37 protein-coding genes (1 of these 37 only partly in view) are annotated in these 57,671 nt (G+C 67.6%); 20 read left to right on the top strand and 17 right to left on the bottom strand.

The genetic code is table 11. The annotated features are described in order from the left end of the window. Positions 1-34 precede the first annotated feature (34 nt). Positions 35-1,228, top strand: coding sequence for an amino acid aminotransferase (locus WNB94_RS07735; protein WP_341389473.1), 1,194 nt, complete (start codon positions 35-37; stop codon positions 1,226-1,228). Between the two features lie 5 nt (positions 1,229-1,233). On the opposite strand, the gene WNB94_RS07730 is transcribed toward WNB94_RS07735, so the two are convergent. The 5 genes from WNB94_RS07730 to WNB94_RS07710 all read right to left on the bottom strand — a co-directional run bounded on the left by WNB94_RS07730 (position 1,234) and on the right by WNB94_RS07710 (position 7,364). After that, positions 1,234-2,805 carry a methyl-accepting chemotaxis protein gene (locus WNB94_RS07730; RefSeq protein ID WP_341389471.1) on the bottom strand — a complete coding sequence of 524 codons (1,572 nt, stop codon included), beginning with the start codon at positions 2,803-2,805 and terminating at the stop codon, positions 1,234-1,236. Between the two features lie 237 nt (positions 2,806-3,042). Next, on the bottom strand, positions 3,043-3,603 hold the full coding sequence (locus WNB94_RS07725; protein ID WP_341389470.1) for a YaeQ family protein: 561 nt from the start codon (positions 3,601-3,603) through the stop codon (positions 3,043-3,045). Positions 3,604-3,656: 53 nt separating this feature from the next. Next, positions 3,657-4,526 (bottom strand): alpha/beta hydrolase, encoded by an 870-nt coding sequence (locus tag WNB94_RS07720; protein WP_341389469.1) that lies wholly within the window; start codon positions 4,524-4,526, stop codon positions 3,657-3,659. Next, the gene (otnI, locus tag WNB94_RS07715; RefSeq protein ID WP_341389468.1) at positions 4,523-5,341 is read right to left on the bottom strand and encodes a 2-oxo-tetronate isomerase; all 819 of its coding nucleotides are present in this window, start codon (positions 5,339-5,341) and stop codon (positions 4,523-4,525) included. The genes WNB94_RS07720 and otnI overlap by 4 nt, the downstream gene beginning before the upstream one ends. Positions 5,342-5,414: 73 nt before the next feature. After that, positions 5,415-7,364: a methyl-accepting chemotaxis protein gene (locus WNB94_RS07710; protein WP_341389467.1), complete on the bottom strand. Its 1,950-nt coding sequence runs from the start codon at positions 7,362-7,364 to the stop codon at positions 5,415-5,417. Between the two features lie 156 nt (positions 7,365-7,520). On the opposite strand from WNB94_RS07710, the gene WNB94_RS07705 reads away from it, so the two are divergent. The 5 genes from WNB94_RS07705 (at position 7,521) to WNB94_RS07685 (ending at position 31,731) form a co-directional block, all read left to right on the top strand. Beyond that, positions 7,521-9,047: an MFS transporter gene (locus WNB94_RS07705; protein WP_341389466.1), complete on the top strand. Its 1,527-nt coding sequence runs from the start codon at positions 7,521-7,523 to the stop codon at positions 9,045-9,047. A gap of 67 nt (positions 9,048-9,114) precedes the next feature. Further along, on the top strand, positions 9,115-10,071 hold the full coding sequence (locus tag WNB94_RS07700) for a M48 family metallopeptidase (RefSeq protein WP_341389465.1): 957 nt from the start codon (positions 9,115-9,117) through the stop codon (positions 10,069-10,071). 247 nt (positions 10,072-10,318) lie between these two features. Continuing rightward, positions 10,319-11,998, top strand: coding sequence for a ShlB/FhaC/HecB family hemolysin secretion/activation protein (locus tag WNB94_RS07695; RefSeq protein ID WP_341389464.1), 1,680 nt, complete (start codon positions 10,319-10,321; stop codon positions 11,996-11,998). 34 nt (positions 11,999-12,032) lie between these two features. After that, positions 12,033-12,785 carry a SapC family protein gene (locus tag WNB94_RS07690; protein ID WP_341389462.1) on the top strand — a complete coding sequence of 251 codons (753 nt, stop codon included), beginning with the start codon at positions 12,033-12,035 and terminating at the stop codon, positions 12,783-12,785. Between the two features lie 19 nt (positions 12,786-12,804). Further along, a complete protein-coding gene (locus WNB94_RS07685) occupies positions 12,805-31,731 on the top strand; it encodes a leukotoxin LktA family filamentous adhesin (RefSeq protein ID WP_341389460.1) in 18,927 nt (6,308 codons plus the stop codon). 27 nt (positions 31,732-31,758) lie between these two features. Here the strand turns inward: WNB94_RS07685 and WNB94_RS07680 are convergent, their stop codons facing one another. Continuing rightward, positions 31,759-32,394: an MBL fold metallo-hydrolase gene (locus WNB94_RS07680; RefSeq protein WP_341389459.1), complete on the bottom strand. Its 636-nt coding sequence runs from the start codon at positions 32,392-32,394 to the stop codon at positions 31,759-31,761. 101 nt (positions 32,395-32,495) lie between these two features. Here WNB94_RS07680 and WNB94_RS07675 point away from each other — a divergent pair, with 101 nt between their 5' ends. Continuing rightward, positions 32,496-33,389, top strand: a complete 894-nt coding sequence (locus WNB94_RS07675; protein WP_341389457.1) for a methylated-DNA--[protein]-cysteine S-methyltransferase — start codon at positions 32,496-32,498, stop codon at positions 33,387-33,389. Here WNB94_RS07675 and WNB94_RS07670 read toward each other — a convergent pair whose 3' ends face one another. Beyond that, the gene (locus WNB94_RS07670) at positions 33,390-33,815 is read right to left on the bottom strand and encodes an MAPEG family protein (protein WP_341389456.1); all 426 of its coding nucleotides are present in this window, start codon (positions 33,813-33,815) and stop codon (positions 33,390-33,392) included. A gap of 95 nt (positions 33,816-33,910) precedes the next feature. Between WNB94_RS07670 and WNB94_RS07665 the strand changes: the two genes are divergently transcribed. Both WNB94_RS07665 and WNB94_RS07660 read left to right on the top strand, forming a co-directional pair. After that, positions 33,911-34,246 (top strand): YegP family protein, encoded by a 336-nt coding sequence (locus tag WNB94_RS07665; protein WP_341389455.1) that lies wholly within the window; start codon positions 33,911-33,913, stop codon positions 34,244-34,246. Between the two features lie 64 nt (positions 34,247-34,310). Continuing rightward, complete coding sequence (locus tag WNB94_RS07660; protein WP_341389454.1) at positions 34,311-35,819, top strand: potassium/proton antiporter; 1,509 nt, start codon at positions 34,311-34,313, stop codon at positions 35,817-35,819. Here the strand turns inward: WNB94_RS07660 and WNB94_RS07655 are convergent, their stop codons facing one another. The 3 genes from WNB94_RS07655 to WNB94_RS07645 all read right to left on the bottom strand — a co-directional run bounded on the left by WNB94_RS07655 (position 35,820) and on the right by WNB94_RS07645 (position 38,434). Beyond that, positions 35,820-36,944, bottom strand: coding sequence for a diguanylate cyclase (locus tag WNB94_RS07655; RefSeq protein ID WP_341389453.1), 1,125 nt, complete (start codon positions 36,942-36,944; stop codon positions 35,820-35,822). It abuts the gene before it with no gap. A gap of 85 nt (positions 36,945-37,029) precedes the next feature. Further along, on the bottom strand, positions 37,030-37,548 hold the full coding sequence (locus tag WNB94_RS07650) for a YqhA family protein (protein ID WP_341389451.1): 519 nt from the start codon (positions 37,546-37,548) through the stop codon (positions 37,030-37,032). Between the two features lie 73 nt (positions 37,549-37,621). After that, positions 37,622-38,434, bottom strand: a complete 813-nt coding sequence (locus WNB94_RS07645; protein WP_341389449.1) for an exodeoxyribonuclease III — start codon at positions 38,432-38,434, stop codon at positions 37,622-37,624. 17 nt (positions 38,435-38,451) lie between these two features. Here WNB94_RS07645 and pyrE point away from each other — a divergent pair, with 17 nt between their 5' ends. Together pyrE and WNB94_RS07635 are read left to right on the top strand one after the other, a co-directional pair. Further along, a complete protein-coding gene (gene pyrE, locus WNB94_RS07640) occupies positions 38,452-39,129 on the top strand; it encodes an orotate phosphoribosyltransferase (RefSeq protein ID WP_341389448.1) in 678 nt (225 codons plus the stop codon). A gap of 39 nt (positions 39,130-39,168) precedes the next feature. Next, positions 39,169-39,843 carry a DUF4124 domain-containing protein gene (locus WNB94_RS07635; RefSeq protein WP_341389447.1) on the top strand — a complete coding sequence of 225 codons (675 nt, stop codon included), beginning with the start codon at positions 39,169-39,171 and terminating at the stop codon, positions 39,841-39,843. Positions 39,844-39,858: 15 nt separating this feature from the next. Here the strand turns inward: WNB94_RS07635 and gatB are convergent, their stop codons facing one another. From gatB to gatC, 3 genes are read right to left on the bottom strand one after another with little or no spacing between them, the layout of a single operon-like run. After that, positions 39,859-41,337 (bottom strand): Asp-tRNA(Asn)/Glu-tRNA(Gln) amidotransferase subunit GatB, encoded by a 1,479-nt coding sequence (gene gatB, locus WNB94_RS07630; protein WP_341389445.1) that lies wholly within the window; start codon positions 41,335-41,337, stop codon positions 39,859-39,861. Between the two features lie 22 nt (positions 41,338-41,359). Further along, a complete protein-coding gene (gene gatA, locus WNB94_RS07625; RefSeq protein ID WP_341389444.1) occupies positions 41,360-42,853 on the bottom strand; it encodes an Asp-tRNA(Asn)/Glu-tRNA(Gln) amidotransferase subunit GatA in 1,494 nt (497 codons plus the stop codon). A gap of 5 nt (positions 42,854-42,858) precedes the next feature. Then, the gene (gene gatC / locus WNB94_RS07620) at positions 42,859-43,158 is read right to left on the bottom strand and encodes an Asp-tRNA(Asn)/Glu-tRNA(Gln) amidotransferase subunit GatC (RefSeq protein ID WP_341389443.1); all 300 of its coding nucleotides are present in this window, start codon (positions 43,156-43,158) and stop codon (positions 42,859-42,861) included. A gap of 299 nt (positions 43,159-43,457) precedes the next feature. On the opposite strand from gatC, the gene WNB94_RS07615 reads away from it, so the two are divergent. The 6 genes from WNB94_RS07615 (at position 43,458) to coq7 (ending at position 50,001) form a co-directional block, all read left to right on the top strand. Next, positions 43,458-44,501, top strand: coding sequence for a rod shape-determining protein (locus tag WNB94_RS07615; protein ID WP_161648733.1), 1,044 nt, complete (start codon positions 43,458-43,460; stop codon positions 44,499-44,501). A gap of 79 nt (positions 44,502-44,580) precedes the next feature. Then, positions 44,581-45,507 (top strand): rod shape-determining protein MreC, encoded by a 927-nt coding sequence (gene mreC, locus WNB94_RS07610; protein WP_341389441.1) that lies wholly within the window; start codon positions 44,581-44,583, stop codon positions 45,505-45,507. After that, positions 45,504-46,019 (top strand): rod shape-determining protein MreD, encoded by a 516-nt coding sequence (mreD, locus tag WNB94_RS07605; RefSeq protein WP_341389440.1) that lies wholly within the window; start codon positions 45,504-45,506, stop codon positions 46,017-46,019. The genes mreC and mreD overlap by 4 nt, the downstream gene beginning before the upstream one ends. A gap of 28 nt (positions 46,020-46,047) precedes the next feature. Beyond that, the gene (gene mrdA / locus WNB94_RS07600) at positions 46,048-48,090 is read left to right on the top strand and encodes a penicillin-binding protein 2 (RefSeq protein ID WP_341389439.1); all 2,043 of its coding nucleotides are present in this window, start codon (positions 46,048-46,050) and stop codon (positions 48,088-48,090) included. Further along, positions 48,087-49,241 (top strand): rod shape-determining protein RodA, encoded by a 1,155-nt coding sequence (gene rodA / locus WNB94_RS07595; protein ID WP_341389438.1) that lies wholly within the window; start codon positions 48,087-48,089, stop codon positions 49,239-49,241. The genes mrdA and rodA overlap by 4 nt, the downstream gene beginning before the upstream one ends. Before the next feature lie 157 nt (positions 49,242-49,398). Next, positions 49,399-50,001 (top strand): 2-polyprenyl-3-methyl-6-methoxy-1,4-benzoquinone monooxygenase, encoded by a 603-nt coding sequence (gene coq7, locus WNB94_RS07590; RefSeq protein WP_341389983.1) that lies wholly within the window; start codon positions 49,399-49,401, stop codon positions 49,999-50,001. 21 nt (positions 50,002-50,022) lie between these two features. Here the strand turns inward: coq7 and WNB94_RS07585 are convergent, their stop codons facing one another. Next, the gene (locus WNB94_RS07585; RefSeq protein WP_341389437.1) at positions 50,023-50,445 is read right to left on the bottom strand and encodes an OsmC family protein; all 423 of its coding nucleotides are present in this window, start codon (positions 50,443-50,445) and stop codon (positions 50,023-50,025) included. 227 nt (positions 50,446-50,672) lie between these two features. Next, complete coding sequence (locus WNB94_RS07580) at positions 50,673-52,730, bottom strand: ATP-dependent helicase (RefSeq protein ID WP_341389436.1); 2,058 nt, start codon at positions 52,728-52,730, stop codon at positions 50,673-50,675. A gap of 166 nt (positions 52,731-52,896) precedes the next feature. Between WNB94_RS07580 and WNB94_RS07575 the strand changes: the two genes are divergently transcribed. Then, positions 52,897-53,595 (top strand): PEP-CTERM sorting domain-containing protein, encoded by a 699-nt coding sequence (locus WNB94_RS07575; RefSeq protein ID WP_341389435.1) that lies wholly within the window; start codon positions 52,897-52,899, stop codon positions 53,593-53,595. On the opposite strand, the gene pcaCD is transcribed toward WNB94_RS07575, so the two are convergent. Continuing rightward, positions 53,558-54,817 carry a bifunctional 4-carboxymuconolactone decarboxylase/3-oxoadipate enol-lactonase PcaCD gene (pcaCD, locus tag WNB94_RS07570; protein WP_341389434.1) on the bottom strand — a complete coding sequence of 420 codons (1,260 nt, stop codon included), beginning with the start codon at positions 54,815-54,817 and terminating at the stop codon, positions 53,558-53,560. The genes WNB94_RS07575 and pcaCD overlap by 38 nt on opposite strands. Before the next feature lie 43 nt (positions 54,818-54,860). On the opposite strand from pcaCD, the gene WNB94_RS07565 reads away from it, so the two are divergent. After that, positions 54,861-56,000 (top strand): septal ring lytic transglycosylase RlpA family protein, encoded by a 1,140-nt coding sequence (locus WNB94_RS07565; protein WP_341389432.1) that lies wholly within the window; start codon positions 54,861-54,863, stop codon positions 55,998-56,000. A 69-nt stretch (positions 56,001-56,069) separates the two neighbouring features. Beyond that, complete coding sequence (locus WNB94_RS07560) at positions 56,070-56,921, top strand: DMT family transporter (RefSeq protein WP_341389431.1); 852 nt, start codon at positions 56,070-56,072, stop codon at positions 56,919-56,921. On the opposite strand, the gene hemE is transcribed toward WNB94_RS07560, so the two are convergent. Continuing rightward, positions 56,922-57,671: the 3' portion of a uroporphyrinogen decarboxylase gene (gene hemE / locus WNB94_RS07555; RefSeq protein WP_341389430.1), read on the bottom strand. The gene runs 360 nt beyond the window's last position; only the last 750 of its 1,110 coding nucleotides appear in the window; the start codon falls outside the window, past its right edge; its stop codon occupies positions 56,922-56,924.

Raw genomic sequence — 57,671 nt, 5'->3', positions numbered from 1 at the left:
AATGCGCCTTGTCGCCCCTTTGGAGCAAGCCCCCATGTTTCTGCACGTTGACGCCTACCCCGGCGATCCCATCCTCACCCTGAACGAAGACTTCCAGAAAGACCCGCGCGCGGACAAGATCAACCTGTCCATCGGCATCTACTTCGACAACGAAGGCCGCCTGCCGGTGATGCGCGCGGTGCGCGAGGCAGAGTCGTCGCTGCTGGCCAAGATTGCACCGAAGCCCTACCTGCCCATGACGGGCCACGTGGGCTACCGCCAGGCCGTGCAGGAGCTGCTGTTTGGCGCCAACCACGAAGCCGTGAAAAGCGGCCGCATCGCCACCATCCAGACCCTGGGCGGCTCGGGTGGTCTGAAGGTGGGTGGCGATTTTTTGAAGCGTTACTTCCCGGATTCGCAGGTGTGGGTGAGCGACCCGACCTGGGACAACCACCGCGCCATGTTCGAGGGGGCGGGCTTCCAGGTCAACACCTACCCTTACTACGACCCGGCCACCAAGGGCCTGAAGTTCGATGCCATGCTGGCCGCCATCGACGCGCTGCCCGCCCAGAGCATCGTGCTGCTGCACGCCTGCTGCCACAACCCCACCGGCGTGGACCTGAACAACGCGCAGTGGACGCAGCTCATCGAGGTGCTGAAAAAGCGCCAGTTGCTGCCCTACCTGGACATCGCCTACCAGGGCTTTGGCGATGGCATCGAAGAAGATGCCTTCGCCCTGCGCGCGCTGGCCGATGCGGGCGTGAGCTTCTTTGTGGCTAATTCGTTTTCGAAGAGCTTTTCCTTGTACGGTGAACGCGTGGGCGGCCTCAGCGTCGTCTGTCCGGACAAGTCACAAGCGCAGTTGGTGCTGGGTCAGTTGATGTCGGCGGTGCGTCGCAACTACTCCAGCCCGCCCACGCATGGGGCGCAGATCGTGGCCCAGGTGCTGCAGTCGGCCGAGCTGCGCCAACGGTGGGCCGACGAGCTGACCGAGATGCGTCAGCGCATCAAGGTGATGCGCCAGCGCCTGTACGACGGGGTGGTGACGCAGCTACCCGGGCGTGACGTGCGCTACTTCATCGACCAGCGTGGCATGTTCAGCTACACGGGCGTGAGCCCTGAGCAGGCCGATGCCCTGCGCACCGAGCACGGCGTGTACGTGCTGCGCTCGGGCCGGATGTGCGCGGCCGGGCTGAACGCCAACAACGTGGACGCCGTGGCCCGGGCCTTTGCGGCCGTGCTGGGCTGAGTTCATCACGCCGCGCCCGCCAGCCTGAAGCGGCCCACCACCTGGGCCAGGGCGTCGGCTTGCTCTTTCAGGCTGGAGGCCGCGGCGGCCGACTCTTCCACCAGCGAGGCGTTTTGCTGCGTGACGTCGTCCAGGCTGGTCATGGCGCTGTGGATGCTGACGATGCCCTGGTTCTGTTCGCGCGTGGCGTTGGCGATCTCGTGGATCAGCCCGGCCACGCGCTCGACCGAGTCGACGATGGACGACATGGTCTGACCGGCGGTGTGCACCAGGTCGGCACCGCTTTCGACGTGTTCGGTCGAGGTCTGGATCAGGGTCTTGATTTCGCGAGCGGCCTGGGCGCTGCGCTGCGCGAGGGTGCGCACCTCACCGGCCACCACGGCAAATCCTCGGCCCTGTTCGCCGGCGCGGGCGGCCTCGACGGCGGCGTTCAGGGCAAGGATGTTGGTCTGGAAGGCGATGCCGTCGATGACGGTGATGATCTCGGTCACCTTGCGGGCGCTGTGGTGGATGGCTTCCATGGTCTGCACCACCTGGGCCACCACCTCGCCACCTCGTTTGGCCTGCTGGGCCGCTTCGGCGGCCATGGCCTGAGCGGTGCTGGACGATTCGGCGTTGTGCTGCACCGTGCCTGACAGTTGCTCCATGGACGAGGCGGTGTGCTGCAGGTTGGCCGAGGTTTGCTCGGTGCGGTGGCTGAGGTCCTGGTTGCCGGCGGCGATCTGCTGGCTGGCCATGGCCACGTTGTCCACACTCTGACGGACATCGTCCAGCGCGCGCCCCAGGCGTTCGCCCATGCCGCGCATGGCCTGAAGCAGGCGGCCGATTTCGTCGCGTCCGTTCATGAGCGCGTGGGGCGCCAGCGCGGCGTGAATGCGGCCATCGGCCACGGCCTCGGCGCGTCGCACGGTCTCGGTGATGCCGCGCCCGATGTCGCGTGCCATGGTTTCGCCCAGCAGCCAGATGGCGGCGCTCAGGCCCATCACCACGCACAGCAAGCCGATGGCTTCTTGCCGGAAGGTCGATTGCAGGTCGTCGATGTACAGGCCTGAGCCCACCACCCAGCCCCAGGGCGCAAAGCCCTGCACATAAGACACCTTGTCCACCGGGGTGTCATGGCCCGGTTTGGGCCACTGGTAGGCCACAAAACCCGAGCCCGCCTGCCGCACCTGGTCCACAAAGGCCTTGAAGAGGTACACCCCGTTGGGGTCTTTCATCTCACCCACGTTCTGCCCGTTGAGGGCCGGTTTGATGGGGTGGTGGATCATGCGCGTTTGCATGTCGTTGATCCAGAAGTACTCGCCCGCGCCATAACGAACCTTGTCGATCTGGCTGATGGCGGCCTGCTGGGCCTGCGCTTCGGTCATGCGGCCGCTGCGCTGTTGTTCGTGGGCCCAGGCGATGAGGCCGTGGGCCACCTGCACCGTCTGCTGCACGGCCAGGCTGCGGTCTGCGAGTTGTCGCTGGTAGTTGTGCCACAACAGCCCCAGCGAGGCGGCCAGCACCGACAGGGCGGCCAGGCCCATGAGCACCCTCAGGCGCAGGGTGACGCTGAATTGTCTGAACCAGTTCTGCATGGTGATACCTGTATCGAAAGCCATTGAAAGGCCTCGGGGCAGGTCATGCGGGCGTGCTGTCCGCCCGGCGAGACTGCTGGCCACGGCACGCTGGTATCACGACAGCGTGCGGCCACACCCCAAGGCGGTGGTCGGTGGCTGCGAACGCGTTCACAGGCCACCAACGTTTCGCATGGTGGCGTCTTGCAGCGGCAGGGAACGGTCAAACAGCGTGGCACACCACGGGCTGTTCCGGGTTCAGGTGCGATCTGGCGTCAGGCGTTGGGGCGTGATCTCGACGCTGCCCTGGCCATCGCTGACCCACACGGTGCCGTCCTGCACCGTGATCTGCAGTTGCATGCTGCGTTGCGCCAGGGCTGCCAGGGCCTGGCTTTGCTCGGTGGGGATGTGCCACACCGTCAGGTTGCTGGCGCGTGACACCTTGTTGACCAGGCCGTCCCACCAGATCGGGGTGCTGCTTTGAAACGCGTACACGCTGACGGCCCGTGCGCGACCGGCGGCCTTCATCAGGCGCTTGTCATCGGGCTGCCCCACCTCGATCCAGTGCAGGATTTCATCCGAGAAGTTCTTGTGCCACAGGGCGGGCTCATCGGGCTCCCACATGTCCTTGGCCAGCTCCAGGGTGCCTTCGTTGGTGTCGGCCGGCCAGCCCAGCGCCATCGCCAGCACGCGCACCATCATGCGCTCGTCGGTTTCAGACGGATGTCGGGCGATGGTGGTGGCCGGGTCGGCGTACACATGCCGGTCCATGTCGGCCAGTTGCAACTGGGCTTTGTAGATGGTGGCTTTGAGGGCCATGGTGCGTGTCCTTCAGCAAACCTTCGATCATCCGCCAAAAATGGGCCTGCTGATCAGGCGGCGAAGGTGCGTTGCAGCCAGGCCGTCATCGCCCCCAGCACGTCGGCCTGCTCTCGTTCGTTGAAGATCTCGTGCGACAGGCGTGGCCAGGGCTGTGATTGAACCAGGTGGGCAGGCGCCATGCGTGCAAACTCGGCCGAGCCCTCCGGCGCCACGCAGCGGTCTTCGCCGCCCCACATGATCAGGGTGGGCACCGTCCATTGGGCGGCGCGGGCGCGGGTGAGTTCGCCGGCGGCCTTCATCCACATCGCCAGGCGGCCGGTGATGCGGTCGTGCACGAGGGGGTCGGCCTGGTAGGCGCGCACGGTGGCGGGGTTGTGGCAGATCCACTCGGGTTTGAGCCCGTTGGGCACGGCCACGTCGGGGGTGAGCCGGCCCACGGTGGCCAGCAGGGCCTTTTGCACGCCGCTCAGTGGCAGGGCCAGGGCGGGGGATGACAGCACCAGGCCGTCCACCGCGCGGGCCCAGGGCGCCTGGGTGGGCGTGGCCAGTTCGGCCACAAAGCGCCCGGCGATGGCCCCGCCCATGCTGTGGCCCACCAGCAGCAGGCGCTGCCCAGGATACGCCTGGCGGGTGGTGTCGACCACGGCGGCCAGGTCGTGCAGGAAGTCGTCGTCGTGGGCCAGCTTGCCACGCGCGCCGTCCGAGCGGCCGTGCCCTCGGTGGTCCACGCCCACGGCGGCCCAGCCCTGGGCATTGAGGGCGGCCGCCACATGGTCGTAGCGACCGGCGTGTTCTCCCAGGCCGTGCACGATCAGGGCCACACCCCGGGGTGTGGTGCCGTCAGCCACGGGCCAGTGGCGCAGTTGCAGGCTGAGGCCGTCTTGCGTTTTCAGCGTGGGGGGCGGGGCCGTGGTGTTCATCGTGGGGTGCTCCGGTAAGGGGCCAGCCAGCTCAGGCCCGCCGAGGTGCTGGCGCCGCGTGGGCGGTATTCACAGCCGATCCAGCCTGTCCAGCCCAGGCGGCTCAGTTCGTCAAAAAGCCAGGGGTAGCTCAACTCGCCCCGATCGGGCTCGCCCCGGTCGGGCACGGCGGCGATCTGCAGGTGCGCCACCTGCCCGGTGGGCAGCCACTGGCGCAGGCGCATGCTCACGTCACCTTCGACGATCTGGCAGTGGTAGAGGTCCATCTGCACCCGCAACGCGGGCGAAGCAATGCGGGCCACCAGGTCGTGGGCCTGCGCCTGGTGCGTCAGCAGGTAGCCGGGCATGTCTCGGGGGTTGATGGGCTCGATGGTGAGCACCAGGCCCGCGCGCTGCGCCTCGTGGGCGGCCCAGGCCAGGCGCTCGGTGTACAGCGCCCAGGCGGCGGCCTCGTCACCGGGTGGGCACAGGCCGGCCATCACATGGATGCGCGGGCAGCTCAAGGTGGTGGCGCGTTCGAGGGCTTCCAGCACGCTGCGCCGAAAATCCTGTTCGCGCCCGGGCAGGCAGGCCAGGCCACGGTCGCCACCGGCCCAGTCACCGGGCTCGGCGTTGAACAGCACCAGCGTCAGTCCATGGGTTTGCAGTTGGGTGCGCAGTGCGCTGGTGTCGTGCTCGTGCGGAAACAGGCACTCCACGCCCGCGAATCCGTCGGCGGCCGCGGCGCCGAAGCGGGCCATGAAGGGCAGGTCGGTGTACAGCCACGACAGGTTGGCCGCGAACTTCAGGCGGGAGGTGGGCTGCTGGGCGGGCATGGGCAACACAAAAAGGCGGTTGACACCCCGAGGGGCTCAACCGCCTAGGTTAGCCGATGTGCCGGCCCGGCACTCAGAAGGTTTCCCAGTCGTCGTCGGGCGCCGTGGTGACCACGGTTTTGGCGGTGGCTGGCTCGGCGCGTGGCAGGCTGGGGGCGGCCACCTTGCTGGGCACGCTGGGCTTGGCCACTGCCGTGGTGGTCGGGGCGGTGCGGCCAGGGGTGGGCTTGACGGCGGCCTTGTCGGTGGTCTTGTCCGTGGCCTTGGTGGCCGGCTTGGCTGCTGGTTTGGCGGCCGGTTTGGGCAGTGCCTTGGGCTCGACCTTGGCCTCGATCTTGGATTCGGCTTTGAAGTCCACCGCCGGGGCGGCGTCGGGGGCCATGTCCACTTCGTCCATCAGCACCGGCGGTGTGGGCGCGACCGTGGGGCGCGATGACACGGGCTCGATGGCCGTGATCGGGGTGACCGGCGTGACCGAGGTGATCGGCGCGTGCGCGCGCGGAGCGTGGTGGTGGTCGCCCAGCTTGAAGGCGGCCACGGCCTGCGCCAGTCGGCCAGCCTGGTCTTTCAGGCTTTCTGCTGCGGCCGCGCTTTCTTCCACCAGGGCTGCGTTTTGCTGGGTCATCTGGTCCAGCTGGGTCACCGACACGTTCACGGTGCCGATGCCGTCGCTTTGTTCGCTGGAGGCCGCCGAGATTTCGCCAATGATGTCCGACACCCGCTGCACGCTGTGCAGGATTTCGGCCATGGACGTGCCGGCGTCTTGCACCAGCTTCGAGCCGGATTCGACCTTTTCGCTCGAGGCGTGGATCAGGGTCTTGATCTCTTTGGCCGCTTGTGCGCTGCGCTGGGCCAGGGTGCGCACTTCGCCGGCCACCACGGCAAATCCACGGCCTTGTTCGCCGGCGCGGGCGGCTTCCACCGCCGCGTTCAGCGCCAGGATGTTGGTCTGGAAGGCGATGCCGTCGATGACGGTGATGATGTCGGTGATCTTGCGGCTGGCCGTGTTGATCTCGGACATGTTGGCCACCACCTGCGAGACGATGTGTTCGCCTTGCTTGGCCGCCGAGGCGGCGCCGGAGGCCAGTTGGTTGGCCTGACGGGCGGCGTCGGCGCTTTGGCGAACGGTGCCCGTGAGTTGCTCCATCGAACTGGCCGTTTGCTGCAGGTTCGAGGCCGTGTGTTCGGTGCGCACCGACAGGTCCTGGTTGCCGGTGGCGATTTCGGTCGAGGCCGTGGAGATCGAGTCGGTGGCCTGGCGGATGACGGCGATGGTGTCGCGCAGCTTGTTGGTCATCACCACCACCGAGGCCAGCAGCGAGCTGTCGTCGCCCGGCTTGGCATGCAGTTGCACATCCAGATCGCCGTCGGCGATGCGGCTCACGGTGCGGCGCAGGCGGCTGGGCTCTTCACCCAGGTCACGCCAGACCGAGCTGACGATGGCGGCAGAGGCCACGCCCAGCACAACCAGCACCACCACGCCCGTGATCACCGTGACCCACAGGTTGGTGGCCACGCCGCTGGTGGCGCTGGCCTGGGCGGTGTCGATCGCCTCTTTGGCCGCGGCCTTGTGGGTGTGGAGCAACTCGTCCAGGGTTTTGAGCGAGCTTTGCATCTTGGCCACCTGGTCGCCAGGGGGCTGACCGGTCAGCAGCGCGCGGGTGGCACCGATGGCCGAGGCCTGGTAGGCCTCGAAGGCGCTGCCCAGGGCTTGGGCCACGTCGGCCTTGCTCTCGACCGTCTGCATCTCGCTCAAGGCCGTGCGTGCGGCCTTCACCATGGCATCGGTTTCCTTGAGCTTGTCGGCATCGCCTTCGGCGGCGGCCGTCTGCAGGGTCAGGCGCAGTTGTTCGGCGCTGCGATCCACCACCTGCACCTGGGCCATGTGGGGGTTGTCCACGTCCCGCAGGTGTTCCAGCACCGATGAGGTGCGGTTGCCCACCACAAAGCTCACCGCCACGCCCACCACGAAGATGGCGGCGGCGCTGATGGGCAACATCCAGATTTTGGTGCGAAAGTTCATCGTGCCTCCAGCAAAGAAAGCGGCAAGCCGTGTGCGACCGACACGCTCCCGCTACTTCTATCGGCATGATGTGCGACACGCTGAAGCGCAAAAGTGCGAAAAGTCCGGTTTTGCGGGCTTTGCTGTGTCGCTGGCGCGGCTTTCTACAATCCCCCCATGTCTTTGCCCCCCGCCGAGGCCGCTGTGCGGCCCGCCCTCCATCGCCGCCCGCTGTTCTGGGTGGCCCTGCTGTACTTCTCTGAGGGGCTGCCCCTGGGGCTGTTTTATGACCTGTTTCCCGTGCACATGCGCCAGACAGGGGTCAGCCCGGCCGACATTGGCTTGCTGAGCCTGCTGGGCCTGGCGTGGACGGTCAAATTTTTGTGGGCCCCCGTGGTGGAGGCCTGGCGGGGGCACCAGCGCTGGATGGCCGGCGCCAACCTGGGCATGGCCGGGGTGCTGACCACGCTGGCGATGGCGCCCGAGGCCCTGGCGGCGGGCCAGACCTGGCCGTGGGTGCTGCTGGCGGCCTTCACGGTGCTGTCGGCCACCAACGACATCGCCACCGATGGCTACACCATCGAGGCGCTGAGCAAAGACCAGTACGGCATGGCCAACGGCGTACGCATCGGGTTTTACCGAGTGGGCATGCTGGCCGCAGGGGGCACCCTGGTGGCGGCCAGCTGGCTGGGCACGCGCGAGGCGCCCAACTGGTCGGCGGCCTACCTGCTGGCCGCCGTGGTGATGGTGTGCAACGCCGGGGCCATCCTGATGGCGCCTGCACTGCCGTGGCGCCCGCGCCAGGCCAGTGGCGCGGCTGGGCGCGAATGGCAGGCTTTGCGCCAACAGCCCATCTGGCTGGTGGCGCTGGGGCTGTTCGTGGCCGGCCTGTTGTGGCCGGTGCTGGGCCCCGTGGCCAAAGCCTTGCAATGGCAGGCGGTGCTGGAGGTCAGCGGCACCTGGTGGTTCAAAGGGATGGTGCCTGTGGCCTTCATGATGGGTGGCGCGGGCCTGATGGTGGCCGCCGCGCGCCTGCCCGGGGCGCGTCACATGGCCGAAGGGCCGGTGTTTGGTGCCTGGGTGGAGCTGCTGGCCCGCCCGGGCATGCTGGCGGTACTGGCCTTCATCCTGCTGTTCAAACTGGGTGACGCGGCCATGGGTTTCATGGTCAAGCCCTTCTGGGTGGACGCCGGGTTCACGCCGGCCCAGATCGGCCTGGTGTCGGTCAATGTGGGCCTGGGCCTGTCGATCGCCGGGGGGCTGGTGGGCGGCTGGTATGTGGACCGCGCCGGCATCTTCAAGGGCCTGTGGGTGCTGGGGCTGGCGCAGGCGCTGTCCAACCTGGGTTATGCCCTGGCGGCCTGGTATGTCGAGCCCACGGCCGCAGGCATGCAAGTAAGTATTCACTATCAAGCGGCGGTGTATGCGGCCAGTGGGCTGGAAAGCTTCACCGGCGGGCTGGGCACGGGGGCCTTTCTGGCCTTTTTGATGGGCATCACCAGCAAGGCCCGCGCCACCACCGAGTACGCCATCCTGTCGTCCATCTTTGCGTTTTCGCGCGCGGTGGCGGGCTGGGCTGGCGGGCTGGGCGTGCAGGAGATGGGCTACGCCGCCTTTTTCTTCCTCACCTTCTGGCTGTCGTTCCCGGCGTACCTGCTGCTGCCCGCGGTGCGGCGTATGCTGGGCGAGCCTTCGGCGCGTTGAACCTGCATGCCCCCTTGAAAGCAGGCCCCGACGCCCTATTTCTCTCATTGCCGTCATGAACACTTCAATGTCTGTGTCCACGTCTTTCAACGTTAGCCGCTGGCGAGCGCTGGCCTTGGCGGCCGCCCTGGCCATGGGGGCCGGCGCGCCCGGCCTGGCCCAAGCCCGCGAAGGCGTGACGGTGGAAGAGCCCTCGGTGCTGACGCGCCTGGTGCCGGCCGAACAACTGGAGCGCGCCGCCCAGCAGCAGTACGCCCAGATCATCGAGCAGGCGCGCGCCCAGAACGCCCTGCTGCCAGACAACCACCCCCAGGTGCAGCGGCTGCGCAGCATCGCGCAGCGCATCGTGCCGCATGCACTGCCCTGGAACAAGCGCGCCCGCCAGTGGCAGTGGCAGGTGGTGTTGCTGCGCTCCAAAGACCTCAATGCCTTTTGCATGCCGGGCGGCAAGATCGCGTTCTACACGGGCATCCTGGAGCAGCTCAAGCTGACCGACGACGAGGTGGCCATGATCATGGGCCACGAGATCGCCCACGCCCTGCGCGAGCACGCCCGCGAACGGGTGGCCAAGCAGTCGGCCACCCGCATCGGGGTGAACGTGATCTCGGGCCTGTTCGGCCTGGGCAGTGTGGGCGATGCCGTGCTGAGCATGGGCGGGCAACTGCTCACCCTCACCTTCAGCCGCCAGGACGAGTCCGAGGCCGACCTGGTGGGCATGGAGCTGGCCGCCCGCGCCGGCTACGACCCCCGCGCGGGCGTCAGCCTCTGGCAGAAGATGACGGCGGCCAACAAGGGGGCGCCGCCGCAATGGCTGTCGACCCACCCCTCGGGCAACAACCGCATCAAAGAGATCCAGGCCAACCTGCCCAAGGTGGTGCCCTTGTTTGACAGGGCGGACAAGCCCCCGCGTCGTTTCGACCAGCCGCTGCGCTTCGGTCAGGCTTATTACGACACCCTGGAGCCGCTGGCGTACTGGGGCCGCGCGCAGCCGTCCGAGGCGGCGACCCACGCGCACAGGCATTGACGCTTGGCGGCGGGCGGCGCGGTGTGGTCATGTGACGTCAACGTCGCCCTCGCACCCCCTTCAGGGGGCTTGAAAGGCGGGTTCGTATCCTTTAAACGAGGGGGGCTGGGCCCTCATGTGCCCCAGACGCTCGATTGACGGGTGTCAAGAACCGTGAAGACTTCATAAACTCCCGCGATCTACCTGGGTGTGGAGGGCCTCGCCTTGTCGGCGAGACACGCACCCGGGCTGTTGCCAGGGAGCTCGAATGAAGGCAAAGCGGTCGGCCAAGGGTGTGCCGAGCAAGGTGACGCGGTCTGCGTGTTGGCGGTGGTCAAGCGCCGCGGCGGTGTTGGCGTCGTGCCTGCCGCTGGGGGCGCTGCAGGCCCAGACGACCAGCGTGTCGCCTTCGTCCGACCCGTCCCTGATCCTGCGTCAGGGCAACCAGCCCCCCCGTGAGCCGCCCGCGCCACCCTCTGCTGCGCCCACCAAGCCGCCCTTGACCGCACCCGCGCGCCCGGCCGACGGGGCCGAGGCCGCCCGCGAGGTTCGCTTCGTGCTGCAGAAGGTGGACGTCAGCCCGTCCAGGCTGTTGCCCCTGTCGGTGCTGGAGACCGCCTGGGCGGCGCAGATCGGGCAGGAGGTCACGCTCAAGGACATCCGTGCCATCGTGGCGCGCATCAACCAGCTGTACTGGCAGGAAGGGCATTACGCTGCCACCGCCAGCCTGCCCGCCCAGAAGATCAAGGACGGCGCGCTGAAGATCAACCTGGTCGAAGGCACGGTCGAGCGCGTCACGGTGGAGTCCGACGACCCGCGCGTGGTCCGCCTGGCCGACGACGTGCTGGACCTCAGCGCGGGCGACCTGTTCGTGGGCCCGGCCGTGCAACAGCGCCTGGCCCGTTTCAACCGGGGTTCTGACACGCGCTTTTATGCCGCCCTGGTGCCGGGCAAGCAGCCGGGCACCACCGAGGTGGTGGCGCAGGTCGAGCAAGCGCCCCGCTACGAGATGGCCGTGTCGCTGCACAACGAGGCCACCGACACCCTGGACCGCAAGCAGCTGGACGTCTCCGGGTATGTGCGCCGCCTGCTGACGGCCGCCGACCGGCTGGGTGCCATCGTGCAAAAAACCAGCGGCTCCACCAACGCCCTGGTGCTGTATTCGGTGCCGCTGTCGGCCTCGGGTCTGCGCTTCGGGGCGTCCTTGTCCTCCGGCAGCACCGAGACCACCGATTCCGGCCTGGGCCAGCTGAAGGTGGAAGGCCGCTCACGCGTGCTGGGCCTGAGCCTGACGCAGCCCCTGATCGGCCCGCGCGAGCTGGAGGTGGACGTCTCGCTCAATGCGCAGCACATCACATCGAGCACCCGCATCGCCTCCTTCGATCAGGGCGAGGCCCGCACCCGCTTGTATTCCGTGGGCGTGCAGACCGTCTACCGTGGCACCGGCCACCTGCTGAGCGGCTACACCGCCATCAACGGTGGCAGTTACCAGCCGCCATTCGGCCCGTCCCGCAGCATCCGCACGGTCAACAGCACCGGCTCGTGGGCCATGGTCATCAACGAACAGTGGTGGCTCAACACGCGTGCCGGGGTGCAGTGGGCGTCCGGGGTGGACATCCCCGCCACCGTGAAATTCTCGCTGGGCAACCCCACCGACGTGCGCGGCTACCCGGCCTCGGTGGTCTTTGGCGACAAGGGCCTGTTCGTGTCCGTCGAGGCGCACCGACGCTTCTCCGACAGCCTGGACGTGTTCGCCTTCACCGACAACGGCACCACCGTCACCGAAGGGGTGCCCCGCCAGACCCTGCGCAGCATCGGCCTGGGCGCCAGCAAAACCTGGGGGCGCCAGTGGAGCCTGTCGGGCAGCCTGGCGCATGCGCTGGATGAAGCCGTGCCGGGCCAGTCGTCGGTGCGGGCGCTGGTGCGCCTGACCTGGCAGTTCCAGTGACCCGGGCCACCACACACGCTGAGGGAGACACACGATGAAGACCATGATGATTTTTGACCAGCTGGTCAACCTGCACCGCGAACGTCACCGCCACTTCCGCCTGGACCCCAGCCGGGTGGACCACGGCTTTGCGGCCCAGACCAACTCGGTGCCCATCGCCATGGAAGAAGTGCCCGATGCGGCCCTGTTCTATCCCTGTGTCTTCATCGAGCGTGAGGGCACCCACGCCATGACGGCCCTGCTGGGCCTGCGCGCCCAGCACAACCTGTTCGTGGGCCCCGACCGCCAGTGGGTGGCCGACACCTATGTGCCGGCGCACGTGCGTCGCTACCCTTTTGCCCTGGCCGAAACCCCCACGCCAGACAACTTTCTGATTTGCCTGGACGAGGGGTGCGCCGGCCTGAACGACACCGAAGGGCAGGCGCTGTTCCTGGACGACGGTGCCGAGGGGCCGTTGCTGGCCGAGGTGCGCACCTTCTTGCTCAACCTGCACCAGGCCTTTCAGCGCAGCACCGCGTGGTGCAACGAAGTGGCCGAGCTGGGCCTGCTGACCCCGCGCACCCTGAGCTGGACGGACCACCAGGGGGCGGCTCAAGAGCTCTCGGGTTTTCTGGCCATCGACGAAGAGCGCCTGCGCGCCTTGCCGCCCGAGGTCACGCAGCGCTGGATGAGCACTGGTCTGATGGCCGTGGCCTGGGCGCACCTGTTGTCGCTGGGCCATGCCCGCACGCTGGCCGCGCGCCAGAAGCTGGCCGACACCGCCGCGCCCGCCCCAGCCGCCCAGTGAAGTATTGAAAGTTGTCATCATGAGCCAGCATCGCCAACGCCGCACCCTCCACGCCCGCATGGCCACCCGCCGTGCCGCGACGCCCCAGGCCACCCGCCGTCCCGCCTGGGGCACCGAGGTGGCGCAGGCGATGCCCCAGCCCCTGCCGCTGGCCCTGGCGGTGGCCTCGGCGCTGGGCCTGTCCCAATCGGCGCTGGCGGCCGACAACACGATCACCCTGATGCAAAAGGGTGGCAGCAACGTGACGGGCACCGCGGTGCTGGTCAATGGCAACCGCACCAACATCACCACCACCACCATCAGTGGCAATGCGGCGTTCAATGCCTTCTCGCGCTTTGATGTGGCGGCAGGCAACACCGTCAACCTCGTGGTGCCCGGCGCGGTCAACACGCTGGTGAACCTGGTGGCCAACCCCATCTCGGTGTACGGCACGCTGAACTCGGTGCGCAATGGCACCATCGGTGGGCACCTGGTGTTTGCCAGCCCCGACGGCATGCTGGTGGGCGCCGGCGGCGTCATCAACACCGGCCGGCTCAGCGTGTTCACGCCCAACCGTGCCGACTTTGACGCGCTGGCCGACCGCCTGGGCTCCGGTGCCGGCGACGCACTGACCGCTCAGATGCTGCAGGGCGGCATCGGTCGCAGCCCCACGGGCTACATCCGGGTGCAAGGTCAGATCAACGCCCTGGAGGGCGTGACGCTGGACGCCGGTGTCGATGTGAATGTGGAGGGCGGTGCCGTGATCCGCGCGGGCTCGGATGCCCGCCTGGCGCCCACCTTGCAAGCGGCGGTCAATGCCACCGGCAGCGGTTTGACCGCACCGGCCCTGGTGCAAAAGGCCGGTGGCGAGATCGAGATCGTGGCCGAAGGCGCCGTGACCATCGCGGCGTCCGCGCAGGTCTCGGCGGCCCAGCGGCTGGATGCCGTGAGCGACAGTGAGGCGGCGCAGGGCGGCGGGCGGGGTGGTTCGGTCTCGCTGGCCGGGCGCAGCGTGCGCATCGAGGGCACGGTGGACGTCAGCGGGCAACGTGGTGGTGGCAGCGTGACCGTGGGCCGCGCCGATGCGGCCCGTCTGGCCGGGCCCTCGGAGTTCGAACTGGCCAAGCTGGCCGACGACACCTTCGATGAAAGCCTGGAAGAAGTCGAGGTCTCTACCCTGGCCGCGGACGGCACCTACACCGGGCCCACAACCCCGTACGACGCGGCCGAGGCCGCCGACGTGGTCACGCGCAGCACCACCCTGGGCAGCACCGGCGAGGTGCTGGCCGATGCCCTCAGCCAGGGTGATGGGGGGCAGGTTCGTTACGTGAGCGAAGCCTCGCAGCCGCCGCAGGCCGGCGAGGGCACCGCGATCCGTGGCCGCACGTCGGCCCGTGGGGCGGGTGCGGGTGGCCGTGGCGGGCAGGTGGACTATGAGGGCCTCAACGCCACCGGGCTGAGCGCATCGGCCCAGACCGACCTGTCGCCGGGCGCCGGTGGCACCTTCGGCACGATGACGCTGGGGGCCTTCAACATCCGCATCATCGAGGGCGCGGCCAGCACCAGCGTGGGCTGCCTGACCACCTGCGACATCACCGTGGGCACCATCCAGTCGCTCATGGGCAACGCCAGCCTGAGCCTGGTGGCCTCGAACCCGCTGGGCACCTCCACGCTGGAGCTGGCCGAGGGCGTGAACCTGGACCTGCGAACCCAGATGGGCCTGGACAGCACCAAGGTGCTGCGCCTGCAGTCGCAAGACATCACCTTGCAGGACGACTCCACCATCCAGACGCGTGGCGGCCGGGTCATCCTCAGCGGATTGGGTTCGCTCACGTCCACCATCTCCCTGTTCAGTGGCACGCCGATCGCCACGCAGCAAGAGATCATCAATCCCCAGTCGTTCAACTACCTGGGCGGCAGCTTTGGTGGCACGGTGACGATGAAAGACGGCGCGCGCATCATCACGCGCCCGGTGGCCGCTGGCCAGGACGCCACCACGGCCACCACCTTGCAGGGCAAGGCCGGTGATGTGATCCTGCGCGGCGAGCACATCGATCTGCAGGCCGGCAGCGGCATTTACGCGCACGGTGATGGCGTGCGCCAGGGCGGCACGGTCGAGCTGTCCACCTACGCGGCCGCCAACCACTACCTGGTGGTGTCCAACGCAGGCAGCAGCCTCACGCTGGGCGGCACCGTGCGCGCCGGCACCATCAACGCCACCAGCATGGCCTACGCGGCGGCGGCGGGCACCGAAGAGAAGTTCGCCATGCAGGCGCTGGCCTTCCTGGGCGGCATCTCTGCCGGGGTGGAGATCGCCAAGGCCAACGCCACCACCACCGTCAAGTCGACGGCGGTGCTGCAGGCCGATGGGGACATCAACCTCAACGCCCAGACCACCACCAGCGCGATCAACAAGATCAAGGCCATCAACGCCGGCACGGCCCAAAGTGCCGTGACGCTGAGCGCCGCTTACGCCGAAACGGGTGGCGAGGCCAGGACCGTCATCGAAGGCGGCAGCATCACCGCCGGTGGCGCGCTGAACGTGCTGGCCCTGAACAACGCCACCGCGCGTTCCAAGGTCTCGTCCATCAGCCTGGCGGGCGCACCGATGAACGCGGTGTTCTCCATGGTCAAGACGGACAACAAGGCCACGGCCGACGTGCAGGCCGGCACCATCCAGGCGTCCAAGGTGGACATCCAGGCCATCCAGGTGGGCGACACCTTCAACGCCGCCGCGCTCAAGAAGATCTCGGCCAGTGGCGACTCCGATGGGGTGTCGGTGGGGGCGGCGGTGTCGATCACCAACTTCAGCTCGGAGGCCCGACTGGGTGCCGACCTGATCGGTGTGGGCGACGTGAACGTGCTGGCCAACACCGTCACCTGGCAGAACTACAACAAGGTGGCCGCCAAGGACACCAAGCTGCCCGCCCTGGTGCAGAAGGTGCTGGCCAAGAAGGGCAAGACGGGCCTGGTGGCAGGCAACCCCGTGACGCAGTTCGTGGCGGGCCAGATCGACGATGCGCTCAAGCGCAAGAACACCACGGGGCAGTTTGACCTGCCCTTCCAGGCCAGCGGCACCATGGCCTTTGTGGAGAGCAAGCTCAACGCGACCGCCGTCATCGAGCCCGATGTGCTCATCGACTCCACGGGCAACGTGGCCGTGGTGGGGCGCACCGAGAACCACTCCACCCACAACATCTCGCAGTCGGGCGCCAAGGCCAAGGACGATGTGGGCTTTGCCCTGTCGGCGGCCGTGGCCGTGGGCCTGTACGAGCAGAATGCCCGCACCATCATTGGACAAGGCGCCACCATCAAGGCGCAGAACATCGGTGTGCTGTCCGAGAACGAGCAGCCACTGGACATCACCTGGGATGACCAGTTCGACATCCGCAACAAGCCCTCGAAGATCCTCAAGGCACTGACGCCGCCCAACTTCGGTCTGGCCGATTACGTGCTGACCAGCTACGCCAGCGCCAAGGCATCGCAAGAGGTCGAAGGCGGTGCCGCGATCACCGGTTCGGTCAACTACACCAACTTCAGCAACACCGCCCAGACCTGGATCGCGCCCGAGGCCACGCTGGAGGCCACCGCCACGGTGGACACACCGTGGTCGCTGACCTGGAAGATCCCGGATGCGCCGCCGGCCTTTGTCGACCCGCTGGACAACGACAACCTGGTGGCGCCGCCAGCGGGTCAGATCGAGTCCACCAAGTCGCTGCTGTGCGGCTTTGAGGCCAACCCCGAGCAGTGCCGTGCCGACGCCACCCTGCCACCCGACAAGATCGTGGTGTACGGCGTGTTTCCGGCGGACGTGCCGCCGCCCGTGCTGGGCATCACCCTGGGCACGGCGGTCAACTTTGACCGCAGCCTGAGCGTGGGTGCCACCAGCGAGACCGCCGCCATCACCCTGGCGGGCTCGGCCGCAGGCCTCATTCCCCAACCGGGGGCCAAGGGCGAGAACTCGGCCGGCGCCTCGGTCAATGTGCTGCGTGCGGCGCACAGCGTGTCCACCCTGGTGGATGCCTCGGCCACGCTCAAGGCCGCGGCCACCGTCGATGTGCACGCCAGTGCAGACGACACCCTGGTGGCCCTGACGCCCTCGGGCGGCAAGGCCGAAGACACGGGCGTGTCTCTGCTGGGCGCGGTCGTCCTGACCGACAACCAGGTGCGCGCGCTGGTGGATGCCACCGCGCAGTTGCACGCCCGCAATGTGCTGCTGGACGCCCGCCAGGGCCTGACGGCGGTCAACGTGGCCGCGGCCCTGACCAGCGGCGGCGCGGTGTCGGTGGGCGTGGGCCTGAGCCTGGCCGACATCCACACCGACACCCAGGCCCGCGTGGGCCTGAACGTGGGCACCAGCGAAGACTGGCTGCGCCCCGCCGGTGTGGCCGTGAACCCTTTTTCTGCGCTGCCGACCGCCGAGCAGGGCATCCGCGTCAGCGACACCCTGACGGTCGATGCGCAGACCCAGGCCATGATCGTGTCGCTGGGGGTGATGGCCTCGGACACCAGCAACGACGACCCCAACACCTACGAAGGCCCGGCCAACAAGCCCAGCGCGGCTGCAGCGCTCAAGCAAAAGGCCACCGACAAGATGGCCAGCACCCGCACGGCGGCGGCCGACAAGCTCAAGGCCGTGCCATTGGTGGGCAACACCCTCGACAAGAGCGTGCGTCCCAAGCAGGATGAGCCCCCCAAGGGTTCGCCCAATTCCTTCAACCTCTCGCTGACGGCCAATGCGGCGGTCAACAACGTCGAGATGGTCACCAAGGCGGGGCTGGACAACGTGACGGTGAAGGCCCGCACACCGGCCAGCGACGCGCTGAAGGTGACGGTCAATGCGCTGGAGCAGGCCAACATCGTGGCCGCCTCGGGCGCAGGGGCCCTGTCGCGCGGCAAAGACCCGAAGGTCACGACCAAGGCCGGCGGCGCGGGGGCCCTGGCCCTCAACATCGTGCGCAACACCACCGAAGCCTCGGTGCGTGGCAGCGATGTACAAGACTTTGCCAGCATGGACGTGCTGGCCGATCGCCGTGGCGAAAACGTCTCGGTGGGCCTGGGCCTGGCGGCCAGCACCGGCTCGGCGCAGCAGGATGCGCAGTCGCTGCAGGCGGCGATCTCGGCCTCGGTCACGGACGTGGACAGCACCCTGACCGCCGTGGTCGAGCGTTCGACGCTGAGCGGGCGCGAAGGTGACGATGCCGAAGACCCGGCCACGGCCGACCTGCAGGTGATGGCGCGTGACAGCACCACCACCGGCCTGGGCGGCGGTGCCTTGAGCGTGGGCGGCAGCAAGGGCGTGGGCGCCACCGTGGCGGTGGGCCTGATCAAGAGCGACACCACGGCCGCCATCCGCGGCAGCCAGATCACCCAGGTCAACGATGTGCGCGTGGGCGCCTTCGACCCCACCACCATGGCCGCTGCGGCCGTGGCGGTGTCCGTGTCCTCGGGTCAGTCCTCGTCCTCCGGCGTGTCCATCGCCGGCTCGGGTGCGATCAATTTCGTCAACACCACCACCATCGCCGAGATCACCGACGCGCCCGCCGCCGGTGGGCAGCCCAAGGTGCGCAGCAGCATCACGGCCGATGGCGACATCTCGGTGGTGGCCAGCGACCAGGTCACCACGCAGGCGCAGGCCGCGTTCAATGCGGCCTATGCCGCCCACGCTGCGGGCGCACCCCGTGGCGAGGCCGATGCCGACGTGGGTGAAGACCGCTCGGATTTTGGTGCGGGCTTCCTGGCCAACCAGACCAGCGATGGTCAGGCCAACATCTCGGCCCAGCGCGAAGTGCCCGAGGGCGAGACCGACGACGACAACCCGGCCGTGACCTGGGACACCTCGCGTGCCGGCTCGCTGATGATCGCCGTGACCGGCACGGGCGTGGGGCAGGGCAATGGGGCGGGTGTGGGCGTGTCGGTGTCCGTGTCCGAGAAATCGCACATCGCGCGTGCCTACGACGCCGACCTGAGCGCCAGCACGCTGGACATCGCCGCCAAGGCCTCCACCCTGGCGGTGGACGTGGCCGTGGGCGCCGCCGTGTCCACCGACAACAGCAATTTCAGTGGTGTGGGCTCGGCCGCCGCCACGTCCAATGGCAACGTGACCGAAGCCCGCCTGGGCAAGAGTGGCACCACCACCACGGTGAACCTCAGCAGCACGGCCGACGACGCGCTGAAGGTGCGCGCCGAAGACGACACCCAGAACTGGACCGTGGCTGGCAACGTGGCGGTCAACGTGCAAAGTGGCGCAGCCATCGGCCTGGCGCTGGGCGTGAGCGAAAGCAATGCCCGCACCGAGGCCATCGTGGAGCGCGCCACCGTCACCAACGAAGGGGGCAACCAGGTCACCGCGTCCAGCGACGCTGATTTCTTCACCCTGGCCATCAGCGGCGGTTATGCCGCCGGCGTGGCCTTGAATGGCTCGGTCACCTATGACGACATCGCCACGGCCACCAAGGCCGAGGTGCGCGATGGCAGCCACCTCACGGGCACGGGCCTGAGCATCCTGGCCGGTGACACCTCGGCCGATGGCACCGAGTCGTCTCGCATCTTCTCGCTGGCCGGCACCGGCGCCAAGGGCGGCACGGCCATCGGTGCGGGCATCAACATCAACATCATCCGCATGAGCAACCAGGCGCTCATGTCGGACTCGACCTTCAACATCGGCTCGGGCGGCATCTTGCAGCGCGCGCGCAGCAATGCCGAGATCTGGGCAGCTGCGGTGTCCGTTGGCGTGGCTGACAACTTCGCCTTCAATGGCGCCAGCGCCAACTCGGCCATCGAGAACGTGACCGTGGCCGAGAGCACCGGCGTCAAGCTCGACACCGGGGGCGACTACGTGTTGGCGGCCGAAGACGATTCGGCCTCGCGCACCCTGAGCCTGGGCCTGGCGGTCAGCACCGGCGGTGGCGCGGGCGGCGCGGCGCTGACCGTGAACCACATGGGCACCCAGACCCGTGCCTCGCTGCATGGCGACAGCACGGATGCGGATGCGCATGTCAAGGCACGCAACGTCAAGGTCACGGCCGACAGCGACGGCACCGTGGGCGTGCTGGCCGTGGGCATTGGCGGCGCCTCATCGGGTGCGGTGGCCGGCTCGATTGGCGTCAACGTGATGACCAACCGCATCGTGGCCGAGATCGACCAGGGTGCCCAGGTGGACGCCAACCACAACGTGCTGGTGCAGGCCCGTGACCGTGGCGACATCTCGGCCCTGGCCGGTGGGGTGGCCATCTCGGCCAGTTCGTTCTCGGCGGCGGTGGGCGCGTCGGCGTCGGCCAACGTGATCAGCAACAGCACGCGCGCCTCCATCGGCAACGATGGCGAGTCCGCCACGGTGGTCAATGCCCGCGCGCAAGACAGCAGCGACACGCTGGAAGTGGGCAACGGGCAGCTCACCGAGCAGGTGACCTACGACGGCTTCACCAAGGCCGAAAACTACGCCGCCCCCACGCTGACCGAAGCCACCAAGATCGTGACCGGTGTGGCGGTGAACGCCTCGTCGGTGCGCCACATCAAGGCCATGGGCCTGACCGTGGGCGTGGCGGCCAGCCTGGGCGCAGGCTTCTCGGGCAACATCGGTGCCCAGGTGGCCGGTGGCAGCACCACCGCGCGCGTCACCAACGCCAAACTCAACGTTGACCGTGAACTGGTGCCGGGCATCGATGGCCCGGACACCGTGCTGTACCGGGGCGAGACGGGCCTGGCGCAGAACGTCGACATCCTGGCGTCCAGCCACCAGTACAGCGCAAACTTTGCCTTCTCGGGCGCGGGATCGGGGCTGGCCGGCCTGGCCGGTGCCGTGTCGGTGGACGTCAACAAGGCCGACACCATCGCCGAGCTTCGCCACAGCGAGGTGGACGCGGGCGGACAGGTCAACGTCAAGGCCTCCAGCACGGCCGGTCTGGCGGGGTCGGTGGCCTCGGTGGCCGGCGCTGGTGGCGTGGCGGGGGCGGGCACGGTCGAGGTGGGGGTGAGCAAAGGCACCACGCGTGCCGGCATCTATGACAGCGAGGTTCACGCCACCGGTGTGGCGGTGGATGCGCGCAACCTCAGCGGCAACAAGTTCGTGGTGGGCTCGGGCGCCATCGCGGGCGGATACGCCGGCGCCGGTTCGGTGCTCGTGGCCGTCAGCGAGCAAACCACCATCGCCGAGATCGACCAGTCGCGCACGGGCAGCCGTGCAGGCCAGGCGCGGCGAGTGATTCGCGCCGATGCGCGGGGCGCTGGCATCGACACCGATGGCCAGATCACGGTCGATGCCATCAATGATGTGCGCAACGCCAACGTGGTCGCTGCGCTGGCGGGCGGCTCGGATGTGGGCGTGGCCGGCGTGATCGACGTCACGGTGCACAACAGCACCACCAGCGCCCGGGTGCACGATGCGGAGCTGGACGCGTCCGGACGCAGCGGCGACGCCACGCGTGGCGTGCGCGTCAAGGCCGAAGACAAGGGCAACATCCTGCGTGCGGCCGGCGCGGCCGGCATCTCGTTTGGTTCGGCCGGTGCCAGCGGCGCCGTGTCGCTCATGATCGGGCGCAGCTCGGCGCAGGCCGCCATCACCAGCTCGCTGGTGGATGCGCCGGCCATCACGGTGGAGGCCTTGAACCGCAAGCAGATGGACAACTACACCATCGGCCTGGGGGTGGGCGGTGGCGCGGGCGTGGGCGGCACGCTGTCGTTGGTGATGCTGGGCACGGCACCGGCATCGTCGCAACAGCCTGAGGCCTTCGCTGCCTTCACGGGCAACAGCAAGGGGGGATCGTCGATCGATGCCGCCAGCGACGCCACCTCGGGCATCAAGGGCTACTTTGGCATTGACGGCGGGCCCGATGGGCGCAAGGAAAACGCCTTGAGCAGCGCCGAGCTGGCCGAGCTGCAGGGCTCGTCCAGCACCAGCACCGACATGGGCAGCCTGCTGAGCAGCGGGCGGGCCAACGAGTCCAAGGCCCTGGTGAGCAACTCCGTGCTGCGCACGGACACGCTCAAGGTCACGGCACGCACGGAAACCTCCATCGTCAATGCGGCGGGCGCCTTGGGCGCTGCCGGCGCGGTGGGGGTGGGCGGCAGCATCGGCCTGACCTTCGTCAACAACGCGGTCGAGGCCGGACTGAGCCGCAGCCTGGTGCTGGCCCGCGATGGTGGGCGGCGCCCGGAGGTGACCATCAGCGCGGTGGCCGACAACCTCTCACGCAGCAGCAGCCATTCCGTCAAGGACGGCGACACCCAGGTCGATTGCGGCAAGGACACCACCGTGTGCAACGTCACCGTGGCCGGTGGCGCGGGCGGACTGGTGGGTTTTGGTGCGGCCGTGGCGCACGTGGGCCTGAACAACCAGGTGCTCACACACGTCGATGGCGACCTCACGATCGGCTCGCTGGCGATGACGTCCGAAGACCACAGCAAGGTCGACGTCTTCACGCTGGGCGCCTCGGTCGGGGCGGTGGCCGTCGGGGCCTCGTCGGCCACCGCCACACGCGATGGCACGGTCAAGGCCGAGATCAACCCGGACGTCAATGGCGCGGGTGCGACCTTCTCTGAGGCGGGGTCAACCGCCGGCCTGCGGGGCACCCGCATCGAGGCCAGCGACCAGATTTCGGTGACGGCCCACGCCGGCGGCGTGCTGCGTGCGCGCGCGATCGGCCTGGCCGCCGGGGCGGCTGGCGCCACGGGCGCGGGCACGGGCTTGCGAGACAACATCCACACCATCGCCCGCGTGGGCGACAACGCGGTGGTGGGCAGCCTGTACGGCGACATCGCCCTGACCGCCCGCCACGACGCGGTGCTGTCGGCCGATTCGCTGGGGGTGGCGGTGGCCTCGTGGGGCGCCTTGGGGGTCTCTGCCTCAACGGCCACGGTCAACTCGCAAACCACCGCCGAGATCGACGATGGCGCCGTCGTGCTGGTGCGCACCAGCGTGAACCCCAGCACTGGCACCATCGATGACAACAAGCTGTCGGTGGACGCCATCGACACCTCCTCGGCCAGCACCAACGCCACCGCTGGCACCGGCGCCTTGCTGGTGGGCGCGAATGCGGCCGTGGCCGACACCACGCAGAAGGCCCGCGTGCACACCCGCCTGGGCAACCAGGTGACCCTGGGCTCTGGCGCCCTGGCGCTCAATGCCAACTCGGATGTGCGCGGCACGTCGGTGGCCTCGGGCATCAGCGTGGGCGGTTTGCTGTCGGTGGGCGCGGCGATTTCGCGCACACACGGCCAGACCGACACCACCCTGAGCTACGGCCTGGGCACGCGTTACGAGCAGGTCAATGGGGTCGAGACGGCGGGCAGCCGCGCCAGCCTGAGTGCCATGGGTGAAGCCACCCTGGTCTCGCGCACCCTGGCGGGCTCGGGCGGCATCATCTCGGGCGCGGCGGCTTCGTCGGCCATCGACGACACGGGTCGCGCCAGCGTGAGCGTGCTCGATGGCAGCGGCACCGCCCCCAACGCCCACGCCACGCTGGCCGCCGGCACGGTCGAGGTGGTGGCCGATTACCAGTCGAACTACGGCCTGCACGCCAACGCCGTCAACGCCAGCGTGGTGGGGGCCAGCGGCACCGAAGCCACCTACACCAACAACACTGGCGGCCGCAAGGCCGGCGCCACCATCGATGTGGGGCGCTATGCCGAAGTCGAGGCCCTGGATGGCATCAGCCTGAGCTCGGCGGCGCACGTGCAGCGCGTGGCCGGCACGGCCTCTGCCAGCGACCGTGATGCCGAGTACGTGGCCACGGGCGCCGGTGGTGGCCTGGTCAGCGGTGCGGCCGTCGTGGCCAAGCAGACGCTCAACCACGAGGCGGCCACCCGCGTGGCCGACAACGCCAGCCTGATCACCAGTGGCGATCCGTACCTGCGCAAGGGCAACATCGCCTTGCATGCCCGCGCCACGACGGACGCGGCCATGCACGTCAAGCTCAACACGGGCGGTGCCATCCAGGCGCCGTTCACCAAGTCGGAGACCTTCCTCAACAGCAGCGTGACGGCGTCGCTGGGCCAGAACACGCTGGTGCGCAGCACCGGCGGCTTCGCCCTGACCACCAGCGTGGACCACAAGGTGCTCAATGAGGCCCTGACCAAGACCTATGGCGCCATCGGCATCGCCGGTGGCCGCTCGGTCACCGAGCTGATCGCCAACGAGTTCGTCACCGTGGGCTCGGGTGCCGACATCTTCGCGTGGGATGACATCAACATCGGCACCGGCATGGACGCACAGGGTGCGGCCATCAACCTGATCGGCGCACGCGCCATCACCGATGTCTACAACTACGCCCTGATCCCCATCACGCCCGAGCTGGACGCCGAGGCCTCGGCCGTGGACAACGCCACCGTGACGGTGGCCGGTGGCGCGCGGGTGCGCTCGGTGCGCGATGTGCGCATCGGCTCGCGTCGGGGCCTGTCGGATGCCAAGACCGTGGCCGCCGGCCACAACCCCTACAGCGAGAGCACCCACGAGGTCATCAACACGCCGGGCAACGAGCTGGTGAAGTACGACCACCGCCTCAAGGTGGATGGCAGCGTGATGGCGGGCGTGCGCAGCAGCACCAAGGTCACCATCGACATCAACAACAACCTGAGCTATCGCGTTGAGGATGGCAGTGGTGACGCCTCTGCCGCCGTGGACCCCTTGCTGATCGAGGGTGGGCTGGTTCAGCTCAGCTCGGTGGACACCTTGCAAGGCGAGGCGCCCGACCGCGTGTTCGTCAAGACCACGCTGAACGCGCGTGACTACCTGCAGGACCTGCAGGACGCGACGGACGATCCGGAAGAGGCCGAGCGCCTGGGCAACCTGCTGGCCCTGGTCAACAACAAAACGCTGACCGCCTTCGTGCTGCCTGACCTTCGGGCTTACGGCGGCAGCATCAAGGTCGATGCCGATGTCATCACCGGCAGTGGCTTGCTGCGCGCCTCGGGCGGCGCCAAGATCGATGTCCAGAACGCGGGCAACAACCACCTGTTCATCAACAACCTGTACATCCCTGACGAGCCGTCGGGCGGGCACGTCGACTTTGCCCGTGGCCAGTTGGCCAACCAGCTGTCGGTGCGCGTTCAAGAGTACAACACCGACCGCCAGCCGCTGATCAACGTCAAGGCCAACTACCTGAGCCCCTTGGGTGACAAGAGTGGCACGCTGTTCTTCGTGCCGGGTCGTTTGCTCAATGGCGAGATCAGCCAGGTGTCCAACCTGCAAGGTCGTGTGGCCGTGCAGACCGACGGTGGCGACATCGCCATCACCTCGGCCATCAGCGCGGCCGAGCTCTACCAGGACGCGCCCAACGGGGCGATCTCTCTGGGCACGCCAGACGCGCCGTACTTCACGGGCGGTGACCCGGCGTTTGCATGGCAAGGCGCGATCGGTGCCTTGTCCAGGCTGTCGCCCTGGCAGTCGGACATGGTCCCGGTGCAGATCGCCTTGCTGGCCGCGCGCGAGCGCTTCATCCAGCTGGTGGGCCGCGCGCCCAACAGCACGCAAGAGCTGTCGACCGTGTTGTCCTCGGTGGGCGATCCCTACCTGTATGACAGCAAGCTGGGCAATGGCATCCACAACGACCAGGTGGTGTGGTCGTACGTCAACAGCGGCGACAACTTCGGCCAGATCGCGGGCGATTTTGGCAAGAGCTCGCCGGATTACCTGCGCTGGTACAAGAACCGCTATCTGTTTGCCCAGCACACCCTGTTGTCGCCCACGGCATCCAGCAGCAGCCTGTACGCGGGCTCCAACGCCAGCAACCCCACCGTGCCCACCGGCCTCAATGGCGGGCAGCTGCTGCAGATCAACGCCTCCATCCTCGACCTGAACGGACGCATCAGCTCGGGCGTGTCGGGCAGCAGCTCGGTCACGGTCAGCAACACGGCCAGCATCAACGTGGCGGGCAGCACCGTCACGGTGCTGGACTGCCTGCTGGACCCGACCTGTGTGGCGCGCTCCGGCCTGTCGCAGTTCCGTGATCCGGTCACGGGGCTGTACCGCCTGGACACGATGGGCAACGGCGTGGCGCAGGTGAAGGCCGGTGACCGTGCTGTGCCCATCTGGTTCGACGCCGCCAGCCGGCAACTGGTCACGCGCTCCATGACGGGGGGCAACGGTGGCCGCATCTACTTGTCGGGCCAGATCATCAACTCCAGCCGCCTGGACGGCAGCGGCGCCACCAACGGGCTGATCCAGCTCAACAGCGGGGCGCCACAGTTCGACATCCGCAACAACAGCGGCTTCAACCTGTCGCTGGGCAGCATCAACACGGGTGAGCTGGGCAAGAGCGAGCTGCGCATCACCGACAAGCTCAAGCGTGACGGACAGGGCCGCGCCCTGACCACCTGGTACGTGTACGACCCGGTGGCGGGCGCCAATCAGGGCTTCACGCGTTACCAGTCTTATGGGGCCGATCTGCGCGCGGGGTACGCCAACCTGTCGGGCACCTACCTGGGCCTGGCCCCCAACCTGGCCTATGACCCCATCGCGGGCGCGCGCCTGAACTGGACGCGCACGGCCACCATCGGTCGCACCGTGTACAACCCGGTGGCCAACAGCAACATGTGGTGGGATTACCGCGCCACCGATTGGGGCTTCACCAGCGGCTGGACGAACAACCAGAACTACTCGGTGTCGGTCAACCCGGGTGATGCGGGCACCACCTTGCGTTTGTCCACCGACACCACCGAGCTGAACCGATACGGTGCACGGGTCACGTACTCGTACAACGGCGCGGCCGAGCGCACCTTCTATCTGCCCACCTCCATCCGGGCCACGCAGAGCATCTCGGTCAAGGCCGACACCCCGGTACCCATCCGCGCCGTGGGGGCCTCACAAGGCTACATCAATGTGTTCTCCAAGGGGGGCATCACGCTGGACGGGTCCTTGATCAACCGCACCGGCGACACCATCCTCACCGACCAGGGCCGGGGCATCCGCCAGGGCACCGAGGTTGATCCGACCATCGCGGCGCGCAACCTGCGCATCTCCAGCATCCTGGACGTGGGCGCTGCGCCCGACCTGAGTGGTCTGCGCAAGCCCTTGCGCATCGACATGGCGGTGGATGCACAGGGCAAGCCCCTGGGCAATCTGTTCGCCGAGGTCAGCAATGGCTCGCTGTTCCTTGATGCCGTGGGCCCGGTGCGCACCGAGCGCCTGAGCTCCCAAGGCACCACCTGGCTGCATGCGGCCGGCAACCTGTCCACCATCAACGATGGCGAGGTGTTCGGCAAGGTGGTGGACCTGGTCTCCACCAATGGCTCGATCACGGGCGACAGCCCCACCCAGTCGCTGAACTACCGAGGCGGCATCCTGTCGGCCAAGGCGCGCGGGGACATCCGCATCGACAACCGTGGTGAGGTGCTGCGCATCAACGAGGTCAATACGTCCGAAGGGGATGTGGTCATCAGCTCGGCCACCGGCATGCGCGACGCCCGTGAAGAGCAGCCCACCGACATCCGTTCGGAAGAACAGATCCAGGCCTTGTGGAGCGAGCGTCTGAAGATGACCGACCAGGCCGAGGCCCTGGCCGACGCACAGACACAGACCGTCGACCCCTACCAGCAACGGGTGCGCACCGATTACCAGACCTGGTGGGCCCTGATGGACGCCGGTACGGTGGACGCCTCCGGGCAGTTCACGGTGGGCAAGGTCACCAACGAGTGGCGTGACCGCACGCGCCAGGCCCTGAACCTGGCCAGCACCCCCAGCGACCAGCAGGTGCGCGACTTCATCGTGGACCTGTGGCGCAACCGCGCTCGCAGCGCGCAGGGGCTGCCCAGCGACGCCGCGCTCAGCAACGCCGAGGTGCAGGGCTACGTCAGTGGTCTGTACAGCACCCTGAGCAGTCGCTTCAGTGAGGCCTATGGCGGCCAGGGCTGGCAACAGCAAAGCGCCTTCCAGGCTTATGACAGCGGGTTCACCTATGACATGAGCACCGCCAATGCAGACCTGCGAGACCAGCTGGTGCGCGGCGCGTACTGGGGGGTCGAGCTGCTGACCAACCAGATCCGCTCGGCGGCACTCAACCGCACGGGCACCGAAACCCCGCTGCCCACTTACACCAACATCAGTGGCCGCAAGGTCACGCTGACGACGGGGGCCAACACCTCGGTGGGCCGCTATGTGCAGGACCTGGACATCCAGCTCTACAACACGGACGGCAGCAGCCGCCAGCTCACCAGCACCGAGCTGCAAGCCCTGCTACAGGCCACCTCGGCCAACGACCTGACGGTGGTGAAGGATGCCAACGGCAAGCCCGTCTCGTTCATCGCGCGCCAGAACCGTCCGGTGATCGTCTCGGCCTCCGAGTCGCTCACGGTGGACGCGGGCGTCGATGCCATCATCAGCGCGCGGGGTCAGGCCAAGGTGGACTCGGTCAAGGCCCGCACGGGTCAGGTTCGATTCACCGCCGAAGACGGCATCCTGCGCACAGGTCTGGGCACCACCTTCACGGCGGGCACCGGCATGATCCTCAATGCCGGCCGCGGCAGCATCGGCACCTTCGACCCCGCTCAGGGCAACCGGGCGGTGCTGGTGGGCAGCACCCAGGCGAATGCCGACGTGGTGCTGGAGCAGGTGCGGGCCTCCAACGGCGAGATCCGCATCGAGCGGGCCGACGCTGGCGATGTGCTGTTTGACGAGATCACCGCGGCCGATCGCGCCCACTTCACCGTGGCCAACGGCGACCTGTTGGCCCGTGACGGCGCCCTGGGCATCGTGGCCAGCGAATTGATGGTCAAGCTGCCGGCGGGGCGTTTCGGCGCCGCGGCGGCCGACGGTGCCGCGCTGCTTCAACTGAATGCGGCGCAGGCCGATGCACAACAGCCGGGCCTGTTCGGCTTCAGCGTGCGCGACGGCGTGAACGTGGCCCTGGCGGCAGGCAAGGGCCTGACGCTGACCGGCTTCAGCAGCGGTGGGGCCACCACGGCCAGCGTGGCCGACAGCTTCATGCTGGACGCCGGCACCACCGTGCTGGGCGACGGGCCACAAGTTCGCCTGGAGGGCGAGCTCATCACCACCCGGGATGCGCGTGTGGCGGGCGACAGCCGCTTCATGGTGGGCGCGGGCCGCTTGCAGAGCCGCTCTGGCCGCGTGACGCTGGACGTTGGGCAGTACACCAGTGGCGGCACCGCCGCCGCCGAACTGCAGGCGGCCGAGTCGGTCATCCTGAAGGCCAGCGAAGGTGATGTGCGGGTGGGCAATGTGTCTGCCAAACACATCGCACTGGACGCGCCCGTGGGCCGCATCCTGGCTGCCCAGGCCGATGGCAACCGCCTGACGGCCACCGACTTGGTGGACCTCAATGGCGGCGGCGCCGGCTTGGGCATTGGTGAGTCTTCCGACAAACCCGTGACGGTGGATGCACCGCGCGTGGCCGCCAGCTCGGCGGCGGGCAATGTGTACCTGCGTTTGCTGGGTGACGACGTGACGGCCGAGCGACTCAACGCCCCCGGGGGCGTGTTGAACGTGGCGGCCGCCAACAACCTGCGCGTTCGCAGCGACGTGCTGGCCCGCAGCATCCAGCTGCAGGCCGCTGGCTTGCTGGACAGCACCGGTGTGGCCATCCGCGCCACGCTGGCCGATGGCGACCTCAGCCTCGTGGGCGGGCGTGTGCTGGCCGACCGCGTGCTGCACGACAACGGCAGCGTCGTGATCCAGGGCACGCAAGGCGTGAACGTGACCGGCCAGCTGCTGGCTGGCACCGATGCGCTCATCACCTCGGACGAGGGCGACGTGACCTTGATGGCGGCTCAGACGGGCGGGCAGTTCAAGGCCGTGGCGGGCGGGGATCTGTTGGTCACCGCGCTGGAGGCCGGTGCCAACGCCGAACTCCTGGCCGGTGGCGCGCTGAGCGTGACCCAGGCCCAGTCGGGCCAGAACATGCTGCTGCAGGGCGTGGGCCCGGTGCAGGCCGACACACTGCAGGCTGGCGGGGCGCTGGAAGTGCGCTCCACCGAGGGCGACGTGGCCCTGGGCCAAACCACCAGCGTGGACGACACCACGGTGTTGGCCGCACAGCACCTGGTGTTCGATGCCATCGAATCGACCGCTGGTTCGGCCCAGCTGCAGGCGGGCGCCCAGTTGACGGGCGGCAGCCTGAAGACCGCGCAGAACGCCCAGGCCACGGCCGGCGGCGACCTGTCGATCACCACGCTGCAGGCAGGCGGCAACGCCGTGCTGATGGCCGGTGGCGCGCTGAGCGTGACCCAGGCCCAGTCGGGTCAGAACATGCTGCTGCAAGGCGTGGGCCCGGTGCAGGCCGACACGCTGCAGGCGGGCGGGGCGCTGGAAGTGCGCTCCACCGAGGGCGACGTGACCCTGGGCCAAACCACCAGCGTGGACGACACCACGGTGTTGGCCGCACAGCACCTGGTGTTCGACGCCATCGAATCGACCGCCGGGTCGGCCCAACTGCAAGCGGGCGCCCAGTTGACGGGCGGCAGCCTGAAGACCGCGCAGAACGCCCAGGCCACGGCCGGCGGCGACCTGTCGATCACCACGCTGCAGGCGGGCGGCAACGCCGTGCTGATGGCCGGTGGCGCGCTGAGCGTGACCCAGGCCCAGTCGGGCCAGAACATGCTGCTGCAAGGCGTGGGCCCGGTGCAGGCCGACACGCTGCAGGCGGGCGGGGCGCTGGAAGTGCGCTCCACCGAGGGCGACGTGACCCTGGGCCAAACCACCAGCGTGGACGACACCACGGTGTTGGCCGCACAGCACCTGGTGTTCGATGCCATCGAATCGACCGCCGGGTCGGCCCAGCTGCAGGCGGGCGCCCAGTTGACGGGCGGCAGCCTGAAGACCGCGCAGAACGCCCAGGCCACGGCCGGCGGCGACCTGTCGATCACCGCGCTGCAGGCGGGCGGCAACGCCGCGCTGATGGCCGGTGGTGACGTGTCCGTGACCACCTTGACCGTGGCCGGACACACCGACGCCAGCGCCGGTGGCGACATGTCGGGCGACACCTGGCGCCTGGGGCAAGGCCTGACGGCCAGCATGCGCGATGGCCAGTTTGGCACCCTGATCGCCGACGATGGCGACATCGTGCTGGACGCTCGCCGAGACCTGAGCCTGGGCGTGGTGCGCGTCTTGAGCGCCGATCACGGCCTGCGTGCCTCGGCTGGCCGCGACATCCGTGGGCAGGACATCCGTTCCGCCGGGTTCGTGGACATGTACGCAGGCAACACCCTGTCGGTGGTTGAGCTGGAAGCGCCGCGGGTGCGCCTGGAAAGCCTGGGCGCCATGACACTGGACGTGCTGCGCGCAGACCGTGCCGAGCTGCTCAGTGCCACCGAGCTCTTGCTCAAACAAGGCCGCATCGGCTCGGCCCTGGGCATGTACTCGCCGCGCATCACCGCCAGCGTGCAGCACACCCGCAGCAACGCGCCCATGGCATTCCGCATCGGCGGCTACGGCAGCAACCCGCTCATCGATCAAGCCGACATCACGGTCAGCAGCGCCCAACCGCTGAGCATCCCGTCGTTCGACATCACCAACGGCATCTTCCGCCTGAACGTGCCCTTTTACCGATTCGAGGGCATGTTGGTGGGTGAGGTGGTGAACGTCATCAGCGGCGATGTGCACACCCTGATCGACAACCTGGTGCCCAGGTTGCCGGGCAATGGTGTGGACCTGACCCTGTACGACCCGGGGCGCCGCTTCATGCTGATGCAGCAGCCCACGGGCATGTACACCACGGCGTATGCCGTGGCAGGTCGCGTGGCGCTGCCGGTGTTCATCGGCAACTACACCTTCGAGCGCGACCCCGAGCCACTCAACGCGTCAGGCACCACCGTCATCACGGTGAACACCTTGTTGCCAACCTACCCGGCCGATCTGGGCTTCTCGCGCCAGATCCAGCTGGCCGACAACCTGCGCGTGGACGATCGCTTTGACGTGGCCCTGGACAAGGCCCTGAGCCAGCCGACCGCCGCCGGCCCCGCGGTAGAGACCGAAGAGGAAGACGAGCCGCTGATCGAAGTGCAAACCAGCAGCCTGTGACCCAGGCCTGCTGTGGCAGGCGCCGCTTCAGCCCCGCAGATAGGGGTTGAAGCGGCGTTCTTCGCCCAGCGTGCTTTCGGGGCCATGCCCCGGCGTGAACGTGACGTCATCGCCCAGCGGCAGCAGCCTTGTCTTGATCGCGTTGATCAGGTCGGCGTGGTTACCCAGCGGAAAGTCGGTGCGGCCGATGCTGCCGGCAAACAGCACGTCGCCCACAAACGCGTGTTTCAGCTCGGCCGAATAAAACACCACGTGGCCAGGCGTGTGGCCAGGGCAGTGCAGCACCTGCAGCGTGCTCTGGCCGATCTGCACCGTGTCGCCCTGGTCCAGCCAGCGTGTGGGGGCAAAGCCTTCGGCCTGCGGAAAGCCGAACATCTGGCTTTGCTGCGGCAGCGCATCGATCCAGAACTGATCGCCCGGGTGCGGGCCGATGATGGGCAGCGCCAGTGTGCGCGCCAGCGTACCGGTGCCACCGGCATGGTCGATGTGCGCGTGCGTGAGCCACAGGGCCTTGAGCGTCAGCCCGCGTTCTTCCACCGCTTGCAACAAGGTGCCGATGTCACCACCGGGGTCGATCAGCGCGGCCTCGTTCGTCTCGTTACACCAGACGAGCGAGCAGTTTTGTTCAAAGGCGGTGACGGGGAGGGTGAGGCGGTGGAGCATGGCGCCAAGCGTAGCACCGAGCACGCAAAAAGACATCTGACGCCCCCGGCCAGCACAAGAATCGGGTGGACAGCCCTTGAGGCCCCGCTAGCATGGGCGCCATGAACGACACCGGCCTGTCCAACCCCGCATGGCTGGCGCAGCACGCCGATTACCAGCGTGTGCGCCAGGCCATCGAGTTCCTGTCGGCGCACTGGCGGCGCCAGCCCGAATTGGCCGAGCTGGCCGCGCACCTGGGCCTCAGCGAGGCCCACCTGCACAAGCTGTTCAGTCGGTGGGCCGGTGTGAGCCCCAAGCGTTTTGTGCAAAGCCTGACCAAGGCGCACGCCAAGGCGCTGTTGCGCCAGCACTCGGTGCTGGACACGGCCTTGGCGGTGGGCCTCAGTGGGCCCAGCCGTTTGCACGATCTGATGGTGGTGCACGAGGCCGTCACCCCGGGCGAGTACCAGCGCCAGGGGGCTGGCCTGTGCGTGCGCTGGGGCGTGCATCCGTCGCCCCTGGGTGAGGTGCTGCTGGCGGTGGCGCCCCGCGGGGTGTGCTTTCTGGCGTTTTTTGACACCCCTGACGAGCGGCTGCAGGCTGAGCACGACCTGCGCCAGGCCTGGGGGCGGGCCCTGCTGGTGCACGAGCCCGAGGCCACCGTGCCGTGGGTGCAGCGGGTGTTTGCGCCCTGGTCGGCGGCTGAGTGGGGCACATCACCCCGGGCGCCGCTGCCGGTGTTGCTCAAGGGCTCGCCGTTTCAACTGCAGGTGTGGGAGGCCCTGTTGCGCCTGCCGCCCGGTGGTGTGTGCAGCTACGGGGATCTGGCTGCGCGTCTGGGCCAGCCCAGCGCCACCCGGGCGGTGGCCAGCGCGGTGGCGCGCAACCAGATCGGCTGGCTCATCCCGTGTCACCGGGTGATCCGCGCCAGCGGCGAGGTGCACGACTACCGCTGGGGCAGTGACCGTAAAAAAGCCTTGCTGGCCTGGGAGAGTGCGACTGGCGCGCAGACCTGATCAAGGCAGGCTCAGCACGTGTTGCGCAGCCAGCATCCACAAGATCACCAGCACGAGATTGCTGGCGGCAAACACCACCAGGCGGTGGATCACATGGTTGTAACTGAGGTGCACCATGCTGTGCGCGATGCGCAGACCCACGTAGGCCCAGGCAAGCGTTTGCGTGATGGGCGTCTGGCCGTTCGTCACATACAGCATCAGTCCCACCACATAAAACAGCATGGGCAGTTCCAGCAGGTTCATGTAGTTGCGGTTGGGCAGGCTCACATGGGGCGGCACCTGGGCTGATTCGCCGTACTTGAAGTCGTCAGGCCGGATCTCGCCTTTCAGGCCGGCGCGGATGCGGACGACCGGAATGAGCAGGAGCACCAGGCTGGTCCAGGCGGCCAGTGCCAGCAGGGGCCACAGGATGGTGGTTTGGGTCATGACATGAGGGCGCCGGACTTGACAGCCCGGCGGGCTGCGTTATGGTTGAGCGGTGCAATGTCGCACAGACTTCAGTCACTGAACAGGAGCAGTCGATGGCAGGATGGTTCGAACTCAGCAAGAGCAGCGATGGGCAATTCCGCTTTGTACTCAAGGCGGGCAACGCCGAGACCATCCTGAGCAGCGAGCTGTACAAAACCCGTGCGGCGGCCGAAAACGGCATCGCCTCGGTGCAGAAAAACGCCCCTGACGACACCCGTTACGAGCGCAAGACCGCCGCCAACGGCAAGTTTCACTTCAACCTCAAGGCGGCCAACCACCAGGTCATTGGCAGCAGCCAGCTCTACGCCTCCGAGGCGTCGCGCGACAACGGCATCGCCAGCGTGCAGACCAATGGCGTCAGCACCACCGTCAAAGACCTGACCGCCTGACGGCGGCCCCAAGCCGGGGGGCTGGCCGCAGGGCGCGCAAGGGAATCTGAGATGATGTGAGCACATGCTCAACCTGGATTTCCTCAGCCTGCCCTTGCTCACCGCGTCGGTGTTGTTCTTCGCCAGTCTGCTGGTGGGGGTGTTCTCGAAACGGGCGGGGTTCTCATTCCTGCTGGCCTTTCTGTTCACCGGCATCATGGCCGGCGAGGACGGCCCCTTCGGTGTCCGGTTCAATGATTACCGGCTCAGCTTCTGGGTGGGCAACATCGCCCTGGCCATCATCTTGCTGGACGGTGGGCTGCGCACCAGTTTCACCACCTTCCGCACGGGCCTGAAGCCCGCCCTGTTGCTGGCCACGGTGGGGGTGGCGCTCACCTCGGGCTTCACGGCGCTGGCCGCCCGGGTGTTTCTGGACCTGTCCTGGCCCACGGCGTTTTTGCTCGGGGCCATCGTCGGCTCGACCGATGCGGCGGCGGTGTTTTCGCTCTTGAAATCGGCCGGGGTGCGCCTCAATGAGCGGGTGGCCACCACGCTGGAGATCGAATCCGGCATGAACGACCCCATGGCCGTCTTTCTCACGCTCACCTTCATCGGGGTGGCATCGGCGGGGGGGCTGGCCGGGCTGGGCGACACCCACACCGAGCAGGTGCTGGACGTGATCACCTCGCTGGGCTCTCAGTTTGGCTGGGGCACGGTGCTGGGCATCGGGGCCGGGCTGGGCTTTGCCTGGGGGCTGGGCCGCCTGGGGCTGCTGACCGAAGCGCCCGATGGCGTGCTGGCCCTGCTGGTGGCCTCGGCCGGTCTGGTGGTGTTTGCCTTTGTCACCTGGTTCGGGGGCTCAGGATTCCTGGCGGTGTACCTCTTCGGCATCGCGCTCAACAAGAAGATCGGCCCGCAACTGGAGTCGTCCCTGTCGGCGCTGGACGGCTACGCCTGGCTGTCGCAGGCGTCGATGTTCTTGCTGCTGGGCCTGCTGGTCACGCCGTCCAGCATGCTGGAGACCTTCTGGCCCGCGCTGGCCGTGGCGCTGGCCATGATGTTCGTGGCCCGCCCGCTGGCGGTGTGGTTGTGCCTGGGCCCCATGGGCTTCACCCGCGAAGAGGTGGCCTACATCGGGTGGGTGGGGTTGCGCGGCGCGGTGCCGATTGTGCTGGCCATCTTCCCGTTCATGGCGGGCGTGCCCGATGCCCATCTCATCTTCAATGTGGCGTTTTTGGTGGTGCTGGCCTCGTTGATCCTGCAGGGCGCCAGCATCGGCTGGTTTGCCCGTCGCATGGACGTGGCGCTGCCCGACGATGCCAACGAGTCGGCCATGCGCCTGGTGTTTGGTGACTTCAACCTCACGGGCGAAACCATCGTGGCCGATGTGTGCCTGTTTTACGGTTTGCGAGAGCCGGACGACGCCCACCTGCCTTTGGGCAACTGGATGGCGCGTTCATTCAAGCGCCCCCTGGTGGTGGGCGACCACGTCATGCTCGATGGCGCCGAGTTGAGCGTGCGCAGCATGGACGGCGGCCGCGTTCAGTCGGTTGGTCTGAGGCTGCCGGACAGCCCTGCCGAGTCGCAGGCCTGATCAGGCCACCACGGTCTGGTTGCGTCCCGCCCGCTTGGCCTCGTACAGGGCCTGGTCGGCCCGGTCGATCGTGGCCTCCAGTGGTTCGCCGGGCACCTGCTGGGCCAGGCCGGCCGAGAATCGCACGCCCAGGTGTGGCAGGCTGGGGGCGAGCGACTCCATGCGCACGGCGTCATGCAAGCGGTCCAGGCTGTGACGCGCCTGGGGCAGTTGGCCCGCCGGCAGCATCAGCAGGAACTCTTCGCCACCCCAGCGCGCCAGCAGGTCGCTTTCGCGGATGCAGCGCAGCGACACCTCGGCAAAGCGCCGCAGCACCTCGTCGCCCACGCCATGGCCGTGGGTGTCGTTGATCTGTTTGAAGTGGTCCAGGTCGATGAGCGCCACGCAGAAGGGCTGGCCGGTGCGTTCGGCCAGCGCGCGCTGCACGCGCAGGGCCTCCATCATGTGGCGCCGGTTGTACAAGCCGGTCAGCTCATCGCGGGTGGCCAGCATCTGGATGCGTTCCAGGGCTTGCATCAGCTCCTGCTTGCGCGATTCCAGCCGCTTGCGCAGCATGCCCAGTTGCGCCGACAGCAGCGAGATGGTCGGCAGCGAGGTGCAGGCAAACAGGAAGTGGATCAGCTCCTGGCTGAAGGGGTGCTGGGCGGGATGGCGGTGGTGCAGCGTCAGCATCACCGCGCCCAGCGAGCCCAGGGCGAACACCGTGGCCCCTCGCGTGGCGCGGCCCGACAGGTTGAACATGCCAAACGTCAGGATGAGCGCCAGCAGGATCAGGGCGGCCCCCCGCGATTCATCCAGGATGGCGTACGACCACACCACCGCCACCAGGGCCAGCAGGATCTGCGGCAGGGTGAGGGAGGGGTCGGCATAACGCTGGGCGACACCAGTGCGCAGCAGCACGTAGATGCCCACCTCGCTGGCCACCATGAAGCTCAGCAGGGGGATGGCGGCGTCCCACGGCACCCGCCCCTGGGCCGCCATGAACACCAGCAGCCCACCAAAGATCACGTAGTTGATGGCCGCGACCATGAAGCGCTGGATGCGCAGCCGCTGTTTGGGGTCGGCCGTCATCAACCCGCGACACAGGGTCGAGAGGGTGGAGTTGGGGTCGGCAGGTTCAAACACGGACGCCATCCGGTGCATTTCGGCAGGCCGGTGGCGTTCTGTAGCCCTTGTTCAGGGGGGCGCCGGAACGCCGCTGGCCTGCTGCTCAGTGGGGATCTCGCGTCAGGCGCTCGGCAAACGAGATGCCGATGGCCGACAGCACGAAGGTGAAATGGATCACGGCCACCACCGCCACCACCTGGATGCTCTCCAGCGACAGCTCGCCGCTGAGGTAGGTTTTCAGCGCGTGCACGCCCGAGATCGAGATGATGGCAAAGGCCAGCTTCAGCTTGAGGTTGTAGGTGTTGACGTGGTCCAGCCAGTCGGGCTTTTCCATGTCGGTTTTGTTGAAGTGCCCGGTGGTGACGAACAGCGACACGCCCGCCAGGGCCACCACCCACACCAGTTGAGCCACCATGGTCATGTCCACCAGCTCCAGCACCTTGATGATCAGGTCGATCTTCTCCAGGTTACCGACGAGCAGGGTCTCCATCAGCTTGTAGGTTTCCAGCACGAACTTGCCCAGGATGCCCAGGATGATCGCCACCAGCCCCACGTAGAAAAACATCATGGTGAAGCGCATGCCGTACAGCAACGATCCCACGGCAGAAAGCAATTTGTCCATCTTGGTCAACCACAGTGCAAAGATTCAGCGCGCTTACTGTAGCGGTTTGTGGGCCGCCCTGCAGGGCCAGGGTTCACAGCGAGAAGTCGTAGTCGATCGTCAGAGGCGCGTGGTCGCTGAACCACTGCTCTTTGTAGATGCTGACCGCGCGGGCGGTCTCGGCCAGGGCGGGGGTGGCCAGGTGGTAGTCGATGCGCCAGCCCACGTTCTTGGCCCGGGCCTGGCCGCGGTTGCTCCACCAGGTGTAGCAGGCGTCGGTGGTGTCGGGGTGCAGGCGGCGGTACACGTCCACCAGGCGGGTCTCGCCCGCCGGGTCCAGCAGGCGGGTCATCCAGGCGCGCTCTTCGGGCAGGAAGCCCGAATTTTTCAGGTTGCCCTTCCAGTTCTTCAGGTCGGCCTCCTGGTGGGCGATGTTCACGTCGCCGATCAGGATGAACTCGCGCTCGCCACGCAGGCGCGCCAGGTGGGGGTGGATGAGGTCCAGAAAACGGTACTTGGCCGCCTGGCGCTCGTCGCCGCTGGAGCCGCTGGGGAAGTAGCAACTGATGAGCGACAGCTTGCGCCCCGGCTTGTCAAAGCGGGCCTCCACGTAGCGGCCTTCGGCGTCGAATTCGCCCGTGGGATCGCTGGCGCCCAGGCCGATGATCACGTCAGACGGCTCGTGCCGGGTGTAGAAGCCCACGCCCGAATAGCCCTTTTTCTGCGCATGGTGAAAGTGCCCCTGCATGCCGGCCACCTGGCGCAGGGGCTCGGGCATGTCGTCGGCGTGCACTTTGATTTCCTGCACGCCCATACAATCGGCCGAGAGGGTTTCAGCCCAGGGCACCAGGCCCTTGGTGGCCGCCGAGCGGATGCCATTGAGGTTGAGCGAGACCAGACGAAACACGAGACACCATCCACATCATGAGCAACACCCCATCCCACAACACGCTGGCCCAGGAGTTCGTGGCCTTCGCGGTGCAGTCCCAGGTGCTGCGGTTCGGGGAATTCAAGACCAAGGCAGGACGGTTGTCACCGTACTTCTTCAATGCCGGCTTGTTCGACGACGGCGCCAAGCTGGGCCGCCTGGCTGAATTCTATGCACGTCGGCTGGTCGAGTCCGGCCTGCAGTTCGACATGCTCTTCGGCCCGGCCTACAAGGGCATCACGCTGGCCGCGGCCGTGTCGATCGAGCTGGCCCGCCTGGGCCACAACAAGCCGTTTGCCTACAACCGCAAAGAGGCCAAGGACCACGGCGAAGGCGGCGTGCTGGTGGGCGCGCCCGTGCAAGGCCGGGTGCTGATCATCGACGATGTGATCTCGGCGGGCACCTCGGTGCGCGAGTCGCTGCAGATGATCCGGGCCGCGGGGGCCACCCCTTGTGGCGTGACGATTGCCCTGGACCGTCAGGAAAAGGCCACGCAAGACGGGGCCGACAGCCCCCTGAGTGCGGTGCAACAGGTGGAACAACAGCATGGTTTGCCGGTGATTTCCATCGCCACCCTGACGGATTTGCTGCAGTATCTGTCTGTGCAGTCCGATCCCGGACTGTCGGCTTTCCTCGCGCCGGTGGAGGCCTACCGCACCCGCTACGGGGTGTGAATCCTCTGATGGCAGGCATGTAATCCGCAACCTCAAGGCATGAGCACCGACGACCGTCTCGTCTTCCTGAGGGCATCCGGCCTGGGCCGCATGCTGGGGGCGTTCGCGCTGGCCTGGGTGTGCCTTCACGCCGGGGCCGGGCCCGCGGGCATTTACACCTGCGTGGATGCGCAGGGACGGCGCCACACGTCGGACCGGCCCATTCCCGAATGCCTGGACCGCGAACAGCGTGTGCTCAACCGAGATGGCTCGCAGCGGCAGGTGGTGCCCCCGCGCATGACGGCCGAGCAACGCGCCGCCGCCGAAGAGCGCCGCCGCCAACTCGAGCGCCAGGAGGCGGCCCGCAAGGACGCCATCCGCCGTGACCGCAACCTGTTGCACCGATTCCCGGACGAACCCACCCACGCCCAGGCGCGGTCCAACGCCCTGGAGGTGGTGCGGCGCGTCATCCAGGGGGCCGAGCGGCAACTGGTGGAGCTGGACGCCGAGCGTCAGCGCCTGGACGCCGAGGCCGAGTTCTACGAGGGGCGCCGACTGCCGCCCCGGTTGCGCAGCCAGGTGGATGCCAACGACGCCCAGCGGCAGGCCCAGCGCGATGTGATCCAGACCCAGCGCGGCGAACTGGACCGCATCAACGCCCTGTACGACGTTGAGCTGGAGCGGCTGCGGCGCTTGTGGGCCGGTCAGCCGGCGGGGTTTGACGCCGCCCCGTGAGTGGGGCGGGGGCTGTCAGCCCGCGAGCTTCTTTTTGAGCAGCTCGTTGACCGTGGCCGGGTTGGCCTTGCCCTTGGTGGCCTTCATGGCCTGACCCACGAGGGCGTTGAAGGCTTTGTCTTTGCCCGCGCGGAACTCTTCGACCGACTTGGCGTTGGCCGCCAGGATGTCGTCGAGGATCTTCTCCAACTCGCCGGTGTCGCTCATCTGCTTGAGTCCCTTGGACTCGATCAGCGCATCGACGCGGGCCAGGCCCTCTCCGGTGCCTTCGCCGTTCCACAGGCCGTCAAACACCTGCTTGGCGCCGGCGTTCGAGATGGTGCCGTCGCTGATGCGCGAGACCATCGCGGCCAGCAGCTCGGGTGACACCGGCGAGGCCTCGATGGTTTGCTCGGCCGCATTCAGGCGGCGCGAGACCTCGCCCATCAGCCAGTTGCTCACCAGCTTCGGGCTTCCGCAAGCCTTCGCTGCCGATTCGAAGAACGCACCAAAGGCCTTGGACTGCGTCATCATCGTCGCGTCGTAGGCCGGCAGGCCGTAGTCGGCCACGAAGCGCTCGGCCATCACGCGCGGCAGCTCGGGCATCTGTGCGCGGATGCGTTCCACCCACTCCGGCGCGATCACCAGCGGTGGCAGGTCGGGGTCGGGGAAGTAGCGGTAGTCGTGCGCGTCTTCCTTGCTGCGCATGGCGCGCGTCTCGCCCGTGTCGGGGTTGAACAGCACCGTGGCCTGCTGGATGGGCAGGCCGTCTTCGATCTGGTCGATCTGCCAGTTGATCTCGAAGTCGGTGGCCTGCACGATGTGCTTGAAGCTGTTGAGGTTCTTGATCTCGCGGCGTGTGCCCAGGGGTGCGCCGGGCTTGCGCACCGACACGTTCACGTCGCAGCGGAACGAGCCCTCTTGCATGTTGCCGTCGCAGATGCCCAGCCACACCACCAGGGTGTGCAGGGCTCGGGCGTACTCGGCGGCTTCGGCGCTGCTGCGCAGGTCGGGCTCGGTCACGATCTCGATGAGCGGCGTGCCCGCGCGGTTGAGGTCGATGCCCGAGGACTTCTCGCCGTTGAAGCCGATGAAGTCGTCGTGCAGCGACTTGCCCGCGTCTTCTTCCAAGTGGGCGCGCACCAGGCGCACCGTGTGGGGCTGATCGCCCACGAAGAAGCTGACCGCGCCGCCTTGCACGACGGGCACTTCGTACTGGCTGATCTGGTAGCCCTTGGGCAGGTCGGGGTAGAAGTAGTTCTTGCGCGCAAAGATCGAGCGCGGCGCGATCTGTGAGCCCACCGACAGGCCGAAGGCGATGGCGCGCTCGACCGCGCCGTGGTTCATCACGGGCAGGGTGCCGGGCAGGGCCAGATCGACCGCGCAGGCCTGGGTGTTGGGCTCGGCGCCGAAGCGCGTGGAGGCGCCCGAGAAGATCTTCGACTGCGTCGAGAGCTGGACGTGGGTTTCGATGCCGATGACGACCTCGTAACCCCGGACAAATTTGCCACTCATGGTGTGTGTCTCAGGTTCGGGTTCAGGCCAGGGCCGTGGGCTTGCGCGCATGCCAGTCGGTGACCTGCTGGAAGGCGTGGGCCGTGCGCAGCAGTTCGGCTTCTTGCCAGTAGTTGCCCACCAGTTGCAGGCCCACGGGCAGGCCACGCTCGCCAAAGCCGCAGGGCACGCTCATGCCGGGCAGGCCGGCCAGCGAGGCGGGCAGCGTGAAGATGTCGGCGAGGTAGTCCTGCACCGGGTCGGTTTGTGAGCCGATGGGGCGGGCCACCGTGGGCGACACCGGGCCGGCGATCACATCGCACACCTTGAAGGCGGCCTGGAAGTCGTCGGCGATCATGCGGCGCAGCTTCTGGGCCTGGAGGTAGTAGGCGTCGTAGTAGCCGTGCGAAAGCACGTAGGTGCCGATCATGATGCGGCGCTTGACCTCGGGGCCGAAGCCTTCGGCGCGGGTCTTGCGGTACATGTCGTTGAGGTCGCTGTACTTGGCGGCGCGGTGGCCGAACTTCACGCCATCAAAGCGGCTCAGGTTGGACGAGGCCTCGGCCGGCGCGATGATGTAGTACACGGGGATGGACAACTCGGTGCGCGGCAGGCTCACGTCCACCAGGGTGGCGCCCATGGCTTCGAGCTGGGCCAGGGCGGCTCGGGTGGCGCTCAGCACGTCGGCGCTCACACCGTTGCCGAAGAATTCTTGCGGCACACCCACGCGCAAACCTTGCAGGGGCTGGTCGGCGGTGGCGCCTGCGCGCGGCGTGGTCAGCGCGGCCACGAAGTCGGGCACGGGTTGCTGGGCGCTGGTGGCGTCGCGCTCGTCAAAGCCGCTCATGGCCTGCAGCAGCAAGGCGCAGTCTTCGGCGGTGCGGGCCATCGGGCCGGCCTGGTCGAGCGACGAGGCAAACGCGATCATGCCGTAGCGCGAGCAGCGGCCATAGGTGGGCTTGATGCCGGTGATGCCGGTGAGCGCGGCGGGCTGGCGGATCGAACCGCCGGTGTCCGAACCCGTGGCGCCAGCCACCAGGCGACCCGACACGGCCACGGCCGAGCCACCGGAGGAGCCGCCGGCGATCTGTTCGAGCATCCAGGGGTTGCGGGCCACGCCATAGGCCGAGTTCTCGGTGGCGCCGCCCATGGCGAATTCGTCGCAGTTGACCTTGCCCACGCTCACCGTGCCGGCCGCTTTCAGCCGGGCCACGATGGTGGCGTCAAAGGGGCTGAGGTAGCCCTTGAGCATCCTGGAGGCCGCCGTGGTGGGCATGCCCTGCGTGACGAAGATGTCCTTGTGGGCGATGGGCACGCCGTCCAGCGGACCCAGGGTCTGGCCGGCGGCGCGGCGGGCGTCGGCGGCGGCGGCCTGGGCCAATGCGCCGTCGGTGTCCACGTGCAGGAAGGCGCCCAGCTCGGTGTGGCTGGCGATGCGCTCCAGCACATGGCGGGTCAGCGCCACCGAGGTGGTCTGACCGTTGGCCAGGGCCTGGCTTTGCTGCGCCAGGGTCAGGTCATGCAATGCAGTGGTCATGGTGCTCATTCGATCACCTTCGGAACCAGGAACAGGCCCTCGTCGCGGGCCGGGGCGTTGGCCATGTTGGCCTCGCGCTGGTCGGGCTCGGTGACGGCGTCCTCGCGCAGGCGCAGGGTGACGTCTTCGATGGCCGACAAAGGGGTGTACAGCGGCTCGACGCCCGAGGTGTCGACGGCGCGCATCTTCTCGACGATGTCGAAGAACTCGTTCAGTTGGGTCAGCATTTCGGCCGCCTCGTCGTCGCGCAATTCGAGGCGCGCGAGCTGGGCGATCCGGCCAACGTCGTCAGCGGTGAGGGACATGGTTGTTTCTGGGGGGTAAACACGACGGGCAACGCCTCGAAAAGACGGCCCCTTGGAGTATTATCCTAGGTTATCCACAAGGATCTTTTTCGCGCAGCTGTTTGCCTTTGAGGTCGCCTTCGGGTTTGATCCAGGTTTTGACTTCGAGGCTGGGGCTGCGCGAGCTGTTTCTGCGATGGCGGTGGCCGTGGCGGTGTCGGGCGGATGTGCGGTGGTGGTGCTCGCCAGAATGTGCTGGAGCGCCGCGCCCGGGGCCCCACGCACGTCAGCCGACCCATCTCCCCCCGGAGCTTTGCTGCATGTATTCGATGTTTCGAAAGTACTTTTCCACCGATCTGGCGATCGACCTGGGCACCGCCAACACGTTGATTTACGTGCGCGACAAGGGCATCGTGTTGGACGAACCCTCGGTGGTGTCGATCCGACACGAGGGTGGCCCCAACGGCAAAAAAACCATCCAGGCGGTGGGGGCCGAGGCCAAGGCCATGCTGGGCAAGGTGCCCGGCAACATCGAGGCCATCCGCCCGATGAAGGACGGCGTGATCGCCGACTTCACCGTGACCGAGCAGATGCTCAAGCAGTTCATCAAGATGGTGCATCCGCGCTCGGTGTTGAAGCCGTCGCCCCGCATCATCATCTGCGTGCCCTGCGGTTCCACCCAGGTCGAGCGTCGGGCCATCCGCGAGTCGGCCCTGGGCGCCGGCGCCTCCGAGGTCTACCTGATCGAAGAGCCCATGGCCGCAGCCATCGGTGCCGGCCTGCCGGTGTCCGAGGCCTCCGGCTCGATGGTGGTCGACATCGGCGGTGGCACGACCGAAGTGGGCGTGATCTCGCTGGGCGGCATGGTCTACAAGGGCAGCGTGCGCGTGGGCGGCGACAAGTTCGACGAGGCCATCATCAACTACATCCGCCGCAACTACGGCATGTTGATCGGTGAGCCCACGGCCGAGGCCATCAAGAAAGAAATCGGCAGTGCCTTCCCCGGCTCCGAGGTCAAGGAGATGGAAGTCAAGGGCCGCAACCTGTCTGAAGGTGTGCCCCGCAGCTTCACCATCTCGTCCAACGAGATCCTGGAAGCCCTGACCGACCCGCTCAACCAGATCGTCTCGGCCGTGAAGAACGCGCTGGAGCAGACCCCGCCCGAACTGGGCGCCGACATCGCCGAGCGCGGCATGATGCTGACCGGGGGCGGCGCACTGTTGCGCGACCTGGACCGCCTGCTGGCCGAAGAAACCGGCCTGCCCGTGCACGTGGCCGAAGACCCGCTGACCTGCGTGGTGCGCGGTTGCGGCATGGCGCTGGAGCGCATGGACCGCCTGGGCAGCATTTTCACGTCCGAGTAAGCCTGAGTAAAACGCCCGTGCCCGCGCCTGCGCACTGCAGGCAGTTGGGCCGATTTCTGGCTGGCCTTGACCTCTTGACATGCCACTGGCCACACTAGACCGATCGCCGCCGCCCTTTTTCAAGCAAGGGCCGTCGGCGTTCACGCGTCTGATGTTTTACGCGGCCCTGGCGGTGTTTCTGATGGCGGCGGATGGCCGATGGAACCTCACGCAGCCGCTGCGCGCCGGGCTGGCCACGGTGCTGCACCCGGTGCAGCAGGTGCTGCTGGCGCCCATGCGGGCGCTGGAGTCGATCTCACACTACGCGTCGGGGCTGGAAGAGGCCCGCGATGTGCAGCAGCGCGCTGAACGGGCCTTGATGGCCCAGGCCGATCGCGTGATGCGGCTGGAGCAGGTTCAGATCGAAAACGACCGCCTGAGGGCCTTGCTGGATCTGCGGGCCCGCACAGTGGTGCCCACCCTGGCGGCCCAGGTGCAGTACGACGCCCCCGACCCGTTCTCGCGCAAGGTGGTGATCGACCGTGGCGCCCTTCAGGGCGTGAAGCCGGGGGTGCCCGCCATCGATGAGCACGGTGTGCTGGGCCAGGTCACACGGGTGTACCCCTTGTCGGCCGAGATCACCCTGGTGACCGACCAGAACGCCGCCGTGCCCGTGGTGAACCTGCGCAGCCAGCAGCGCGGTGTGGCCTTTGGCCAGCCCAAGACACGCGGCATGGAGTTGAGGTTCATGGCCGGCAACGCCGATGTGCAGGTGGGCGATGTGCTACAGACCTCGGGTCTGGACGGCATCTACCCCTCGGGGCTGCCCGTGGCCACGGTCGTGTCGGTGGACCGCCGGGCGGAAACCTCGTTTGCGCGCGTGCAGTTGCGCCCGTTCGCCCAGGCCGAGCAGCCGCGCCACGTGCTCTTGCTGCTGACCGTCACCGACGCGCCCAATCCGGTCAGTTCGGCGTCGGCGGCCTCTGCCGCGGCCGCGGCTTCCGTGCCCGGAGGTGAGCAGCCATGATGCCGCGCGGCAATGAACTGCTCTTGCCGGTGAACCCTTTGTTCATCTGGCTGTCCTTGCTGGGGGCGCTGGTGCTCAACCTGCTGCCCTGGGGGCGTTGGGCCGGCATGCCGGACTTCCTGGCCGTGGTGCTGGTGTTCTGGAGCGTGCATCAGCCGCGCCGCGTGGGTGTGGGGGCGGCGTTCATCTTCGGCCTGTTCATGGACGTGCATGAAGCCGCCTTGCTGGGACAACATGCCTTGGCCTACACCCTGCTGAGCTTTTTTGCCATCACGGTGCACCGGCGCTTGTTGTGGTTCACCGTCGGCTCGCAGGCCTTGCAGATCGCGCCGCTGTTCGTGGCTGCCCACGCCGTGTCCTTGCTGGTTCGCCTGGTGGCCGGCGGGGTGTTTCCGGGCTGGTGGCTGTTGCTGGCCCCTGCGCTGGAGTCGCTGATGTGGCCGCTGGCCACCGCCATCCTGCTCGCACCGCAGCGCCGTCCGCCGGTGCGTGACAAGAACCGGCCGCTGTGATGCGTCGGCTTCGAAGGTGTCACGACCGATGACCGAGATCCGCAACCTCGAGCAGGAACTGAGCCGATTGCGCCTGCGTTTGTGGGCGGCGGTGGGTTTCGTGCTGCTGTGTTTCGGGCTGCTGGTGTTTCGCATGGTGGTGCTGCAGGTGGTGCGCCATGACGACTACGTGCAGCGCGCCGAAAACAACCGCATCGCGGTGGTGCCCATCGTGCCCAACCGGGGCCTCATCGTGGACCGCCACGGCGTGGTGCTGGCCAACAACTACGCGGCCTACACCCTGGAGATCACGCCGTCCAAGGTGGACGATCTGGACGCCACCATCGACGCCCTGGCGCAGTTGGTGGACATTGGCCACCGCGATCGCCGCCGGTTCAAGCGGCTGCGCGAAGAATCCAAGAGCTTCGAGTCCATCCCCATCCGCACCCGATTGAGCGACGCCGAGGTGGCCCGCTTCACGGCGCAGCGGTTTCGTTTTCCGGGGGTGGACATCCGCGCACGGCTGTTTCGGCACTACCCTTATGGCGAGACGGCCAGCCACGTGCTGGGCTACATCGGGCGCATCAGCCGCCGCGATGCCGACGCCATCGAGGAGTGGCCCGAAGAAGACCAGGCCAACTACCGTGGCACCGAGTACATCGGCAAGCTGGGCATCGAGCAGGCCTACGAGCGCGAGCTGCACGGCATCACGGGCTTCGAGCAGGTGGAAACCAGCGCGGGCGGCCGGGCCGTGCGCAGCCTGCGTTCGAACCCCGCCACGCCGGGCAACACGGTTCACTTGTCCATCGACATCAAGCTGCAGCACCTGATCGAGCGCCTGTTTGGCGATCGCCGTGGGGCCCTGGTGGCCATCGACCCCCGCAATGGCGAGGTGCTGGCCTTTGTCAGCAAGCCCACGTTCGATCCCAACCTGTTCGTGGACGGCATCGACCACGAGAGCTGGAAGGCGCTGAACGAATCGCCCGACAAGCCTTTGCTGAACCGGGCCCTGCGCGGCCTGTACCCGCCGGGCTCCACCTACAAGCCCTTCATGGCCTGGGCGGCCCTGAACACCGGCAAGCGCACGCCGCAAACCGCCATCATGGACAACGGGGTGTTCGTGTTCGGGGGGCATCGCTTTCGCAGCCCTGAGAACGAGCGCGGCGGCCTCATGGACATGCGCCGCTCCATCGTCGAATCCAGCAATGTGTACTACTACACCCTGGCCAACGAGATGGGGGTGGACCTGATCCACGACCAGATGTCCCAGTTGGGCTTTGGGCGCCACACGGGCATCGACATCAAGGGTGAGCTCAAGGGCATCCTGCCATCCACCACCTGGAAGCGCGAGAACTACCGCCGCCCCGAGCAAAAGCGCTGGTACGCGGGGGAGACCATTTCGCTGGGCATCGGGCAGGGCTACAACAGCTTCACGATGTTGCAGATTGCCAAGGCGCTGGCCACGGTGGTCAGCGACGGCCAGCGGTACCAGCCCCGGCTGGTGCGAGAGATCGAAGACATGGTCAGCCGTGAACGGCGGCCGCCCCCGCGTGAGCCCCTGACCCCGCTGGCCATCAAGCCCGAGCACGCCGAGGTCATCCGCGAGGCCATGTATGGCGTCACGCAGCAAGGCACGTCCACCCGGGTGTTCATGGGGGCGGGCTACACCAGCGGTGGCAAGACGGGCACCGCCCAGGCCGTGGGCCTGCGGCAAAACGAGCGTTACAACGCGGAGCGGATCGATGAGTACCGACGCGACCATTCGCTGTACGAGGCCTTCGCCCCGGCGGACCGGCCTCGGGTGGCGCTGGCGGTGATCGTGGAGAACGCTGGCTTTGGTTCGGCGGCGGCCGCACCCATCGCCCGCCGGGTGCTGGATTACCTGCTGATGGGCCTGTACCCCAGCGAGGAAGACATCCTGGCGGTGCAGCAGGGGCGGGCGCCCGCACCCATCGGCACCCCCCGGCCCGTGCACGAGGTGCCCCTGCCCAGAGGCGTCAACGCGTTTGGCACCGAGGTGGATGGTGAAGTGGTGGGCCAGCCGTCGGCGCCAGATGACGAGGTGCCTGGTGGCACGGGAGATTCGCCATGAACGTGGCCTTCGACAAACCATCGTTGTGGCAGCGCGCGCGGCCCATCTTTGGCGGGTTTGACCTGCCCCTGGCCTGCGCCGTGCTGTTCCTGGTGGCGCTGGCCATGGTCAACATGTACTCGGTGGGCTTTGACCACGGCACGCGGTTTTTCACCCATGGGCGCAACATCCTGCTGGCGCTGGGGGTGATGTTCCTGGTGGCACAGGTGCCGCCGCAGCGCCTGATGGTGCTGGCCGTGCCGCTGTACACGGTGGGTGTGCTGCTGCTGCTGGGCGTGGAGTTCGCCGGCATCACCAAGAAGGGCGCCACCCGGTGGCTCAACGTCGGGGTGGTGATCCAGCCCTCCGAGATCATGAAGATCGCCATGCCCCTGATGCTGGCCTGGTGGTTCCAGCGTCGCGAGGGGCAGTTGCGCACGCTGGACTTTGCCGTGGCCGCGGGCATCCTGATGCTGCCGGTGGCCCTGATCCTCAAGCAGCCCGACCTGGGCACCGCCTTGCTGGTGATGGCCGCAGGCCTGTACGTCATCTACTTTGCGGGCTTGAGCTGGCGGCTGATCCTGCCCGTGCTGACCGTGGCGGTGGTGGGCATCACCTTGGTTGTGGCCTTCGAGTCCGACCTGTGCCAGCCTGACGTGCAGTGGGTGGGCATGCGCGATTATCAAAAGAACCGGGTGTGCACCTTGCTCGATCCGATGTCCGACCCCCTGGGCAAGGGCTTTCACATCATCCAGAGCATGATCGCCATCGGCTCGGGCGGGGTCACGGGCAAGGGCTTCATGCAGGGCACGCAGACCCACCTGGAGTTCATCCCCGAGCGCACCACCGACTTCGCCTTTGCGGGCTATGCCGAAGAGCACGGGCTGCTGGGTGTGCTGGTGCTGATGGGGGGATTCCTGTGGCTCATCTTTCGCGGGCTGCAGATTTCGGCCCAGGCGCCCACCCTGTTCGGGCGGCTGATGGCCGGCGCCCTGTCGCTGAACTTTTTCAGCTACGCCTTTGTGAACATGGGCATGGTCAGCGGCATTCTGCCGGTGGTGGGCGTGCCCCTGCCGTTCGTGAGCTACGGCGGCACCGCCATGGTCACGATCGGGCTGGGCCTGGGTGTGCTGATGTCCATCGCCAAGAGCCGGGGCTTGATGCAGCGCTGAGGGGCATGCCCTGAACCTGATGCGTCGCAACACCGGGGCCGACCGGTGCGGCTAACATCGCACCATGTCTGAAGCGCACTTCACCCCGTTTTCTGCCACCCGCGTGGAAAGCCACGCCCCCCGGCCTGTGCCGCACGACGCCGTTGATCGGCTCATCATGGCCGCCGACGCGGCCCTGCGCACCTGCTTTGCCAGGCACACGGCGGCCCGGCCCTGCCCGGTGTCGGCCCAGGACGACGGCCCCCTGAGCGCCGAGGACAAACGCCTGTCGGCCGCCTTGATGCGGGTGAACCACGTGGGCGAGGTGTGCGCCCAGGCGCTGTACGCCTCGCAGGCCTTTGGCACCGATGACCCCACCTTGAAGGCCCAGTTTGCCCATGCCGCCCAGGAAGAAACCGATCACCTGGCGTGGACCGAGCAGCGCCTGAACGAGCTGGGCGGGCGCACCAGCTGGCTCAACCCCCTGTGGTACGGCGGGGCGTTTGCCATCGGGCTGCTGGCGGCCAAGGCCGGCGACCAGGTCAGCCTGGGTTTTGTGGTGGAGACCGAACGCCAGGTGGAGCACCACCTGAACGGCCACATGAGCCGCCTGCCCGTGGGCGACGAGCGCTCACGCGCCATCGTGGCGCAGATGCGCGACGACGAAGTGGCGCACGCCGATGCCGCGCTGGCGGCCGGGGGGGCGCCCTTGCCGGCGCCGGTCAAGGGCCTGATGCGCCTGGCCGCCAAGGTGATGACCACGGTGGCGCACCGGGTCTGAGCCTCAGGCTCAGACGGGGGCTCAGGCCGCCACCACCTCGAAGCTGGTGGTGATCTCGGCGGTCTTGCCGATCATGATGCTGGCCGAGCAGTACTTCTCGTGCGACATCTGGATGGCGCGGGCCACGGCCGCCTCAGGCAGGTTCACGCCGGTCACGATGAAGTGCATGTTCACTTTCGTGAACACCTTGGGGTCGGTCTCGGCCCGGTCGGCCTGGATCTTGACCTGGCAGCCGCGCACGTCGTGGCGCCCGCGCTTGAGGATGAGCACCACGTCGTAGGCGGTGCAGCCGCCGGTGCCGGCCAGGACGGTTTCCATGGGCCGGGGCGCCAGGTTGCGGCCGCCGCCTTCGGGCGCGCCGTCCATGTTGATGATGTGGCCGCTGCCGGTTTCAGCCATGAAGGCCATGCCGGAGGCCGGCTGCCAGTGGATGGTGCATTCCATGAAAAATTCGTCCTGTGAGCGTCGGCGGGCGGGAAACCCCGCGCACGGCCGTGAAATATGCCACGAGCCTGATGCAAGACGCATGGAACTTTTCAGTTTGTAAGCACTCTATCCCTCAGTTTTGCTTGTTTCTCTCTCTCCACATGCCTCCCGTGACGGGGAAGGATTCCAGCCCAAGGCCTCACCGCCTTGGGCTTTTTTTTGGCCATGGCGGTCACGCAGGCCACTCACCCCGCCACCGGCCCCCGCGCCTTGGCGGCCAACTCTTCGCGCAGCCGCCGCAGTTTCTCGCGGGGGTCTTCTTTTACGCCACCTTCGCCCAGCTTCATCTCGGCCACAAAGCGGCTGGGCATGGCCTGGATGTACTCGCGGCCCTTCTTGCGGCGCTTGAGCACGCTCACGCCCAGGGTTTCGCGCGCGCGGGTGATGCCCACGTACATCAGGCGGCGCTCTTCTTCCACCTGCTGAGGCGAGATTTCGCCTTCTTCGCGGCTGAAGGGCAGCAGGCCCTCGTTCACCCCGGCCAGCACCACGTGCGGCCATTCCAGGCCTTTGGAGGCGTGCAGCGTGGTCAGGGTCACCACGTTCTGCTCTCCCTCGCGCTCGGCCAGGGTGGTGATCAGCGCGATGGTCTGGGCCACTTCCAGCACGGTGCGGCGTTCGCTTTCGGTGGTCATGCCGCCGTCGGCCTCCACGTCGCCGCCACAGCGCTTGGCCACCCAGTCCACAAAATCCAGCACGTTGCTCCAGCGCGCGGCGGCCACCTTCTCGTTGTCTTCGTTGTCCAGCAGGTGCTGCTCGTAGCCGATGTCTTTCAGCCAGTCCATCAGCAGCGCCTTGGCGTCTTCCGAGCCTTGCGTGTGGCGGGCGCGGTATTCCAGGTCGTTCACGTAGCGGCCAAACTCGCGCAGGCCGTCGATGGCGCGGTCGCTCAGCGCGGTGGACAGCGACTCGGCAAACAGCGCCTCGAACAGGCTCACCTTCCACTTCGCCGAGAACTCGCCCAGCTTGCCCAGCGTCTGGTGGCCAATGCCGCGCTTGGGCGTGGTGATGGCGCGCAGGAAGGCCGGGTCGTCGTCGTTGTTGATCAGCAGGCGCAGCCAGGCACACAGGTCGCGGATTTCCGCGCGGTCGAAGAAGCTCTGCCCGCCCGACACCTTGTAGGGGATGTTGGCCTTGCGCAGGGCCTGCTCGAAGATGCGGGCCTGGTGGTTGGCCCGGTAGAGGATGGCGAAGTGCTTCCAGTCGCCCTTGTCGGTGGCCGGGAAGTCGTGCAGCAGGCGGTTGCGCACCAGGTTGAAGTGGGCCACGGTGCGCTCGGCCTCGTGCTCTTCGTTGTCGCACTCCATCAGTTTGACCGGCTCGCCTTCGCCCAGGTCCGACCACAGTGTTTTCTGAAACAGCTTGGGGTTGAGCTGGATGACGTTGTTGGCCGCGCGCAGGATGGCGCTGGTGGAGCGGTAGTTCTGCTCCAGCGGGATGACCTTGAGGTTGGGGTAGTCCTGCGGCAGGCGCTTGAGGTTATCGAGCGTGGCGCCGCGCCAGCCGTAGATGGACTGGTCGTCGTCGCCCACGGCGGTGAAGATGCCGTCTGGCCCCACCAGCAGCTTGAGCAGTTCGTACTGCGTGGCGTTGGTGTCCTGGTATTCGTCCACCAGCACATGCCGCAACTGCCGCTGCCACTTGGTGCGCACGTGTTCGTGCTCGGACAACAGCTTCAGCGGCAGGCCGATCAGGTCGTCAAAGTCGACCGCCTGGTAGGCCAGCAGGCGCTCTTCGTACAGCGCCATGATCCTGGCCGTCAGGGCCTCGTCGTCGCTGCCCGCCTGGCTGAGGGCGTGGCCGCTGGTCAGGCCCTGGTTTTTCCACAGGCTGATCTGCCACTGCCAGCTGCGCGCCAGCTTGGCATCGGTGGTGGCGCCCGCGTCGCGCAGGATGCTCAGCACGTCGTCGCTGTCCAGGATGGAGAACTTGGGCTTGAGCCCCACGGCCTCGCCATCTTCACGCAGCAGGCGCACGCCCAGCGAGTGGAATGTGCACACCAGCAGCTTGCCGGCGGCCTTCGGCCCGATCAGCGCCTTCACCCGCTCGCGCATTTCGGCGGCGGCCTTGTTGGTGAAGGTGATGGCGCCGATTTGTGAGGGGGCGAGGTCGGCCCCGTGGCCCGGTTGCAGCAGCCGGGCGATCTTGTGCGTGATCACCCGTGTCTTGCCCGAGCCCGCGCCTGCCAGCACCAGGCAAGGGGAATCCAGGTGCTGAACCGCCGCCATCTGGGCAGGATTCATGGTAGGGGGTATAGTTGGTGACATATTCACGAAATCACAGGCACAAAAGCGGACAGCCCCCTGGCTCAGGGATGAGAGGATACTGGCATACGCTGAGCCGTGTTCTTACAATCCGTTGCTGTTGTGGTGTGGCTTCGTTAGGCCGTGCCCGACCTCAGGAGACATCATGCCCTTGCCTCACTTGGTTGAACCGTGCACGCGCGCCGTCGTGGCTGCGGTGCTGGCATTCGCCGCGATGAGCGCGAGTGCGGCCGAATATCGCTACAGCTTCTACACCTTCTTTGACCCCACGACGGCGGATCTCTACGATACGCGCTCCGTGGCGCAGGCCGCAGCCACGCTGACACTGGCCGACGTGGAAGGTGGTGTGCGTTTCAGCCTGGCACAACCCGAGCACGACCTGGTGGCGGCCTCCGAGGCCGGCACCTTCGTGCAAAGCCTGTGGATCAATGGCCCAGCGGCCACGCTGACCGCCCTGGATGGCGTGCCGCTGGCCAGCACCAGTGGTCGCTTGAGTGCCCCGGTCACCCTGGACGGGGGCTTGTCGTACCGGTGGCGTTTTGATTTCGCGCCCGGTTCGTTTGGCGAGGGGCAGTCTGCGTCCTGGACCTTGACCGGTGCCGGTTTGAGCGCCAGCAGCCTGTCGACGTCCGCTGGCTGGCCCCAGCTGACCCTCACCGGCGTGGGCGCGCCGTTTGACGTGCGCCCTCAAGGAGCGCTGAACTTTGTGGCCCTCACGCCCGTGGTGGCGGTGCCAGAGCCCGCATCGTGGCTCACCTTGGCCATGGGCCTGGTGGCCCTGGCCAGCCTGCAAGGCCGGCGCTCTCTCAAACGCCCGCCACAAACTCACCCAGCAACTCGGTGAAGGCCTCGGGCTGCTCCACCGCACTGAGGTGGGCGCAGCCATGCAGCGTGGCCAGTTGCGCGCGCGGGATGCCGCGCACCAAGGCTTGGGCGGTTTCGATGGTCGAGCTCTCGTCCAGGTGGCCCGCGATCACCAGCGTCGGCACCTGGATCTGCCCCAGTCGTGGCCACAGGTCGGCCTCGCACAGGGCTGCTGCGCAGGCGGTGTAGCCTTCTGGATCGGTGGACTCCAGCAGCCGCTGGTGACGCGCCACGGTCGCGGCCTGCGTTTGCCGGAACGCTTCACTGAAGAACCGGTTCATGGTGCCGGTGGCGATGGCGCTCAGGCCATGGGCCTCGACGGTGGCGATGCGTTGACCGATGGCCGTCTGCCCCAGCTCGTCGTAGCCGGCGGTGGTGTTGGCCAGCACCAGGGCCCGCACCTTGTCTGGAAAGCGCATGGCCAGCTCTTGTCCGATCATGCCGCCCATGGACAGACCCACCCAGATCACGGGGCCGCCGCCGGCCAGTTCGTCGATCAGGCGTGCCGCATCGGCCGCCAGTTCGGCCAGGCTGAGCGGCTCTGATGGGGTCTGAGAGCGCCCGTGGCCTCGGGTGTCCGGGCAAATCACGCGGCAGGTGGCCGCCAGTTCGTTGGCCACCGCATCCCACATGCTGCCGTCCTGTCCCAGGGCATGACTCAACACCACGGTGTGTTCGGCGCTGCCGCGGCGTGCTTCGCGCACGGTGGCGTGCAGCTTGGGCCGCGTGTGGGTGAAATACGAGCGGCCCACCCCGGGGTGCCACGACTGATCGGCCGGGTGGGGCGGTGGCTCCATGCCCAGTTCCTTCATGATCCCCACGGCGCGGGCGAATCCGGTGTTGGCGGCGGGCACCCCGGCGTAAATCGCGATCTGGATCAGGGCTTCGCGCACTTCTTCGGGCGTCAGGGTGTGGGCATTGCCGGGTGTCAGCGCTCCGCGCAGGTGGATCTCGAACTCGTCCCAGCGGCCCAGGGCGCTGGTCACCGCCAGCACGATGATGCGGCGGGTTTTCCAGTCCAGCCCCGGCCGCCCCCACACCCCGTGCCAGGCGTAGTCGGTGATGAAGTGCTGAAAGCCGGCGTTGAAGGCGTTGGCCTTGGCCACGGATTTGTCGACCCAGGCGTCACCCAGGGCGGCACGGCGGTTGCGCATGCCGCGCTCGAAGTCGAAATCAAAGGGAGGTTTCGGCTGGTTGGACATGAAGTGATCCGGGCAAAGTCACGAAGCAGACTGTGCATTGTGCATGCAGGTGACGTGCCTGGCCGAGCGCCCTGGTCGGCCCCTCCTGGTGGATCGCACCCTGGTGCCTGACGCGGGCTTGGTTTATCGTGCCGCCATGCACCACCTTGCCATCAACGCGCAACACACGCGAGGCCAGCGCACTCGCCCTCCTGGTCGAGTCCTGGCCTGGCTGGGGGGCATGGCCTTGGCCGGGGTGCTGGGCCTCAGCGGCTGTGCCAGCGGTCCCACCGGGGGGGCGGGGCAGGCGCAGTCGTCCCGTGATGGCGGGCCCTCGTTGCCGCCACCCCCATCGGTCTGGGAAGCGCGCCCGGTCGAGCCCCAGGTCGAGCCCATCCGGGCGGGCGGGCCGAACAAGCCTTATGAGGTGCAGGGCGAGCGCTACGAGCCGCTCACGCAAGACACGCCCTGGAGCGAAGCCGGCCTGGCGTCGTGGTACGGCACCAAGTTCCACGGGCGGTCCACCGCGAGCGGCGAACTCTACAGCATGTACGGCATGACCGCAGCGCACAAGACCTTGCCCATCCCCAGTTATGTGCGGGTGCGCTCCAAGGTCAATGGCGAGTCGGTGATTCTGAGGGTCAACGACCGTGGCCCCTTCGTCAAGGGGCGGGTGATCGATGTCAGCTACGCGGCCGCCATCCGCCTGGGCCTGGTGGGGCGTGGCGTGGGTGAGGTGGACATCGAGCGCCTGACGTTCGATGACATTCGCTCTGGCGCCTGGCGGGGCACCGAGGCCTTGCCGGTGGCGGTGGCGGTGGCGCCTGTGCAGGCGCCGGTGGCCGAGCCTGTCGCGGCACCGGTGATGCCGGTGCCAAGCGCAGTCGCGGCAGCAGCGCCCGCCGCGCCAGCCGCGGTCTCTGCCCCGTCCACGGCCCTGCCCACCAGCCTGGCCGGCACCCCGGCTGGTCGTGGCTTCTGGGTGCAATTGGCCGCGCTCAGTCAGCGCGACGGTGTGGACCGCTTGCAGCAGCGCGTGGCGCGCGAGTTGTCCAACCTCTTGCCCATGCTGGGCGTGTTTCGAGAACGGGCCTTGTACAAGCTCAAGATCGGGCCCTTCGCCACCCGTGCCGAGGCTCAGGATGCCCTGTCGCGTGCGCGCGATGCACTGCAACTGGAGCCGATGCTGGTGCAGCATCGCTGAGGCTTGGCCTCAAGATTCAGGGCGCACGGCGTACCATCGCGCCCTTGTCTGTTGATGCGTGGGTGATGCATGCCGTACCTGGCCCTGGTGTTCAATGCTCTGGTGTGGGGGCTGTCGTGGTGGCCTTTGCGCGCCCTTCAAGTCCAGGGGCTGCACCCCATCTGGGCCACGGTGGTGTTTTTCGCCGTGGGCCTGGTGTCGGTGCTGATCTGGCGGCCCTCGGCCGTGCTGGCCGTGTCTCGGCGCCCTTTGCTGTGGGCCCTGGCGCTGGCCGCTGGTTTCACCAATGCGGCCTTCAACTGGGGGGTCACCACGGGCGAGGTGGTGCGCGTGGTGTTGCTGTTCTACCTCATGCCCTTGTGGGCGGTGCTGCTGGCGTGGCTCCTGTTGGGCGAGCGTCTGGGGGCCGGGGCCGCAGGGCGCGTGGTGCTGGCCCTGGTGGGCGCCGCGCTGGTGCTGCAGCCCGATGAGGGGGGCTGGCCGCGCTTCAATGGGCTGGCCGACTGGCTGGGTCTGTTGGGCGGGCTGGGGTTTGCGCTGACCAACGTGCTGCTGCGCCAGCAGGCGGCGACGCCCGCGTCCGAGCGCGCGGCCGCCATGTTCATCGGCGGTTTGGCCCTGCCGGCGGCCTTGGGTGCCGTGTTGCAGCACCACGGCATGGTGCCGGGCTGGCCGCCTTTGCACGGCGACTGGCTGACGCTGGCGCTGGGCATGGGGGCCCTGTTCGTGGCATCGAACCTGGCCCTGCAGTACGGCGCGGCGCGGGTGCCCGTGCAATTGGCCGCCGTGGTCATGCTCACCGAGATCGTGTTCGCGGCGGCGTCGGCCGTGTGGCTGGCCGGCGAGCAGCTCTCGCTGGTGCAATGCTTGGGGGGCGGTTTGATCCTGCTGACGGCCATCCTGGCCGCGCGTGCGCCCTGATCAGCCCCGCAAGGTGCGGCTGTGGCGGTGCACCGTGTCCACCAGCACGCTCACGCTCTCCGGAGGGGTGAACTGGCTGATGCCGTGCCCCAGGTTGAAGATGTGACCGCTGCGGGCGTCGTGGCGGCCAAAGGCGTCCAGCGTGCGGATCACCTCGGCTTCCACCTGTTCGGGCTTCGCAAACAACACGTTCGGGTCCAGGTTGCCTTGCAGCGCCACCCGGTCGCCCACCATTTCCCGGGCCTTGCCCAGGTTCATGGTCCAGTCCAGGCCCACCACGTCGCAACCGGTGTCGGCGATCTCGCTGAGCCACAGGCCGCCACCCTTGGTGAACACGATGTGCGGGATGCGCACGCCGTTGTGCGACTGCTTCAGTTGCGTCAGCACCCGGCGCGTGTAGGCCAGGCTGAACTGCTGGAAGGCACCATCGGCCAGCACACCGCCCCAGGAGTCGAAAATCATGGCGGCTTGCGCCCCGGCTTCAATCTGCGTGTTCAGGTACAGGGCCACGGCATCGGCGTTCACTTCCAGGATGCGGTGCATCAGGTCGGGGCGCTGGTACATCAGCGTCTTGACCAGGCGGTAGTCGTCCGAGCCGCCGCCTTCCACCATGTAGCACGCGAGCGTCCAGGGGCTGCCCGAGAAGCCGATCAGCGGCACCTTGCCCACGCCGTTGGCGTCGGTCAGTTCGCGGCGGATGGTGCGCACGGCGTCGAACACATAGCGCAGCTTGTCCATGTCGGGCACGGC

Source organism: Aquabacterium sp. A3 (genome assembly GCF_038069945.1).
GTDB lineage: Bacteria > Pseudomonadota > Gammaproteobacteria > Burkholderiales > Burkholderiaceae_C > Aquabacterium.
The sequence above is the reverse complement of the archived record's forward strand: the minus strand, read 5'-3'. Positions and strand labels throughout refer to the sequence as shown.

Bases quoted from the DNA above. Each gene is read 5' to 3' on its own strand.
- gatA (WP_341389444.1), bottom strand. From the start codon at position 42,853: ATGACCACTGCATTGCATGACCTGACCCTGGCGCAGCAAAGCCAGGCC.
- coq7 (WP_341389983.1), top strand. From the start codon at position 49,399: ATGGCCGCCGACGCGGCCCTGCGCACCTGCTTTGCCAGGCACACGGCG.
- WNB94_RS07685 (WP_341389460.1), top strand. From the start codon at position 12,805: ATGAGCCAGCATCGCCAACGCCGCACCCTCCACGCCCGCATGGCCACC.
- WNB94_RS07695 (WP_341389464.1), top strand. From the start codon at position 10,319: ATGAAGGCAAAGCGGTCGGCCAAGGGTGTGCCGAGCAAGGTGACGCGG.
- mrdA (WP_341389439.1), top strand. From the start codon at position 46,048: ATGACCGAGATCCGCAACCTCGAGCAGGAACTGAGCCGATTGCGCCTG.
- WNB94_RS07710 (WP_341389467.1), bottom strand. From the start codon at position 7,364: ATGAACTTTCGCACCAAAATCTGGATGTTGCCCATCAGCGCCGCCGCC.
- gatB (WP_341389445.1), bottom strand. From the start codon at position 41,337: ATGAGTGGCAAATTTGTCCGGGGTTACGAGGTCGTCATCGGCATCGAA.
- WNB94_RS07675 (WP_341389457.1), top strand. From the start codon at position 32,496: ATGAACGACACCGGCCTGTCCAACCCCGCATGGCTGGCGCAGCACGCC.
- WNB94_RS07720 (WP_341389469.1), bottom strand. From the start codon at position 4,526: ATGAACACCACGGCCCCGCCCCCCACGCTGAAAACGCAAGACGGCCTC.
- rodA (WP_341389438.1), top strand. From the start codon at position 48,087: ATGAACGTGGCCTTCGACAAACCATCGTTGTGGCAGCGCGCGCGGCCC.
- WNB94_RS07680 (WP_341389459.1), bottom strand. From the start codon at position 32,394: ATGCTCCACCGCCTCACCCTCCCCGTCACCGCCTTTGAACAAAACTGC.
- WNB94_RS07580 (WP_341389436.1), bottom strand. From the start codon at position 52,730: ATGAATCCTGCCCAGATGGCGGCGGTTCAGCACCTGGATTCCCCTTGC.
- WNB94_RS07650 (WP_341389451.1), bottom strand. From the start codon at position 37,548: ATGGACAAATTGCTTTCTGCCGTGGGATCGTTGCTGTACGGCATGCGC.
- WNB94_RS07665 (WP_341389455.1), top strand. From the start codon at position 33,911: ATGGCAGGATGGTTCGAACTCAGCAAGAGCAGCGATGGGCAATTCCGC.
- mreD (WP_341389440.1), top strand. From the start codon at position 45,504: ATGATGCCGCGCGGCAATGAACTGCTCTTGCCGGTGAACCCTTTGTTC.
- WNB94_RS07635 (WP_341389447.1), top strand. From the start codon at position 39,169: ATGAGCACCGACGACCGTCTCGTCTTCCTGAGGGCATCCGGCCTGGGC.
- WNB94_RS07725 (WP_341389470.1), bottom strand. From the start codon at position 3,603: ATGGCCCTCAAAGCCACCATCTACAAAGCCCAGTTGCAACTGGCCGAC.
- WNB94_RS07660 (WP_341389454.1), top strand. From the start codon at position 34,311: ATGCTCAACCTGGATTTCCTCAGCCTGCCCTTGCTCACCGCGTCGGTG.
- WNB94_RS07560 (WP_341389431.1), top strand. From the start codon at position 56,070: ATGCCGTACCTGGCCCTGGTGTTCAATGCTCTGGTGTGGGGGCTGTCG.
- pyrE (WP_341389448.1), top strand. From the start codon at position 38,452: ATGAGCAACACCCCATCCCACAACACGCTGGCCCAGGAGTTCGTGGCC.
- WNB94_RS07705 (WP_341389466.1), top strand. From the start codon at position 7,521: ATGTCTTTGCCCCCCGCCGAGGCCGCTGTGCGGCCCGCCCTCCATCGC.
- WNB94_RS07735 (WP_341389473.1), top strand. From the start codon at position 35: ATGTTTCTGCACGTTGACGCCTACCCCGGCGATCCCATCCTCACCCTG.
- WNB94_RS07575 (WP_341389435.1), top strand. From the start codon at position 52,897: ATGCCCTTGCCTCACTTGGTTGAACCGTGCACGCGCGCCGTCGTGGCT.
- WNB94_RS07690 (WP_341389462.1), top strand. From the start codon at position 12,033: ATGAAGACCATGATGATTTTTGACCAGCTGGTCAACCTGCACCGCGAA.
- pcaCD (WP_341389434.1), bottom strand. From the start codon at position 54,817: ATGTCCAACCAGCCGAAACCTCCCTTTGATTTCGACTTCGAGCGCGGC.
- gatC (WP_341389443.1), bottom strand. From the start codon at position 43,158: ATGTCCCTCACCGCTGACGACGTTGGCCGGATCGCCCAGCTCGCGCGC.
- WNB94_RS07565 (WP_341389432.1), top strand. From the start codon at position 54,861: ATGCAGGTGACGTGCCTGGCCGAGCGCCCTGGTCGGCCCCTCCTGGTG.
- WNB94_RS07585 (WP_341389437.1), bottom strand. From the start codon at position 50,445: ATGGAATGCACCATCCACTGGCAGCCGGCCTCCGGCATGGCCTTCATG.
- WNB94_RS07700 (WP_341389465.1), top strand. From the start codon at position 9,115: ATGTCTGTGTCCACGTCTTTCAACGTTAGCCGCTGGCGAGCGCTGGCC.
- WNB94_RS07615 (WP_161648733.1), top strand. From the start codon at position 43,458: ATGTATTCGATGTTTCGAAAGTACTTTTCCACCGATCTGGCGATCGAC.
- otnI (WP_341389468.1), bottom strand. From the start codon at position 5,341: ATGCCCGCCCAGCAGCCCACCTCCCGCCTGAAGTTCGCGGCCAACCTG.
- WNB94_RS07670 (WP_341389456.1), bottom strand. From the start codon at position 33,815: ATGACCCAAACCACCATCCTGTGGCCCCTGCTGGCACTGGCCGCCTGG.
- WNB94_RS07730 (WP_341389471.1), bottom strand. From the start codon at position 2,805: ATGCAGAACTGGTTCAGACAATTCAGCGTCACCCTGCGCCTGAGGGTG.
- mreC (WP_341389441.1), top strand. From the start codon at position 44,581: ATGCCACTGGCCACACTAGACCGATCGCCGCCGCCCTTTTTCAAGCAA.